42 protein-coding genes and 3 pseudogenes are annotated in these 50,425 nt (G+C 69.1%); 19 read left to right on the top strand and 26 right to left on the bottom strand.

From position 1 onward, the window contains the following. The first annotated feature begins 35 nt into the window (after positions 1 to 35). Positions 36 to 2,744 (top strand): hypothetical protein, encoded by a 2,709-nt coding sequence (locus AB0I76_RS01415; protein WP_357028192.1) that lies wholly within the window; start codon positions 36 to 38, stop codon positions 2,742 to 2,744. Between the two features lie 21 nt (positions 2,745 to 2,765). On the opposite strand, the gene AB0I76_RS01410 is transcribed toward AB0I76_RS01415, so the two are convergent. The 5 genes from AB0I76_RS01410 to AB0I76_RS01390 all read right to left on the bottom strand — a co-directional run bounded on the left by AB0I76_RS01410 (position 2,766) and on the right by AB0I76_RS01390 (position 14,921). Further along, complete coding sequence (locus tag AB0I76_RS01410) at positions 2,766 to 9,680, bottom strand: SpvB/TcaC N-terminal domain-containing protein (protein WP_357028189.1); 6,915 nt, start codon at positions 9,678 to 9,680, stop codon at positions 2,766 to 2,768. Positions 9,681 to 10,060: 380 nt separating this feature from the next. Further along, positions 10,061 to 10,558, bottom strand: a complete 498-nt coding sequence (locus AB0I76_RS01405; protein WP_357028208.1) for a YcxB family protein — start codon at positions 10,556 to 10,558, stop codon at positions 10,061 to 10,063. Positions 10,559 to 10,705: 147 nt separating this feature from the next. Next, positions 10,706 to 11,200: a YfbM family protein gene (locus AB0I76_RS01400; RefSeq protein ID WP_357028205.1), complete on the bottom strand. Its 495-nt coding sequence runs from the start codon at positions 11,198 to 11,200 to the stop codon at positions 10,706 to 10,708. A gap of 927 nt (positions 11,201 to 12,127) precedes the next feature. Then, positions 12,128 to 13,237, bottom strand: coding sequence for a hypothetical protein (locus AB0I76_RS01395; RefSeq protein WP_357028186.1), 1,110 nt, complete (start codon positions 13,235 to 13,237; stop codon positions 12,128 to 12,130). A 412-nt stretch (positions 13,238 to 13,649) separates the two neighbouring features. Then, positions 13,650 to 14,921, bottom strand: a complete 1,272-nt coding sequence (locus tag AB0I76_RS01390) for a glutathione-independent formaldehyde dehydrogenase (protein WP_357028183.1) — start codon at positions 14,919 to 14,921, stop codon at positions 13,650 to 13,652. A gap of 152 nt (positions 14,922 to 15,073) precedes the next feature. Between AB0I76_RS01390 and AB0I76_RS01385 the strand changes: the two genes are divergently transcribed. Then, entirely contained in the window at positions 15,074 to 16,084 is a 1,011-nt protein-coding gene (locus tag AB0I76_RS01385) for a mechanosensitive ion channel domain-containing protein (protein ID WP_357028180.1), read from the top strand. 352 nt (positions 16,085 to 16,436) lie between these two features. Further along, a complete protein-coding gene (locus AB0I76_RS01380) occupies positions 16,437 to 17,279 on the top strand; it encodes an aldo/keto reductase (protein WP_357028177.1) in 843 nt (280 codons plus the stop codon). A 55-nt stretch (positions 17,280 to 17,334) separates the two neighbouring features. On the opposite strand, the gene AB0I76_RS01375 is transcribed toward AB0I76_RS01380, so the two are convergent. The 3 genes from AB0I76_RS01375 to AB0I76_RS01365 all read right to left on the bottom strand — a co-directional run bounded on the left by AB0I76_RS01375 (position 17,335) and on the right by AB0I76_RS01365 (position 18,387). Continuing rightward, the gene (locus AB0I76_RS01375) at positions 17,335 to 17,517 is read right to left on the bottom strand and encodes a hypothetical protein (protein ID WP_357028174.1); all 183 of its coding nucleotides are present in this window, start codon (positions 17,515 to 17,517) and stop codon (positions 17,335 to 17,337) included. A gap of 56 nt (positions 17,518 to 17,573) precedes the next feature. After that, positions 17,574 to 17,846, bottom strand: a complete 273-nt coding sequence (locus tag AB0I76_RS01370) for a hypothetical protein (RefSeq protein WP_357028171.1) — start codon at positions 17,844 to 17,846, stop codon at positions 17,574 to 17,576. A 133-nt stretch (positions 17,847 to 17,979) separates the two neighbouring features. Next, entirely contained in the window at positions 17,980 to 18,387 is a 408-nt protein-coding gene (locus AB0I76_RS01365) for a DUF2267 domain-containing protein (RefSeq protein WP_357028168.1), read from the bottom strand. A gap of 268 nt (positions 18,388 to 18,655) precedes the next feature. Between AB0I76_RS01365 and AB0I76_RS01360 the strand changes: the two genes are divergently transcribed. From AB0I76_RS01360 to AB0I76_RS01335, 6 genes are all read left to right on the top strand, one after another. Continuing rightward, the gene (locus AB0I76_RS01360; protein WP_357028165.1) at positions 18,656 to 19,480 is read left to right on the top strand and encodes a hypothetical protein; all 825 of its coding nucleotides are present in this window, start codon (positions 18,656 to 18,658) and stop codon (positions 19,478 to 19,480) included. Between the two features lie 143 nt (positions 19,481 to 19,623). Continuing rightward, a complete protein-coding gene (locus tag AB0I76_RS01355) occupies positions 19,624 to 20,307 on the top strand; it encodes a TMEM175 family protein (RefSeq protein WP_357028162.1) in 684 nt (227 codons plus the stop codon). Between the two features lie 61 nt (positions 20,308 to 20,368). Then, entirely contained in the window at positions 20,369 to 20,605 is a 237-nt protein-coding gene (locus tag AB0I76_RS01350; RefSeq protein ID WP_357028159.1) for an N-6 DNA methylase, read from the top strand. A gap of 372 nt (positions 20,606 to 20,977) precedes the next feature. After that, positions 20,978 to 21,331 carry a hypothetical protein gene (locus AB0I76_RS01345; protein WP_357028156.1) on the top strand — a complete coding sequence of 118 codons (354 nt, stop codon included), beginning with the start codon at positions 20,978 to 20,980 and terminating at the stop codon, positions 21,329 to 21,331. Beyond that, positions 21,328 to 22,503: a zinc-dependent alcohol dehydrogenase gene (locus tag AB0I76_RS01340; RefSeq protein ID WP_357028153.1), complete on the top strand. Its 1,176-nt coding sequence runs from the start codon at positions 21,328 to 21,330 to the stop codon at positions 22,501 to 22,503. Before AB0I76_RS01345 ends, AB0I76_RS01340 begins: the two co-directional genes overlap by 4 nt. A 205-nt stretch (positions 22,504 to 22,708) precedes the next feature. Next, a complete protein-coding gene (locus tag AB0I76_RS01335; RefSeq protein ID WP_357028150.1) occupies positions 22,709 to 23,809 on the top strand; it encodes an L-dopachrome tautomerase-related protein in 1,101 nt (366 codons plus the stop codon). A gap of 1,004 nt (positions 23,810 to 24,813) precedes the next feature. Here the strand turns inward: AB0I76_RS01335 and AB0I76_RS01330 are convergent. After that, positions 24,814 to 25,032, bottom strand: a complete 219-nt coding sequence (locus AB0I76_RS01330; protein ID WP_357028211.1) for a hypothetical protein — start codon at positions 25,030 to 25,032, stop codon at positions 24,814 to 24,816. A gap of 299 nt (positions 25,033 to 25,331) precedes the next feature. Between AB0I76_RS01330 and AB0I76_RS01325 the strand changes: the two genes are divergently transcribed. Further along, positions 25,332 to 25,898, top strand: a complete 567-nt coding sequence (locus AB0I76_RS01325) for a TetR-like C-terminal domain-containing protein (RefSeq protein WP_357028147.1) — start codon at positions 25,332 to 25,334, stop codon at positions 25,896 to 25,898. Positions 25,899 to 26,060: 162 nt separating this feature from the next. Then, the gene (locus AB0I76_RS01320) at positions 26,061 to 26,468 is read left to right on the top strand and encodes a RidA family protein (protein WP_357028144.1); all 408 of its coding nucleotides are present in this window, start codon (positions 26,061 to 26,063) and stop codon (positions 26,466 to 26,468) included. A 54-nt stretch (positions 26,469 to 26,522) separates the two neighbouring features. Here AB0I76_RS01320 and AB0I76_RS01315 read toward each other — a convergent pair whose 3' ends face one another. From AB0I76_RS01315 to AB0I76_RS01285, 7 genes and pseudogenes are all read right to left on the bottom strand, one after another. Further along, a complete protein-coding gene (locus AB0I76_RS01315; RefSeq protein WP_357028141.1) occupies positions 26,523 to 27,182 on the bottom strand; it encodes a response regulator transcription factor in 660 nt (219 codons plus the stop codon). Continuing rightward, complete coding sequence (locus tag AB0I76_RS01310; protein WP_357028137.1) at positions 27,179 to 28,333, bottom strand: histidine kinase; 1,155 nt, start codon at positions 28,331 to 28,333, stop codon at positions 27,179 to 27,181. The genes AB0I76_RS01315 and AB0I76_RS01310 overlap by 4 nt, the downstream gene beginning before the upstream one ends. Before the next feature lie 23 nt (positions 28,334 to 28,356). Beyond that, positions 28,357 to 29,106: an ABC transporter permease gene (locus AB0I76_RS01305; RefSeq protein WP_357028134.1), complete on the bottom strand. Its 750-nt coding sequence runs from the start codon at positions 29,104 to 29,106 to the stop codon at positions 28,357 to 28,359. Further along, complete coding sequence (locus AB0I76_RS01300; RefSeq protein WP_357028202.1) at positions 29,103 to 29,999, bottom strand: ABC transporter ATP-binding protein; 897 nt, start codon at positions 29,997 to 29,999, stop codon at positions 29,103 to 29,105. Before AB0I76_RS01300 ends, AB0I76_RS01305 begins: the two co-directional genes overlap by 4 nt. A 612-nt stretch (positions 30,000 to 30,611) precedes the next feature. Further along, positions 30,612 to 31,010, bottom strand: a complete 399-nt coding sequence (locus tag AB0I76_RS01295) for a DUF4260 domain-containing protein (protein ID WP_357028131.1) — start codon at positions 31,008 to 31,010, stop codon at positions 30,612 to 30,614. Between the two features lie 98 nt (positions 31,011 to 31,108). Then, a pseudogene (locus tag AB0I76_RS01290) lies at positions 31,109 to 31,322 on the bottom strand (hypothetical protein); the annotation flags it as partial. Positions 31,323 to 31,444: 122 nt separating this feature from the next. After that, entirely contained in the window at positions 31,445 to 32,758 is a 1,314-nt protein-coding gene (locus AB0I76_RS01285) for an aspartate aminotransferase family protein (protein ID WP_357028128.1), read from the bottom strand. An 85-nt stretch (positions 32,759 to 32,843) separates the two neighbouring features. Between AB0I76_RS01285 and AB0I76_RS01280 the strand changes: the two genes are divergently transcribed. Beyond that, entirely contained in the window at positions 32,844 to 33,731 is an 888-nt protein-coding gene (locus tag AB0I76_RS01280; protein ID WP_357028124.1) for a LysR family transcriptional regulator, read from the top strand. Positions 33,732 to 33,928: 197 nt separating this feature from the next. Here AB0I76_RS01280 and AB0I76_RS01275 read toward each other — a convergent pair whose 3' ends face one another. The 3 genes from AB0I76_RS01275 to AB0I76_RS01265 all read right to left on the bottom strand — a co-directional run bounded on the left by AB0I76_RS01275 (position 33,929) and on the right by AB0I76_RS01265 (position 35,612). Next, a complete protein-coding gene (locus tag AB0I76_RS01275) occupies positions 33,929 to 34,144 on the bottom strand; it encodes a TetR family transcriptional regulator (RefSeq protein WP_357028199.1) in 216 nt (71 codons plus the stop codon). Between the two features lie 55 nt (positions 34,145 to 34,199). Then, complete coding sequence (locus AB0I76_RS01270) at positions 34,200 to 34,958, bottom strand: SGNH/GDSL hydrolase family protein (RefSeq protein ID WP_357028121.1); 759 nt, start codon at positions 34,956 to 34,958, stop codon at positions 34,200 to 34,202. An 84-nt stretch (positions 34,959 to 35,042) separates the two neighbouring features. Beyond that, the gene (locus tag AB0I76_RS01265) at positions 35,043 to 35,612 is read right to left on the bottom strand and encodes a WHG domain-containing protein (RefSeq protein WP_357028118.1); all 570 of its coding nucleotides are present in this window, start codon (positions 35,610 to 35,612) and stop codon (positions 35,043 to 35,045) included. Between the two features lie 70 nt (positions 35,613 to 35,682). On the opposite strand from AB0I76_RS01265, the gene AB0I76_RS01260 reads away from it, so the two are divergent. From AB0I76_RS01260 to AB0I76_RS01250, 3 genes and pseudogenes are all read left to right on the top strand, one after another. Beyond that, complete coding sequence (locus tag AB0I76_RS01260) at positions 35,683 to 36,171, top strand: FBP domain-containing protein (RefSeq protein ID WP_357028115.1); 489 nt, start codon at positions 35,683 to 35,685, stop codon at positions 36,169 to 36,171. A gap of 463 nt (positions 36,172 to 36,634) precedes the next feature. Continuing rightward, a pseudogene (locus tag AB0I76_RS01255) lies at positions 36,635 to 36,751 on the top strand (integrase core domain-containing protein); the annotation flags it as partial. An 80-nt stretch (positions 36,752 to 36,831) separates the two neighbouring features. Next, positions 36,832 to 37,278, top strand: coding sequence for a nuclear transport factor 2 family protein (locus tag AB0I76_RS01250; RefSeq protein ID WP_357028112.1), 447 nt, complete (start codon positions 36,832 to 36,834; stop codon positions 37,276 to 37,278). 655 nt (positions 37,279 to 37,933) lie between these two features. Here the strand turns inward: AB0I76_RS01250 and AB0I76_RS01245 are convergent. The 5 genes from AB0I76_RS01245 to AB0I76_RS01225 all read right to left on the bottom strand — a co-directional run bounded on the left by AB0I76_RS01245 (position 37,934) and on the right by AB0I76_RS01225 (position 44,070). Next, complete coding sequence (locus AB0I76_RS01245) at positions 37,934 to 39,409, bottom strand: hypothetical protein (protein WP_357028109.1); 1,476 nt, start codon at positions 39,407 to 39,409, stop codon at positions 37,934 to 37,936. A gap of 504 nt (positions 39,410 to 39,913) precedes the next feature. Beyond that, complete coding sequence (locus AB0I76_RS01240) at positions 39,914 to 40,222, bottom strand: hypothetical protein (protein ID WP_357028106.1); 309 nt, start codon at positions 40,220 to 40,222, stop codon at positions 39,914 to 39,916. Continuing rightward, the gene (locus tag AB0I76_RS01235; protein ID WP_357028103.1) at positions 40,207 to 40,479 is read right to left on the bottom strand and encodes a hypothetical protein; all 273 of its coding nucleotides are present in this window, start codon (positions 40,477 to 40,479) and stop codon (positions 40,207 to 40,209) included. Before AB0I76_RS01235 ends, AB0I76_RS01240 begins: the two co-directional genes overlap by 16 nt. Before the next feature lie 94 nt (positions 40,480 to 40,573). After that, entirely contained in the window at positions 40,574 to 42,358 is a 1,785-nt protein-coding gene (locus tag AB0I76_RS01230; protein WP_357028100.1) for an ABC transporter ATP-binding protein, read from the bottom strand. Next, positions 42,355 to 44,070 (bottom strand): ABC transporter ATP-binding protein, encoded by a 1,716-nt coding sequence (locus AB0I76_RS01225; RefSeq protein WP_357028097.1) that lies wholly within the window; start codon positions 44,068 to 44,070, stop codon positions 42,355 to 42,357. Before AB0I76_RS01225 ends, AB0I76_RS01230 begins: the two co-directional genes overlap by 4 nt. A 287-nt stretch (positions 44,071 to 44,357) precedes the next feature. Between AB0I76_RS01225 and AB0I76_RS01220 the strand changes: the two genes are divergently transcribed. Next, complete coding sequence (locus tag AB0I76_RS01220; RefSeq protein WP_357028094.1) at positions 44,358 to 45,539, top strand: HEAT repeat domain-containing protein; 1,182 nt, start codon at positions 44,358 to 44,360, stop codon at positions 45,537 to 45,539. Between the two features lie 42 nt (positions 45,540 to 45,581). Here AB0I76_RS01220 and AB0I76_RS01215 read toward each other — a convergent pair whose 3' ends face one another. Beyond that, positions 45,582 to 46,433 carry an ATP-grasp domain-containing protein gene (locus AB0I76_RS01215; RefSeq protein ID WP_357028090.1) on the bottom strand — a complete coding sequence of 284 codons (852 nt, stop codon included), beginning with the start codon at positions 46,431 to 46,433 and terminating at the stop codon, positions 45,582 to 45,584. A gap of 168 nt (positions 46,434 to 46,601) precedes the next feature. Between AB0I76_RS01215 and AB0I76_RS01210 the strand changes: the two genes are divergently transcribed. After that, positions 46,602 to 47,114 carry a hypothetical protein gene (locus AB0I76_RS01210; RefSeq protein ID WP_357028087.1) on the top strand — a complete coding sequence of 171 codons (513 nt, stop codon included), beginning with the start codon at positions 46,602 to 46,604 and terminating at the stop codon, positions 47,112 to 47,114. A 531-nt stretch (positions 47,115 to 47,645) separates the two neighbouring features. On the opposite strand, the gene AB0I76_RS01205 is transcribed toward AB0I76_RS01210, so the two are convergent. Beyond that, positions 47,646 to 48,221, bottom strand: coding sequence for a hypothetical protein (locus AB0I76_RS01205; protein WP_357028196.1), 576 nt, complete (start codon positions 48,219 to 48,221; stop codon positions 47,646 to 47,648). A gap of 251 nt (positions 48,222 to 48,472) precedes the next feature. Between AB0I76_RS01205 and AB0I76_RS01200 the strand changes: the two genes are divergently transcribed. Both AB0I76_RS01200 and AB0I76_RS01195 read left to right on the top strand, forming a co-directional pair. Then, positions 48,473 to 49,147, top strand: a complete 675-nt coding sequence (locus AB0I76_RS01200; protein ID WP_357028084.1) for a hypothetical protein — start codon at positions 48,473 to 48,475, stop codon at positions 49,145 to 49,147. A gap of 462 nt (positions 49,148 to 49,609) precedes the next feature. After that, positions 49,610 to 49,741, top strand: a pseudogene (locus AB0I76_RS01195) (cell division protein DivIVA); the annotation flags it as partial. Positions 49,742 to 50,425: the final 684 nt, after the last annotated feature.

The following is a 50,425-nucleotide window of genomic DNA, read 5'->3' as shown; positions in this document are numbered from 1 at the left end:
CCTTCACCTCCGACGTGGGGGAAACGATTCAGACCATGCTGACCACGCTGGCCGGCGACGATCCGAGCCCGGAGTCCGTCGAGCTGCGCGCTGATCTCGAGGCACAGATCGCGGCGTACATCGCCGACCCCTTCAACCCGTGGGCCATCGCGCGGCTGCGCATCACGGCCTATCAGAAGGCCGTGGTCATCAAGTACGTGCAGACGGTGCTCGAATGGGGCGACTCGCTGTTCCGACAGGACACGATGGAGTCGGTCAACGAAGCCACACAGCTCTACGTCATGGCCGGCGAGATCCTCGGCGACCGGCCCGAGGATGTCCCGCCGCGCGAGCAGGTGGTGGCGAAGAGCTTCGATCAGCTCAAGGCCGAAGGACTCGACACGTTCTCCAACACCATGGTCGAGGTCGAGAACCTGCTCTTCGCGCCACGGCCCGTCTCCGGCGCGGAACCTCCGGCCGTCAATCTCGGCACAACGCTCTACTTCTGCGTTCCGCACAACGAGAACCTCATGACGCTGTGGGACACCGTTGATGACCGCCTTTACAAGATCCGGCATTGCATGAACATCGAGGGCGTCGTACGACAACTCCCGTTGTTCCAGCCACGGATCGATCCCGGTGCGCTGGTGAGCGCCGCCGCCGCGGGTGGCAGCCTCGCCACTGCAGTGGCCTCCCTGCAGGTGGCGCTACCGCACTACCGCTTCCGCACCATGGTGCAGAAGGCGCAGGCGCTCGCCGCGAATGTGCGGGCGCTGGGCGGCGCGCTGCTCGCCGCGCTCGAGAAGCGGGACGCCGAGGAGCTGCAACAGCTTCGGGCCGGGCATGAAATCGCACTGCTCGACGCGGTCCGCGACGTGCGAGTTCACCAGGTGGAGGAGGCAAGGGCGGCGCTCGCCGCGCTGGAGCGCAGCAAGGAGGTCGCGGAGGTGCGTGCCAGGCACTATCAGCGACTCGTCGACGAGGATCTGAGCGAACTCGAACAGCAGCAGATCGACAAACTCAAGGCCGCCAACAGCTTCACCTTCCTGCACCAGATGGCGAGAGCACTGGCCGGCACCCTCGCCATCCTGCCCGACGGGGACCTCGGCACCTCCGGCCTGGCGAGTCCGGTCGTCAAGTTCGAGTGGGGCGGTGGAAACCTAGGCGCTAGCGCGGCCGGCGCGGCCGACTTCCTCGGGGCCACCGGGACGTTCTATGCGCAGAAGGCCGCGATGCACGGGCTCGAGGCGGCAAATGCTCGACGTGCGGACGAGTGGAAGCTCCAGGCCAGCCTCGCCGACAAGGAGACCGCGGCGCTGACCCAACAGATCGAGGCGGCGCGGGTCCGCCAGCAGATCGTCGAACGCGAGCTGGTGAACCACGACCTGCAACGCGACCACGCCCGCACCGTCGACCAGTGGATGCGCAGCAAGTACACCAGCGACCAGCTCTACGACTGGATGGTTTCGCAGGTCTCGGCGGTGCACTACCAGAGTTACGCGCTCGCCTACGACGTGGCGCGCCAGGCGGAGCGCTGCTACCAGCACGAACTGGCGCGCTACGACGCCTCGTTCGTGCAGTTCGCGAACTGGGATTCGCTCAAGAAGGGCCTGATGGCCGGTGAACGGATCACCCTGGATCTCGACCGCATGGAGGTCAGCTACCTTCAGAACGACAAGCGCGAGCTGGAACTGACGCGGAGCATCTCCCTCGCGGGCATCGACCCGGTGGCGCTCATCGCGCTGCGCGAGACCGGCAGCTGCACCTTCACACTCGACGAGGCGCTCTTCGATCTCGACGTGCCCGGCACGTACCTGCGCCGCATCAAGTCGGTGAGCCTGACCGTGCCCGCCGTGGTCGGACCGATGGCGGCCCTCCACCTCAAGCTCACGCTGACCAAGAGCAGCACCCGCCTCACACCCACGGTCGAGTCGCCCGATGACCCCGGCGCTGGCTACCGCCGAATCGGTGACGAGGACCTGCGCTTCCGCGACGAGGTGGGCGCGGTCGAGTCCATCGTCACCAGCGCCGGCCGCACTGATTCCGGCCTGTTCCAACAGGACCACGACGACCCGCGCTACCTGCCCTTCGAGCGGCGCGGCGTCATCAGCGACTGGCAGCTCTCGCTCGAGGGTGTCTTCGACGCCTTCGACCGGCGCACCATCCCGGATGTCATCGTGCACCTGCGCTACACCGCCCGCGACGGCGGCGGGGTCCTAAAGGCCGGTGCCATCGCGAGCATCGACGAGGCGCTCGCCGCCCAGGCGACGGGCGTCACCGACGCGCCCGGACCCCTCGCGCTCTACAGTGCACGTCGCGAGTTCCCCGACACGTTCAACGCCTTCTTGTATCCCGTCGAGGCCGAGACCGAGCAGTCCCTCGCGCTCCCGCTCGACATCGACCGCTTCCCCTACGCCTTCCGCGAGCAGGAGATCACCATCGACCGCTTGCTGGTCTTCCTCCTGCCGGCGGCGGACGCCGCGTGGTCGGATGCCGAGCCGCTCGCGCTCACGCTGACTCCGCCCGCGGGCAACGGGGACCCCGCCGACCTGATGGTCGCGGGCAGTCTCGCCGCAGGCGTGCCGATGGCCGTGTTCGACTACGGCAGCGCGGCACAGCCGCCGGGAACGTTCACGCTGACCGCGTCAGCGGCCGCCATCGCCGCGGTCGCGCAGGCATTCCGGACCGGCGACAAGCTCAACCCCGAGGCGATCGAGGACCTGCTGATCGTGGCGCACTATTCGGTCATGCGCGTGGAAACCTGAGCGTCGGTCGTTCCAGAATCACTACGGCACGCACTGGTCGTCGTATACCTCCACGGCAGGGGGATTCATCGCCGCGGCCTCTTGGCGCTGCATGACGCCGGCATCGCGCATCATCTGCTGATAAGAGGCGCCCGGCGGGTGGCTCCGGACCGCCATCGCATCCAAGGCCACGCCAGTCAGTACCGCGTTGCGAGTGAACTCGAATCCGGTTTGCAGGTCGAGCGGGCCCACGCCCACCTCTCCCATCGCCCCCCACATCAGCCGGACATCAGGGGAGCCGGCGAATGCCTCGTCGGGGTACAACACGGAGTAGGCAAATCCGGCGCCCGCCAACGCCTTGATGCCTTTCGTGCCGAACTCGGTGGCCAGCCGGCGCAGTTTCTGCGGGTCACTGACCCAGCTCACCTGCACCTTGCCGGTGCTGTCTTCGAGGAAGAACGGCACTCCCCGCACCCGCGGTGTGCTGGCCATCTGACTCTTGAACTGGGTAAGCGTGTCCAGGCTGTGTACTTCGAACCCCCGCGCGACGCCGGCCGTCCCCGTCACACCCGGACTCAGGAGGAGATTCCCCGCAGTGTGTCCCTTGATCTCCCATCTGCCGCCCTGCTGCAGATGCGGGTGATAGTCCACCTGGCCCGGCGTCCGGGAAGAACCCGCTCGACCCTTGACCTCGATGAACTTCAGCTGGCCGTCGTGCGGATCGACGTAGACGATGTCCATTTTGCCGTACAGTTCCGTGGTCGTACCGGTCTTCAACATGCGCTGGCCGTGCTGATCCAGCGGATAGAACTCGACCTGGGTGGCGTGGGGAATTTTCCTCGCCTCGAACTCCGTAAGGATGTGCCGGGTCATCGCCTCCTCGTCGGTCTCGGTCTTCGCCATACCGCTCGGATCCCGGTACCGCACCGGGTTTGCCCGGGTATACATGTAGCGATTCAACCCGTCCACGGTGCCGGCCGGGTCCGCGGTCTCCCACCGGCCCAGCCAGCACGCGTAGTACCGCGCACCGTGGTAGGAAAGCCCGGTCTCCTCGTCCTTCTCCTTGCCGGTGTATCGGTAGCGTCTGGCGCTCACCTCGACTCCGGAAGCGGTCGCGTGCCACGCAGTCGTGCCGTACGGGTGGTATTCCTCGTAGCTGATGATCGCGCCGGTCTCGTCCAGTTCGAGCAGGGCGCTGCCGAGGTGGTTGTCGAGCTGGTGGCGCAGCCGGTGCGCGGGTGACGCGACGGCGGCGCCGGCCGCCACGGTCTGCGTCTCCACCATGGCGATGCGGCGCTGGTCGTCCAGCACGTGCAGGGTGTGCCGCTCGGTGTCCAGGCGGGAACCCACGTGCCGGCGGTAGCGCTCGTAGCCCTCCAGGTACACAGTCTCCTCGGTGTTCGCTCCCCGCCGGACCACCTTGCGGACACGCATGCCTGCCGCGTCGTAGTGATACACCGCCTCGTTGCCGCCGCCGAGGTCGACGCGCCGCAGTTGGTCGCGGAAGTCACGCTCCATCGACGGCAGGTGCGGCATCGACACCATCGCGCCGCGGTCGTTGTGCGAGTAGAGGTCCGAATGCACCGTGTCCGGATCACCGGGCCGACTGGTCGCCAGCAGCCGGTTGCTGTCGGTCGCCACCTGGTAGCGGCGCCGCCAGAGCGTCCCACCGGCGACCGGAACGCCGTCGCCGCCGATGCCGCCGTGCACCGAATGGGTCATCGCAACGAGGTTGCCGACCTCGTCATAGGCGTACGTCTCGGTGTATCCGCGGACCGCCGCGCTGTCGTTGGGGTGCGGTATCCCGCCGTACGGAATCTCCAGTTCCGTCGGCTGGCCGACGCTCGCGTGCTCCCGGCCGGAGGCGGCGGTGAGCCGGTAGATCGGGTCGTACGCGTAGTGCGCCGTCGGACCGACCTCGGCGTTGTCGAAGAAGAGGGTGTCCTGGGCCGAGTCGGTGAGCTCGACGATGTTGCCGACCGGATCGTAGGTGTAGCTCAGGTCCTGCAAGCGCGCCGAGTCCCGGGAGCGGGTGGTCGTCAGTCGCGCAAGCCGGAACGTCTCGGGCTCATAGGCGTAGGTCGTGGTGACGCCGTTGCCGTAGCTGGCCTGCTCGCGCTGGCCGCGCGCGTTGTAGGTTACGCCGGTGACGTGCGGTACGGCGTCCACGTCAACCGTTCGCAGCCGGCCACCCTCGTCGAAACTCACCCTGGTGGCGCTGCCGTCGGGCGCAACGGCCCGGGTGACACGGTTGAGCGCGTCGTAGACCGCGGACCTACCGTGGTTCCCGGTCTCCAGCAGCTCAGCCGCGACCGCGTCGATCTCGGCCAGCGTGTCGAGACCCTCCAGGGTCGCCCAGTCGACCGGGGTGTCGACGTCGGCGAGAAGGGTTCGCGCCGCGTGCAGCGCATTGCCCTTGAAGTCGTAGTCATCGATGGTCACGACGCCGGCGGTGTCGTGCGTGCGGACCGCGCGGGTGCGCAGGTTCCCCGCCGTCACGGCAGCGTCGTCGTCCGGCGCGAGCGCGTCGCCGTAGATGACGACCTGGACCAGCCGCTCGCCGAGTCCGCCCTCGCGCGTCCATTGGCGGACGGGCCGGCGTAGCGCGTCGTACCCGATCCGCGTCTCCGAATCGCCGCTGCGCCAGGCGCGTACCGGTTGGTCGGCCGCGTCCGGGAGGATGCGCGTCTCCCCCGCATCGGGGCTCGTGGTCCGCAAGGCCCGGCCACGCATGTCGAACACGCTCTCGATGGTGCGGACACCCCGCGCGTCGGTGATCGTCAACGCGTCGCCCGCCAGGTCGAGTTCGGTCCGGGTCTCGTACCGGCCGGCAGAGCCGTTGTCCTCGATGGTCAGGAACGGCCGGGCGAGCGGGTCCAGATGGACCACGGCGGGGGTGCCCGCGTGCGCGCTGGTCAGTAGCGCTGCCCGCTGCGGCCCGGCGCCCGCGCCGCCACCCGCTCGCCCCGCGTACCAGGCGCTGTCCAGAACCGTGTCGTTCTCGTCGGACAGCGTGCTGGACCAGGCGTCGAAGGCCGTCGTCCGGAAGGTGCCGTCCGGACGGTCGACGCGCACCACGCGGCCCGCCGGATCGTAGGTCGTCACCTGCGTGACGCCCTGCTCGACCAGCTCGGCCTCTGCGTCGTAGCCGTCGTTCGCCGCGAAGTAGGGCTCGTACTGCTTGACCGGGTTTCCCTTGTTGTCGAAGATCGTGCGTCCGTTACCCACCCACCGCTCGCCACCCGATGGGCCGGGGGCGACCCGGGCCTTGGTCAACACCGGGTGGCCCAGCCCACCCGTGTAGGCCACGACCGCCTGCCAGCGCGTCGCGGGATCGCCGTGGGTCTCGCGGCTCTCGGTGCGAGCCGATACCGGCATCCCGCGGTCGCGCCAGGCCCAGACGTCATAGGTGAATCGCACGGCTGGGTCGTCGAGCGTGTCGCCCTCGCCGTCGCGACCGACGATCGCGGTGGCTGTCACCTGTCCGAAGGCGTCGAAGCGCGCCACGGTGGCGTGCCCGTTGGGATCGGTCACTTTCCACGGCGCCAGCACACGGTAGTCCGGCTCGGCGGTCACGCGGTTGCCGGCGGGGTCGACGACCGTGACGACGAAGAGTCCTTCGGGATCGTAGGTGAGGGCAGTCGTGTTGCCGAACGGGTCGACAAACGACACCGGCAACCAGAACCGGCCGGGATCGCGCCGCTCCCGGCCGGACCGGGCCCACCAGCCGCCGTCCGATTCCGCGTAGCCCGCCGCTTCCAGGTCGGCGACCGCCACATCGGTGCCGAAGACCTCGGTGAGCAGGCCGGGTGTGAAGGCCGCCTCGTACGACTCGTACACCAGGAGCCGGTCGCCGAGTTCACCCTTGGCGACCGGCTGATCGTCGTCGGTGGCGTACAACGTGAAGGCGCGCTGTACCGGGCGCTTCTCCGGCGCGGCCGCCGGCGCCGGCGGCGACGCGGTCACCTCGAACGGGATCGTCACCGCGACGTCGAACGCCTCCTGGATCGCGGCGGCGGACAGTCGCCCGGCGGACGGGACTTCGGTGAGCTCCCACCCGGTCAGCTCCCACGCGTCGGTCTGGACCGGTACGCCCAGGTGAAGCCGGGCCGCCTCGTCGCGGTTCACGACCGGGTTCTCAATGACGGTGATCCAGATGCGGCCCTGTTCGTCGTACGCCGGTGATCGCCGCGGATATGCCACCGTGGCCGCGCGCACGACGGCGCCGTACTCGTCGGCCTCCAGCGTCAACTGCTGCTGCAGCCGCGGATCCAGCGGGTCGCGCTCATAATTCGAGGTGATCGTCTCGCCCGGCACGACGTGGAACACCGCAGGCCGGTGGTCGTCACCCGCCTGCAGGCGCCGCACCTCGTAGTTGGTCTCGGCCACCGTGTAGGGGTCGCCCGCCATGTCTGAGCCGTCGTCGGCGAAGACCTCCTGTCGCAGCACGCGACCACGCAAGGCGCGGGCGGCGTCCCGCCGGTCGGCGGCCGCCAGACCCACCGGTACGACCGACTCCGGCAGCGACCACCCGCCGGAGTCCCCGGCCCAGAACTCCTCGCGATAGTGCTCCAGCAGCGTGCCGTGCTCGAGCCACGCCCCGGTGTGGTACCAGGTGACCGTACGCACCGGAGGCAGGTGGTGTACGAGGTCGCCGTTCGCGGCGCCGTCGAAGTCGGAGACCGTGCCGGTGTCGATCTGTTCCACCCGGCCGAAGCCCCGGAACTCCCGCTCGGCGCCGTCGAAGTATCCGTGGTGATAGGAGTACCGGCACACGAACCGGGCTCCGGTGACCCGGTCCTCGACGGTGACCGTCGTGAGCGTGTGCACCGGGAAGGGTAGACGCGTCGCCCACGGGCGGCCGGCCGACCGATCGGCGAGGTAGGAGTGCGTCGACGGGGTGTACTCGAGTGTCCGCTCCGCACCCACGCCGTTCTCGATCCGGGTCAGCAGCCACGGCTTCCCGGCGGTCATCAGATCGACGTAGCGCAGGGGCCGTCCCGCGTCCTGCGGAAGCGGTGATGACCAGACCAGGCACGGGGTGCCCGTACCGAACAGGTCCACCACCTGTGCCGTGGAGACGTCGTCCGGAAAGGAGATGCCGGTCAGCCGTCGCGGCGGCGACCAGCCGTTGCCGGCCTCGTTGAACCAGATCAGCACGTCGCCGCCGCCCAGGTAGACCAGGTCGTTCGAGCCGGTGCCGTCCAGGTCCGCCAGGCGCAACCGGCGCGGGTCGAACAGGTCGGGCCGGTCGAACACCGGCGCGCGCGTCATGACCACCCGGGCGCCGAAGTTGCCGTAGCCGCGGTTCGGCCAGTAACTGACCTCGGAGTTCCGCACCCGCACCAGGTCGATGAGTCCGTCACCGGTCATGTCGGCGGTGAAGACGGACTCGGTGCCGTCCGCGAAGAGCAGGCGCGGGCCGTCGTCCTCGCCGGACGGCAGCGGCCGGGTGTGCGCCTGGTCGAAGCCGTCCCTGCCCTGGCTGCGGTACCAACGCAGCGCGTGGTCCTCGGTCAGCAGGACGTCGGCGAGTCCGTCCCCGTCCAGATCGATGAACCGGAGATGGGGATCGGACCAGTCGAGGTTCGGCAGGGCGCCGAACGGTCGCAGCGGGCTCCATCTGCCGTCGGTGCGTCGCTCCTGCAGGCCCGGCGCCGGCCCGTCGAGGACGACCACGTCCAGCCGGCCGTTCCCGTCGAGGTCCTGCAGGCTCGCCACGGTGGCCAGAACCGGGCGTTCCGCGACGCGCTCCAGCGGTCCGAATGACCCCGCGCCGAGGTTGCGTTTGTAGAACCACGCGTCCGCCTGGCCGGTCAGGACGCCGGCCAGTCCCTCGCCGTCGAGGTCGAGCCACCGGCTGTCGCCGGCACCCAGTCCGGCCGGCAGGTTCTCGAGGCTGGCGTCGTCGAGCACGCGCACCGTGTCACCGATGACCGGCCGGCTGTATTCGAATGTCACCGGGGGAAGGGACTGGGGCTGCCGGGCCTCGTCGAAGCACGTGCGCTGCACTTCGCGGAGGAGACTGACCTGTGGAGTCGCGTCGTAACTCAGCGCCGTCGAGCTGACCAGCACGGGCCGGTCCGCCAGCTCCGGGATCGCGTGGAACATCAGCACCCGCTGACAGCGGCGTCGCGTCCGCACGTCGAATCCGGTCCGGAAGGACGACGACGGATCGTCCCGAACCGCCCATGGCGCGGACTCCACCGGAGTGTCGTCGGGGTGCTCGCCGTAGTCGAGGACGACCTCGAACCGGAAGGCACCGTCACTGAACGGCTCAGCGTTGCCGTACCGCACACGTTTGAGATAGAGCTGCGTGCAGCGGTGGCCGGCACGCGTTCGCATCCGCTCGACCGGCGAGCGCAGATCCACACCCGCCTCGTCCTCGGCCTTGTAGTCATAGACGGTGACGTGCCCGAGCTCGTGCTCCGTCCTTTCCAGACACCACTCGGCGGTCCGCCGCGGGTCATCCGGATCGGCGATCCGGGCGGCGGCGGAGGCGCCGAAGGTGGAGACGGTATTGTCCCGCGAGCGGATCTGCCACCACACCTCCCCGGTGGCCCGCTGGGTGAAGCGCTCGATGCGGGCGAACGAGGCTTCAGCCCTGGGGCGGTACCGGCGCACCAGCCAGTCGCCATCCGGACGGTCCACACCGGCTTCCGGGACCAGGTCCTCCCCGCCGGCGACGACGAACGTGTCGGGGTCGTCCACGTCGTTGTATCTGGGGAGCCCTCGGTCGGTCTTGCGCCGGATCCGCGGGACGGGAACGGACCAGCCGAGTCCGTACGGCCCGTTGCCGCCCCCGGAGTCATAAGTGAGCGCCAGGGAGGGCTGCTGCCCCTGGCGACCAGGGCTCAGCCCGAACGGGACCGACAGGGATGCGGTGCCCGTGACGGGGTTGGCCTCGAAGGTCTCATCGATGCCGCGCAGGGCGCCGCCCCCGGGTGGAAGGGACACGCTGGGCCGGGCGAGGAGAAAGTCGCTCGTGCGCCGGCGAAGGGCGTCGCCGCCTCCCGCTCCGCGGTCCCGAGGCCCTGCTTCGACCGGCACGAGAGCCTCCTGTCGCCACAGCGAGACTATTCCATCACGTTCGGGGACGCGGTCGGGTTGTCGACCGAACGACAGCTTTCCGGAGCGTTCAAACGATCCGGTCAGGATGGTGGATCCGCGTACTGGGGCCACCATCCGTAAGACGGTGGCCACCCTCATCAGGGAGGAGACCAACACCAAGAACGCTGCGGCCCAGCTGGTGCCGTAAGCGACGATGGCCTCGCCGTCTCGGGATGCCTGCCGGCGCCGGTATGACATGACGACCATATTGGAAGCAGCGAACCAGGTCACCGATGCTGAAGCAGGCCGCGTTCGGCCATGAAGGCTCGCAACGTTTCGGCGTCCTCGGCAGACATCAGGCGGCGTGGGATCACGGTCGCCGGCATCCCGCCGACGTACACGATCCAGAACTCAGGGGTGTCCGCCACCCGGGCCACCCCGTCCCAGGCGATGCCGCCAGACTCCGAGCCGCTGCGCATCATGATGTTGTCGTCGGTGATGTCGTAGGCGCCCTCGACGGCGTAGCGACTGGAGCGACGCCGGGCGCGCCACTGTACCCACGGTGAGTACACCATCGACAACAGGCCACCCACGACCATCGCCATGCTTATCGGCGAGATCCGGTCGCCCCACGCGAACCCCCGCGAGACGGCGAAACTGATGACCCCGATCGCCACCAGTACCGCGCCGACATAGCCGTACCTGCGCAACCGGACCCTGCTGAGCGCGGCGGCCACGCGGCCCGGGTACGCGGGATCGGCGGGGACGTCGAAACGGATGTGCACGTTAGAACGATAGTGCCCCCACCAGCTTGCGGGCAGCGCCTGCCTCGCGTCCGCCGGCCGGATCGTCAGTGTCCGCCGGTCGTCAGTGGCATGGGCGGGCACCTCGTCCCCGGAACGCCGGCAACCGGAGACAGCCGGGCGGCTGCGTCAGGTGATGGCCAACAGCACGGCCTGGCCGTTCACGGCTGTGGCGTGGTAGAACCGGCGCAGTTCGCTGAAATGCGACATGAGGTAGTCGAACTCGTCATCGCCGTTGGTCCAGATGGCCGGGTAGATGTCGGCTGCTGCCATGGCGCCCGGGTCGAAGCGGGCGCGCAGCGTCTCCACGTCCAGGGCGTCGAGCGCGGTGGCGATGGCACGGACGGTGCCCGGGTCGAGCAGCCGGGCGGGGCCGTAGCCACCATCCTGCCCGATCTCGTCGCCGCCGAGGATCGCGGCGCCGGCGCCCTCGCCGATCTGCCAGGCGGTGCCGGTGAGCAGGTAATGGATGCCGTGCCACGACTTGTCCAGATCGAGCTCCGGCTCGGGCATCTCGGCCTCGTCGTCGTCGAGGTCGCCGTACAGCAGCGTGTCGACCGTCGTCGGGTCGGCGAGCACCGCAGCCCACTCGTCGGCCGACAACCGGCGCCCGATCAACACCATGCCCACGGACCGGCCCTCTTCCTTCCTGGTCGGCGTGCTGTCACGCCGCTGCCAGTTCTCTGGCGGGACCGTACCGCAACTTCCATCTGTCGCTGAGAAGGTCGACAGGCTCCACGGACGACCTCACCGACAGCCGGCACGACTACTTGACGTGTCCGCCTCGGCTCAGCACAGGAGCCTGTCCTTGACGAGGACGTCCACCGCAAGGAGCACGACGATGCGCAACATGTGCGGACACCCTGCGCTGGCTTGGACGCACTAATCTTGGAGACCGGCCTGCCCAACGTGCGGCGCCGGTACCGCGCGTCACTGGACCCAGGGATGGCAGCACCGTTCGAGCCGGGCCAGGCTCCGGGGAGCCCGCTCATCGTGCGCGGGCTCCCGAAACGGCCCCACCCATCAGCTGCCAGCGCTCCGATCGCCGCCAGATGAGTGCGCGCGTCCTCGCACTACTGAACCAAGCGCCGAACCTCGATCCGGCCCCGGGCACTTCGTCCCTGCGAACGGTGCGCTTGGTCGCCTCGAGATGATCGACGGCCCACTGGGGCCGGGATACCCGCCGGAGACCGCCTGAACCCGCCACACGACCGCTGCGCCGGCGAGGCGCCCCAGTCTCTCCTGCTCAGCACGTCGTCACGGAGCCACCGCACGCTCGTCGTCTACGGCCCTGGTCAGTGACTAGGACGGCTCCCACCGCGCTGCCGCCGTTCACACAGCTCATGAGGGTCTTTGACAGCGGACCAGAAGCTGACCACCTCGAACGAACCGATCCCTTTGTGTGGACGCGGAGTCGCTCCCCCTAAGGGGAGGGCCAAGTCCCTGACACGCCCGCACCGCACGCCCACCGACGGGCGTCCCGAGGCCCAGTCCCTCGGCGGTTCGGTCACGACACTGGGCCATGCGCCCGCCACCCCGCCCGTGGTGGGGCTACCCGTCCCTCTCGTCCCGCCAGCCGCCGGGTTCGGGATGGTAGCCGTAGGCGGCGGCGCGCACCGTTTCCTCGTTCTCCAGCCCGGAGCCGATTGCGCCGCCGACGGTGGCCAGCGAGCTGGTGATCCAGGCGAGCGTCAGGTAGTCGGTGAAATCGACCGGCCGTTGCAGGATCTGTTCCAGCACGGATGTGTCGATCAGCAGTGCCGCGGCGAGCACCGTTCCGGCGAACAGCACCAGGTAGGACACCGCGGCGGCGAGAGTGAGGGTGAGAATCGTACCCACGTTGAACAGCCGGGCCAGCTCAGCCGTTGTCTCCCGGTCGGGTTTCTCCCACAGGTCGTGGGCGACGATCAGCCAAGTCACCAACGCGGTCAGCCCCAGGACCATGATCACCGCGAGCCGAAGTCCGCCGAGCGCATCGCCCATCAGCCAGATGGTGTCCGTGGTGAGCGCGAACGCGGCCGTGCCGAACGCGCCGACCAGCAGCTTGGACAGGCCCAGCAGGGCGCGCCCCGGGCGGTTGGCCTTGACCATTCCGGTCAACAGCCGCACCCGGCCGGTCAGCCGCGAGTCGACGTAGCGCAGTTCCCCGGTGTCGGCCTCACCGACCACCCGGTGGATGGCGGCAACCCGGCTAGCCATCTCGGCCGGCGCCCAGCCCGCCGGCGCCACCCGCTGGTCGGAAGCGTCGGTGAGTAGTCGGCTCACCAGATCCGGAACGGCCACGCGGGCCGCTCGCAGCTGGCCCAGTCCCAGCGCGGGCAGAGACACCATCGCGACTCGGCGACGAGCGGAGGTATGCGCGACCAGCGGCGCCCGCTCGGCGTGCAGCGGCAGGTCGGTCAGGCAGATCGCGACGTCCCACCGGTCGTCCGTGCGCCGTTGGGCAACATCGTCGAGCAGCGCCTCAACGCCACCGTCGCGGCGCGGCGCCACCTCACCCCAGCCTTCCCGGACGGTCCACCGCACGCCGGAGTCCACCCGCTCGGAAAGCCGGCCGGCCATCTCGGCGGTAAGCCGCGCGGCCACCCGGGCCGGGTGGTCCGGCGGGGTCGCCACCAGTCCGACGACGATCTCCGGGCGGTGCTGTTCACTGTGGGTCAACGGTGCTCCTTCCGTTAGCCCGGCTCGTCCGCGTCCATCGACAGGCCACAACAGAGCCGCGGCAGGTGCAGGACGACCAGCGTCGCCGGCACGTTCACCAGCCAGCCGACCACGCCGGCCGCGGCGTGAGCCATGGTCCCGAGCAGGCCCGGAGCCGCCCAACGGCGAAGAACCGGGGCATGACGTGTCGTTGCGCAGCAGCTCCCCGTGCCGGCTGAGGTGGTGGTAGAGCCAGAGCCAGGCGCCGAAAGGACACCCCGACCAGCCCGTACAACGCCACAGCGACGCCCTCGTCGAACCGGTCGCCCGCCTCCACCGGCTGAGAGATCACGCGGGAGGGCATGTCCCTCTGGTGGTGGCTGCCTCGCGTCCACCCGCTGCACGAGCGACATCGCGAACGGCGGCCGCCGTTCTAGCGTCGACCGTCAGGGTGCAGTAGGACCTTGGTCCAGCCGTCGTTGCGAGCATCGAAGTTTTGGTACCCCGTCGGTGCCTCGTCCAGCGTGAGTTCGTGGGACACCAGGAATGAGGGCTCGGCCTTCTTGGACTCGATGAGGTTCATCAGCTGCCGGTTGTAGGCCTTGACGTTGCACTGCCCGGTGCCCATGCTCTGCCCCTTGAACCAGAACATGCCGTAGTCGAACGGCGCCTTGCCCTGCTTCTGCAGCGGGTCCGGCGACCCGGGGTCCTCCGGGATGTACACGCCGACAACGCCGATCGTGCCGCCGAACCGCACGGAGTGCACGAGGTTGTTCAACGTCAGTGCCGCCTTCTCCTGGCCCTGCGGTTCGTGCGCCTGGTAACCGACGGCCTCGCAGCCGCGGTCCGCGCCCCTCCCGCTGGTCTGCTCCAGGATCTGGTCCACCGGTGATGCCTTGGAGTCATCGATGGGGATCGCGCCGATCTGTTCGGCCAGGCGCAGCCGGTCCGGATGGCGGTCGACCACCATCACCTTGTTGGCACCCTTGATGATCGCGGAGTAGGCGGCGAGCAGGCCGACCGGTCCGGCGCCGTAGACCGCCACATTGTCGCCGGGCCGCACGCAGGCGAGTTCGGTGGCGTGCCAGCCGGTCGGGAAGATGTCCGCCAGCATGACGTAGTCGCGTTGACGCTGTATGTCCACTGCGTCCGGCGGGAGAACCAGGCAGTTGAAGTCCGCCCACGGCACCCGCAGCAACTCGGCCTGACCGCCGCTGTAAGGACCCATGTCGGCGTAGCCGTAGGCCGCGCCGGCCATGCCGGGTGCCGGGTTGGCCACCAGGCAGTACGCGGTCAGCCCCTGGTTGCAGTTGGCGCAGGACCCGCACGAGACGTTGAACGGCATGCACACCATGTCGCCTACCTTGACCAGATCGACCCCTTCGCCGATCTCGATCACCTCACCCATGTTCTCGTGCCCGAGCACCCGGCCGGACTCCATGTCCGTCCGTCCCTCGTACATGTGGAGGTCGGACCCGCAGATGTTCGTCGTCGTGATGCGGACCAGGGCATCCGTCGGTCTCTCGATTCTCGCGTCCGGAACATCCTTGACGCTGATCGTCCTCGGTCCCTCGTACACGACAGCCTTCATCTGCGTTCCCCCGTGAAGAATCTGCTCACTGCGTGAGCCCATGCCCTTTCCGGCGTTCACATCCTCGCAGACCGTTCCGGTCCTGAAGAGCGGTTCTTCGAGGAACCAGGACATAGTTCAAACGCAGTTGGCGCCGGACTCCGTCACGGGCGTTTGGCATTTTCGATATCCGCCGATCGCCACCGGATCCGATGACACCCTGAACGCGGGAAGTGCGGTCGCGAGCTCAGGAGAGGCGGCATCGGGATCACGGTGAACGGTTTCTGATGCGTACCGCGTTGATCGTGTTGGCCGCGCTCACGGCGGCCGCGGTCGTGGACCTGGTCTCCGGCGTGCTGATCCGTCGGGCTGCCCGTGGCCGCTACAGGTGGCTGCTGGAGCCGTTGCGGCATGCCTGCCGCCGCCCGGCTGCCGCGGTACTGCTGGTCGGGGCGTTGTACTACGCGCTGCCGGGCGGACCGGCCGAGTGGCAGCGTTATCTGCGGCACACCGTCCTGCTGGTCCTGATCGCCCTCAGCTCGTGGCTGGTGATCAGGACATTGCACGTCGTCGAAACGGTCGCGTTTACGAAGCTGCCGAGCGATGTGGTCACCAACCGGCGGATCCGGCGGGCCCGGACCCAGATCCGCCCCGTGCGGCGGCTCACCGTCGCCGTGGTCGCGATCGTCGCAATCGGCCTGATCCTCATTACCTTCCAGCCGGTACGCCTCGCCGGCATCTCCATTCTGACCTCGGCCGGCGTGATCGGCGCGGTGATCGGCCTCTCCGCGCGAACCGCGCTCGGCAACGCGTTCGCCGGCATCCAGATCGCCTTCGCCGACGGGATGCACGTCGGCGACGTGCTGGTAGTGGACGGCGAATGGGGCCGGGTCGAGGAGGTGAAGCTGACCAACGTGGTGATCCGGCTCTGGGACGACCGGGTGCTCATCCTGCCGACCACGTACTTCACTGAGCGGCCGTTCCAGAACTGGACCCGGAACGAGTTCCGGGTGCTCGGCAAGATCCAGATCCATGTCGACCACACCGCCGACCTGGACGACCTGCGCCGGGAGGCATGCCGACTGGTCGAGTCCTCACCGCTGTGGGATCGCGACCAGTGGGTCCTCCAGATGGTCGACGTCACCCCGCAGACCGTGGTCATCCAGGTGCAGGCCTCGGCCGCGGACGGCGCCAGCGCCTGGGACCTACGGTGCGACCTGCGCGAGGGACTGGTCCGCTACCTGCGGGACCGCCATCCCCAGTGGCTGCCCCGCACCCGCAGCCAGTACCAGCCCTGACCGGCGGTCCGGGGGTCGCCACCTGCGCACCGGCGCCCGACGTCCTCCACCCCGTGGGCGGCGAGGCAAGCGACTCGCTTGCCGGTCAGTGGCTGCTGGCTCTACGCCATGTCTGCGGCCTCCCCTCGCGGCGCCGCCCCGTCGGCGGCGCATGGCTCGCTCGCGGCCGCCATCCCGGTGCGGGCATCGGCAAACAGGCCAGTGGACGCCGCCCAAGGGCGGATGATCCGGCCACATGCCCGCCGCAGTGCGTGGGCTTGCGCGGAGAAAGGGCGGGCTACGAGGGTGTGCTGCCTGTCGCAGCGGGTAACGCAGGCGACCCACTGGTACCCAGGCTTTCGGAAAGGTCGACATGACCCTCGCTGCCGACGCGATCGAGCTGCCGTCCGGCCAGACGATGCCCGTGCTGGGCCAGGGAACCTGGTACCTGGGCGAGCGCCCCGTGAGGCGGCGGGACGAGATAGCCGCCCTACGCATCGGGCTCGACCTGGGCATGACCATGATCGACACTGCGGAGATGTACGGTGACGGCGCTTCCGAGGAACTCGTCGGCGAGGCGATCGTCGGACGGCGCGCCGAGGTTTTTCTGGTCGACAAGGTGCTGCCGTCCAACGCCAGCCGACGGGGAACCGTGCAGGCCTGCCGCCACAGCCTGCAACGACTCGGCGTCGACCACATCGACCTCTACCTGCTGCACTGGCGCGGCAGGCATCCACTCGCGGAGACGATCGAGGCGTTCGCCGAACTCGTCGACGCCGGTGACATCGGCCAGTGGGGCGTGAGCAACTTCGATCTTTCCGACATGACGGAGCTGGTCGAGGCGGGCGGGGACTCCTGCGCGACCAATCAGATCCTGTACAACCTCACCCGCCGCGGTCCGGAGTACGACCTGCTGCCGTGGCTATGGGAGCACCGTATCCCGGTGATGGCGTACTCGCCGATAGAGCAGGGCCGACTGCTCGGCCACCCCCAGGTCGCGGAGGTCGCCGCCCGGCACGGGGTCACGCCCGCTCAGGTGGCGCTGGCCTGGCTGCTGCGGCAGGAGATGGTTGCGGCCATCCCCCGGTCGTCCAATCCCGAACACACCCGGGAGAACGCGGAAGCGCAAGACCTGCAGTTGACTGAGGAGGACGTGGCGGCACTCGACACGGCGTTCCCGCCGCCGACCGGCCCGCAACCGCTGGAGATGTTGTAGCGTCACCGACCGTTTCGGCGGACGGCGCCGGTCGAGGTCGGCGCCATCCGCTCGGCTATCCGGCGGTGGAGGGCGGTGAGCGCGGGCTGACGGTGGCGGTCAGCGGCGTCGGGTAGTCCAGCCCGCGGGCCACCTCCGGGAGCCAGGCGAGATCGCCGTCGAACCGGTGGCGCTCGTCGCCGGCGGAATCACGGGAGACCTGCTCGGGGCCGGGCAGGGTGGCCTCGCCGTACGACAAGCTCGAACACCGATCGGTCTCCGCCTGTACGCGCTGTCCAGGGACGGCGCGTCGTACTAGACGGCCATGCTGGTGCCATAGCCGTACGGGTCGATCGGCACCCCCTGGGTCACGAGCGCGACGATGATGTCCTCGCCGAGGCTGCCGCTCGCCACGATCTGGGCCTGGGACAGCCCAGCGCGGTCGAGGATCGCGCGGGCGTGGACGGCCAACGCGGCGAGGTCTCCGGAGTCGAGCCGGACGCCGACCTGCCCGGTCAGACCCCGGTGGAATACGGCGCCGGACCCCTGCCCACTCCGCTGCGCGCCGCCCTGACTCGGACGAACCACACCCGCCGCTGCCTCAATCGACACGGGACAGAACAGCCGCAGGTAGCGTCCCTCGCCGCCAATCCCAACGGGCGGTAGCGGCGCATCCGGCGCCGCTACCGCCCGAGCTTTCTGGCGGGTCCGCGTGCCCTAGCTAGGTGCCGACCCGGCGGGTCTCGAGCCGTCCCGCCCCCGGGCCAGTCAACTGCCAGAACTCCTGCGGCAACTGGTCCACAAGGTCCCCGTACTCCTTCGGGCTGGCCGACTCACGAAGGGTATCCAGCACGGCCCGTGCTCCGTCGGTGGCCACCTGGCGATCCACCCCGGCCCGTGACTGCACCCGTTCCAAGAATTCGGCCAGCCCGAACCGTTCCGGATCTTCCGTGGGCCTACGCACCAGGCCTCGTAGCTCCTCAGGGAGCTGGGAGGCGAGGTCCCTCGCCTGGCCGCCAGTGATCCGTTCTGCCAACGTCTCGAGTGTGGCGCGGGTGATCGGTTCCGACTGTCCCGGCGGAACCTTCGGTCGCGCTGCCACGGACTGGATGAACTCGGTGTAGTTCACCTCGGATCCCCTCTCCAACCGGATTGCGGCGGGTACCCGCGCCCGTCGGGGTGAAACGGCGGTTCTCCCGCCCTCAGCCGGGTGGATGACGATGGCAAAGATGGCGTCGCTGATCCGCCGTCTCCTTGGCCGCGCCCCTGAGCCGTTTGGTGCGTCGGCGCACGGGTAGACCGCGACCCGGTCCGAGGGGGTGGGCCGAGGATCGGAGCCATGTACCGGTGGTGGGCTCCATCCGGTCCGCATGTAAGCGAGACCCGAGGAGTGCGGGATGGCCGAACCGGAGAGCCGGGACACGGGCGCACGGGAGTCGCCCGCACAACCGCGCGAGCAGGTCGATCGGCAGCGCGACGCCGAGGAGAGCGCGGAAGTCTCCGGTCGGGGCCAGAACCTGTGTCCCGTCGGCGGGCCAACCGGTGCCGAGCCAAACAGACGCCCCGCCGTCTCGCAGGGTGGTGAACACGACCTTCCCCAGCCGGCTGGCGGGCACAGCAGCAAGACGATGTCAGACCCGGACGTCGTCCTCCAGCTCCCGCAGGTCAAGGTCGAACAAATCTACATCGAGGTCGACAACCTGGACGCCTCCGTCTCACTGCGAGCCCGGCTGGGTAGCCTGCTCCAGCTCGACGTGGGCGTTCAGGCGCATCTCGGCACGGTGAAGATCGACATCAAGGGCGTCGAGACCGAGGCGATGCTCGAGGTTCGACTCGAAGAGCTCCGCGGCATTCTCGACAGCGCCCTCCGCACCATCGAGCGCAACCCCCAGATCATCGAGTCGGTGGTGAAGACGGTGGACACCGCCGTGAACCAGGTCGGACAGACAGCTCAGCAGGTGCTCGGGCCCAATGGGCCGCTGTCGCAGACGCTGCAGCAGACCACCGAGCAGGTCGGTCAACAGCTCGGACAGACCACCCAGCGACTGGCTCAGGACCGCGGGGCAGCGCCCGCCCGCGGTGGGGGTCTGGGTGGGGTGCTGGGCGGATCTCCGTCCCGAGCGGCATGGCAATGGATGAAGAAGATTGTCAACAGCAGCCAGCCACTGAGGCAGGTCACGGCCCGGCTCGTAGGACCGCTGGGGCAACAGCCGCAAAGCTGATCGACGTCCGCCGTGGTGCCTAGCACCCCAACGTCACCCGCCAGCAACCCGAGCACCGTGCCCGGCTGCAGATCAGTGCGCCCGTCGTACATGTGCAGGTCGGACCCGCGGTTATCGTGGGCGTCGGTGGGTAGCCACCGGCCGTGATCAGGCCAACCGACGACCTCGGCACCCGGTCGGACACCAGCCGTGCCATAGCGTTCAGCGACGCCGTCCTGGCCATCATCATCACGCTGCTCGTGGTGGATCTCCGGGTGCCGGACGTACCGCCCGGTCGCCTGCTGTCGGGGCTGCTGGAACAGTGGCCGAGTTACGTCGCCTATCTCGCCTCGTACGCCTACGTGGCCGTCGTCTGGCTGAACCACAAGGGCGCGTTCAACCGCGTCAAGGAGAGTGATCGGGGCCTGCACTGGGTGAACCTCTTCGTCCTGTTCACCACCGCACTACTACCGTTCCCGACCGCCGTCGTCTCGGACGCGTTTCAGGAGCACGACCAGCAGGACCAACGCGTGGCCGTCGCCTTCTACGCGCTGATCGGCGCGCTGCTCTGCGCGAGCTGGATGGCGTTCTTCCACTACCTGGCCCGGCGCAAAGACCTACTCAAGGAAGAGGTGAGTGAACGGAACTTTCCCGCCGAGCGGGTGCGGGCACTCGTCGGGGTCATCCTCTATGCCGCCGCGGGGCTCATCGGGTACCTGGCCGCACCGCTCGCCGGCCTGGTGATCTTCGTCGTGCTGCCGGTGTTCTACGCCGTCACCAGCGGCGGTCTGTACCAGGTGCCTCTCGCCCGCCGGATCGCCCATCGCCCCCCGGCATCGGGCAGCTGACGGTCAGGCGACCGGCTCGAAGACGGCACGGAAGCTGATCAACCCGCAGACGGCTGGGGTCGTGTACTGGACGTCGGCCACCCCAGAGCGAAACGACAACTTCGCATGGATGCAGCACATCCTCGCATCGCTCGATGCCGGTGGGCGGGCAGCAGTGGTGATGCTGAACACCGCCGGGACATCGACCGACGTGCGGGAGCGCGCCATCCGGAAGGTCCTGGCTGGGCCCGCTCGGCGTGCTTCCGGCCTGGCAGCGTCAGGGCGTCGGGTCGGTGTCAACGAGCTCCGGCAGTTGTAGACCTGGGGCCGTTCACGACGGCGGCTACGAGGAGCCCCACGATCGGTAGCCTTGTTCGTGGCTGGGCTGTTCGTCCAGCGTGACGTCCTTCGCCCGCCCGGTGTCGCCCCCCGTACCACTGCCCCTTGCCGGGTGCGGGAATCCCCAGCGTGACAGTGCACCGACATGACAGGGTTTGTCCGTGACGGAGCCGTCGGTCGGGCAGATCCGTCGACGAGTGGGGTCGATTCGGGGGCGTACATGAAAGCCTTGGTCAAGGCGGGGGTCATCGTGGTCGGAGGGTGGACCCTCCGCAGGTTCCTCCTGCCGTCGGGCCGTCAAGGGCGCTGGCAACGGGGCCCGTTGATGCGGCGCGAACCGCGGTGGCACGTGGTGACCGTGAAACCGGCACGCGACGAGCTGACCCCGGACTCGCCACTTCCGGAGCCACTGGCCGGTCTCGGTGACGCCGTGGAGGTGCAAATCCGCCGAGCTCCGGCTGACCGCGGCATCGAACTGGCGGTACGGCTGCGTGACGGCGCCCAGTCGCCGGTGACCGCGGGAACCAGGCGACTCGCGGGTCGCGATCCCCACCAGGCGATCCGCGCCGCACTGCGCGAGGCGAAGCAGCTACTGGAGACCGGCGAGGTGCTGCACCCCGACTCCCCACCCACCACCCGAACGACGGCGGTCAACAAACCGCTGCAGATGGCGACGCGGCAGGGTCGCCGGGAGGGGCGACTGTGAAGGCCCTGTTGTGGCAAGGCGTCAACGAACTGTCGGTGGACGAGGTTCCGGACCCGACGATGCGCAACGAGCAGGACGCCATCATCCGGGTACGCAAGACGGCGACGTGCGGCTCCGACCTGCACCTGCTGGGTGGGTACGTTCCGTTCATGGAGCGGGGCGACGTCCTCGGGCACGAGTTCCTGGGCGAGGTGGTCGAGGTCGGCCCGCAGGTGCGTAAGCACAAGGTGGGCGACCGGGTGGTGGTCTGCTCGTTCGTCTCCTGCGGCCACTGCTGGTACTGCCAGCAGCAGCAGTTCTCCCTGTGCGACAACGGCAACACCAACCCCGCAATCACCGAGAAAGTCTGGGGCTTCGCACCCGGCGGCTGCTACGGCTACTCGCACGCGCTCGGCGGCTTCGCGGGCAGCCACGCCGAGTACATCCGCGTTCCGTACGCCGACCAGGGGGCCTTCACCGTCCCGGACGGGGTGAGCGACGAGCGTGCTCTCTTCGCCTCCGATGCCGCCCCGACCGGCTGGATGGGCGCGGACCTGGGTGGGGTCAAGGCCGGTGACGTGGTCGCGGTGTGGGGCGCGGGCGGGGTGGGCCAGATGGCCGCACGCGCGGCGGTCCTGCTCGGCGCGGAGCGGGTGATCATCATCGACCGTTACGCCAATCGGCTGCAGATGGCGGAGAAGTACCTGGGCGTGGAGACGCTCAACTACCAGACCCAGGACATCGGCGGTGAACTGCTGGAACGCAGCGGCGGGCGCGGGCCTGACGTGTGCATCGAGGCGGTGGGGATGGAGTCCCACAGCAGCGGAGCGCAATACCTGTACGACCAGGTCAAACAGCAGCTGCGCCTGGAATCGGACCGTCCGATCGCCGCCCGGGAGGCCATCTACCACTGCCGCAAGGGCGGAAGCGTGTTCCTGCTCGGCGTCTTCGCCAACCTTGTCGACAAGTTCCCGCTCGGGGCGCTGATGAACAAGGGCCTCACCCTGCGCGGCGCCCAACAGCACGGACACCGCTACATCCCGATGTTGCTCGAGCGGATGGCACGCGGCGAACTGGTCACCGAACACCTCGCGACACACACCATGCCACTCGACGAGGCGCCACAGGGATACAACATGTTCAAGAACAAGCTCGACGGCTGCGTACGCGCCGTCTTCGAGCCCGCCCGATAATCGGTGCCTGTTGGCCGAGCGGCGTACGCGCCGGCCAGAGCCGGCGGCCCGTCGTCCGTGCCGAGCTTCTCCCCAGGCAGACCACGACCACCGCGGTAGGGGTGATCCCGTTGGTCCTGCTCCACCAGCTGGCAGGGTCTATCTAGGGCGTTTGCCGCTCAGGGCTTCGGGAAGAAGCCGTCACACCGGCAGTCAGGAGCAGCGGATGAACGGGCCCCTGGCCGACGAAGCCGTCGGCGACCTCGAACTCGTGCACACCTTCACCGGGCCCATGCCCACCGGGGTGAGCGTCTCGCACACCGGCCGGGTCTTCGTGAACTTCCCCAAGTGGGGCGACGAGGTGCCCGCCACGGTGGTCGAGCTACGCGACGGCCGCGAGGTGCCCTTCCCGGACCAGGCATGGAACCAGCCCGCCCAGGACGACGACGCCGGCGCTTTCGTCTCGGTGCAGAGCATCGTGGTGGACCCGGCCGACCGGCTCTGGGTGCTCGACACCGGCAGCCCGATGTTCCGGCCGACGCAGCCGGGCGGGCCGAAACTGGTCCGCGTCGACCTGGACAGCAACTCCGTCGCCCAGGTCATCACCTTCCCGACCGACGTCGCGCTGCCCTCGACGTACCTCAACGACGTGCGGTTCGACCTGCGCCGCGGTGACGCCGGGATCGCCTACATCACCGACTCCTCGGACTCCGGGCCGAACGGAATCGTGGTGGTCGACCTGGCCAGCGGCGCGTCCTGGCGGCGGCTGCACGACCACCCCTCCACCAAGGCCGAGCCGCTGTCCACCTACCGGCCGATCGTCGAGGGACGGCCGTTCCTGGAACGCCCGGCCGAAGGCGCGCCGAAGCCGCTGTCGATGGGGTCGGACGGGATCGCCATCTCCGCCGACGGCTCCCGGCTGCACTACTGCCCCCTTGCCTCCCGCCGCTGGTACAGCGTCGCCACCGACGCGCTCGCCGACCGCGCCCTCACCGAGGACCTGGTCGCCGCCACAGTGGCGGACGAGGGTGACAAGGGCGGCGGCTCCGACGGTCTGGAGACCGACGACGCCGGCCGGTTCTACCTGACGTCGTATGAGAACAACGCCGTGCTGCGCCGCCGGCCGGACGGCGAGTACGAGACCGTCGTGCACGATCCCCGTCTGCTCTGGCCGGACACCATGTCCGTCGCCACGGACGGGCACCTCTACGTCACCGCCAACCAGCTGCACCGGCAGCCGAAGTACCAGCGGGGACAGGACCTGCGGCGCAAGCCGTACGCCCTGTTCCGCACCCGCATCGACGCCGGACCGGTCCTGCTGCGCTGAACCGCCGGGAGTGACCGGGATCGGGGCAGCGGCGGTGTCCTTCACGGCGGGGTCGCGGGACGTCCGAGCCTCCCGGACTCGTCGGCCTTGACGGGTGACACCGACACGGGCGCCGCCGACCGCCGCGGGGGCCTGAATCACCAGGGCTCGTCTCTGCACCCGTCACTTCAGGAAGACCAGGACCGGGGTCAGCCGACGATTCTGTCGTGTCGCGAGGGCTCGTCGAACCGCCCGACGTAGCGACAGCCGGCAACATCTGCAGCGCTTGACGCGGAATCAAGAGACCAAAATGCCGCCTCATCCAAGACGCAGATGAAGCGGCAGGTCAGAGCGTTGCACAGCGCACACGCTGACGACCAACCGCCCACGCGGTTACCGTCAACAAAGATCATCCGTTACCGGATGTTACCGCCGTTACCGGAGAAGATCTTCATCTCCCCAGGTCAACCGGCCGGGACGGCCGGATTCGAACCGACGACCCCTTGACCCCCAGCTTTGCAACGATTCTGTCACGCAGTGCCAGGATAGGATGAAACGTCCTTAGAAACGGACAAGAACGGCGTCCTCAAATGCCGGTCCATGCCGTGGCTCACCGCCGTATCCGCCGGTTGCGACCCCCTCCGTTACCAGGCTCGTTACCGCGGATCGTCAAGCGCCTCCCATGCCAGGCGGTCCGGACGAGCTCCTTGCTTACCCAGCGTCGGCGGCTCCTCCATCGACCGGCGGATTGGATGAGCCCGCGAGACTGAGCGCGCGGTGTCAGACGGACCGACCCTCACGCCCGCGGCGATTCACGTCGGCGCCGGAGCGGAGCTGCTCGGCCACGCCCGCAAGGTCCCCCGCCCGGATCAAAGTTTCCAGCGCCACGCCAATCCTCCGAGATCTTCAGCTGCTGATGTCGTCTGCTGGTGATGAACAACGGTGCTGACCGCTCGGCCGCCCCCGACCGGGACGCGGCTAGCTACGGTCGTCATCTCAGGGTCCGGGCGCCCGCGCGATGGTGGTCACCTGTCCGTGCTGACGTTCGAGCAGGTACGTGGCGCGTACCTGCGTAGCGCGCTCTCACCGACCGACGACACCTGGACTGCCGGAGCGGACACGCGCACCTCCAGGGGTACGGCTCGACCCGGCGCGGCCAGGTTCACCGGCGCGACCGACACGACCGGAGTGCCGCCGCCGACGATGTCGTCGAGCGCCTGCGTGATGGTGACGGGGGAACCCATGACTTCACACCCCTCTTCTGAAGCTGCCGGCTCCGCCGCCCACAGAAACGGAACCCTGCTCCACAAACATACGGAGCAATGTTCCGGATAGCCAACTGTCCCCGGTCGGGAGCGGTTGTCGGCGCTTCGGCGGCGTCGCCGGCCGGTGCCCGCCAGCCTTGCCGGTAGCTGCCGGTTCGAGTGGCCGTACGCGCTCACCTTCACCGGCACATAGCAACGCCATGCTACGTAGCATGGCCGTCATGGCACGGTCGAAGGATCCCGCGGTCCGTACGTTGCTGCTCGAACGTGCCGCCCACATGCTCCGCACCCGCGAGCCGATCACCCTTCGCTCCCTGGTCGCCGGCACCTGCGTGTCGACCATGGCCGTGTACACCCATTTCAACGGGATGGACGGGATGTGGCGGGCGCTGCGGCAGGAGGGCTTCACCCGCCTGGCGGCAAGACTCGCCACGGTGGTGCCGTCCGACGACCCGATCCGGGATCTCGCCGCCCTGGGCGCCGCCTATGTCGGCAACGCGTTCGACAGCCCGGACCTGTACCGGGTGATGTTCGACGCGACCTTCGAGCTCGAGGATGCCCATGCCGCAGACCAGACCCTGCACACGGTCATCCTCGCCGCCGATCGAGCCCGGCAGGCGCACCGCTTCGACGCCGACACCGACTCGCTGGAGCTGGCGACCAAAACCTGGGCCATCTGGCACGGGTTGGTCTCCCTCGTCGCCACCGGACCCCTGCCGCGCCAGACTCTCGACTACGGCGTATCCATGCTGACCGCACTGTTCGTCAGCGCGGGCGACGAACAGGCCCGGTGCCGCGCATCGGTGAAACGCGGCTGGGTACACGACCGCACCCAGGGCGGCTGAAGCCCCCGCCCGACACCTCGGCCGACCACGGCCACGGCAGGTCACGACAGCTATGGCCAGCCGTCGCGCCGCCACTGAGCCTCAAGACACACCCGACAAATAACATAGCGCTGTTATGTCAGAGGAGTCGCCGATCGGCGGCTCTTCCGGAAGGAGCGCACCATGGCCGTCTCGTTCGTCAATCCCGAAGGACTACCGGCGACCGACCTGTACCGTCACGTCGCTGTCGCGACCGGCGCGAAGCAGGTCTTCATCGCCGGCCAGGTGGCCGTCGACGCGGACGGGGGCACGGTCGGCGTCGGAGACCTCGCCGCCCAGGTCGAGCAGTGCTACCTCAACGTCGCCAAGGCCCTGGCCGGGGTCGGTGGGTCATTCGGTGATGTGGTACGCCTGACCGTGTACGTCGTCGACTGGACGCCGGACAAGATGACGCCGTTGATCGACGGCATCACCCGGGCCGCCGCGAAACTCGAAGTCACTCCGGTCCCACCGTTCACCGGGCTGGGCGTCAGCGCCCTCGCCGGCCCCGACTACCTCGTCGAGGTCGAGGCCACCGCCGTCATGGACTGAGGGAGGGTTTCGGCCATCGTGCTCGATGAGATGTTGTCCGACTGACCCGAGTGTTCAGGCGCGTGGTTGGACCAGGCCGTTGTCGTACGCGAAGATGACCGCCTGAATTCGGTCCCTGGCTCCGATCTTGGCCAGGACACGTCCGACATGCTTCTTGACGGTGGATTCGGTGAGGGTGAAGCGTTCGGCGATCTCGGTGTTGGTGGCACCCTGGCCGATCGCTTCGAGGACCTCTCGCTCCCGCTCGCTCAAGGTGGTCAGGCGGGGATCCGCAGGTGTGGTCGACGCTGGGTCCTGAAGGTAGGCGTCCATCAGCTTGCGGGTCAGGCTGGGAGCCACCACCGCGTCTCCGCTCGCGACGGCACGGATGCCGGCGATCAGTTCCTCGGGGCGGGCGTCTTTGAGCAGAAAGCCGCTCGCTCCGGCTCGCAGTCCGGCATAGACGTATTCGTCCAGGTCGAATGTGGTCAGGATCAGCACTCGGGTCCGCGACCCGGCCACGGTGATGCGGCGGGTGGCCTCGATGCCGTCCATGCCGGGCATGCGTACGTCCATCAGCACCACGTCGGGGCGGTTCTGCTCCACCATCCGCACCGCCTCGGCGCCGGCGGAGGCCTCGCCCACCACGCTCATGTCAGGGGTGCCGTCGAGCAGCATCCGGAAACCCAGTCGTTGCAGCTGTTGGTCGTCGACGATCAGCACGGTGGTGGTCATGAGGGATCCTTGAGGACTACGTCGACGAGCCAGCCTCTCCCGGCCGGGCCGGCGGTCACCACCCCGCCGTACATGGCGGCGCGTTCCCGCATGCCGAGCAGGCCGTGGCTCGGGGCAGCGGGTCTGCCACGGCCGTTGTCGCGTACTCGTACCCGTACCTCTCCATCGGAGGCAGCGACAGTAACGTCCGCGGACGCGCCGCGCCCAGCGTGTTTGAGGGTGTTGGTGAGCGCTTCCTGAACGATGCGGTAGACCGCGAGCTGCACGCCTCGGCCGAGGGTGTGCAACTCGCCGAAGGTGGAGTAGGTGATCGGCAGCCCGGCAGCCCGCACGCTCGGCAACAGCCGTTCGAGATCGTCGATGCCGGGCTGGGGGCTCAGCTGCGGGTCGGCGTCTTCCTCGCGCAGCACGCCCAGCACCCGGCGCAGTTCGGACAGCGCCTGCCGGCCCGTGTCACCGATCAACCGGAGCGGTTCGGCGGTCTGCTCGGCCCGCGAGGTCGCGAGCGCCGCGCCGCCGTCGGCCAGGCCCACGATCACCGAGACGTGATGGCCGACGATGTCGTGCATCTCGCGGGCCACCCGGGCCCGCTCCTGGGCGACGGCGAGGCGGGCCCGCTGATCCCGCTCGACCTCCAGGCGGGCGGCGCGCTCCTCAAGGGCGATGAGGTACGCCCGGCGGGTGCGCACCGCGACGCCGGAGGCGACCGCGGCCCCCGCTGTGCCGATCGCCAGGAGCAGGGTGGTGACGCGGTTCTCCGTCACCGGGTTGATCAGGTATATCTCGGCGACCAGCAGCGCGAGGGCGATCCCGGAGGCCCAGGCCAGCGCCCGCCACGAACCGCGGGAGGCCACTGCGAACAGCATCACGAGCAGGATCACCCCGGCGCCGACGCCGACATCCAGCAGTCCCAGGATCAACTCGATGATCACGGTGACCAGGAACGCCGGGAACGGGTATCGTCGCCGCCAGTACAGCGGCGGCAGCAGGACCAGGGTCGCGATCGTCGCCGACAGCGGCTCCTCGATGAGGTTGGGGATGCTGAAGAGCACGATCGGGACGGCCACCAGGGTGTCCATGACCCACGGGTGGCGCCGGTCGAAGGCCAGCAGCCGCGACTGCCGGTCCACCAGCCGGCCCTGCGTGCTCATCAGCCGATTCTCCCCTGACGCGCTTACGCGTCGGTCCTCTTGAGCCGATACGCCGCCGCGGCGAGCGCCACGGCCACGTACCCGGCGAAGACCGCGAGACCGGCCCACGGCGCTAGGGTGCCCTCCGCCTGGGTCAGCGCCATCGCGGCGCTGCCGGCGTTGCTCGTCAGGTAGGGGGTGATGGCCTCGGAGATCGACTCCGGTAGCAACGCGGCCAGACCGGGCATGATCAGGAGCAGACCGGCCAGGATCGCGATGGCGCCGGCGCTGGACCGCACGAGCATGCCGAGCGCGACGCCGAGCACCGCAACCAGGCCCAGATAGAGGCCGGCGCCGAACAGGGCCCGCAGTACGCCGGCGTCGCCGAGGCCCAGGCCGCCGACCGTGTCGTTGAGCACGGCCGACCCCAGTGCGAAAGCGGCGAAGGCACCGGCGGTCATCGTGACGAAGGCCGCCGACCCCGCCACGAGGCTCTTCGACCACAGCACCGGCAACCGGCGCGGCACCGCGGCGAGGGTCGCCCGGATCATTCCGGTGGTGTACTCCCCCGCCCCCAGCAGCGCACCGAGCACGCCGACGGACAGGGCGGCCAGGAAGCTGCCGGACAGGGCCAGATCGACCGAGGTCATGCCGTCACCCGAGAAGGAGGCTGAGGCGATCATGCCCAGGGTGACCAGGAGGAGAACAGAGATACCGGTAGTGATCCAGGTGGAGCGAAGCGAGGAGAACTTGGTCCATTCGGCGGCGACGACGCCACCAGGGGTGATCTTCATCGGGAGGCCTCGTATTCGACAGCGTCGCGGGTCAGGTCCATGAACGCCTCTTCGAGCGAGGCGTTCAGCGGGGTGAGTTCGAACAGTGGGATGCCGCGGGTGGCCGCGGCCAGCCCGATCTGGCGGGCGGAGGTGCCGGCGACGAGCAGCTCCTCGGCGCCGGTCGAGGTGACGGTGACGCCGGGGCCGGCGATCACCGTGCGCAGCGCGTCGGGGTCGGCGGTGACGACCCGGACGCCTTCGGCGGTCACGAAGTCGGCCACGGTGGTGTCGGCCAGCAGTCTGCCCCGGCCGATGATGACCAGATGGTCCGCGATCAGCGAGACCTCGCTCATCAGGTGCGAGGACAGCATCACGGTGCGGCCCTCGGCGGCCAGTCCGGTGAGCAGGTTGCGCACCCAGAGGACCCCCTCGGGGTCGAGGCCGTTGACCGGCTCGTCGAGCATCACCACGGCCGGGTCGCCGAGCAGCGCGGCGGCGATGCCGAGCCGCTGGCCCATGCCGAGGGAGAATGTGCCGACCCGCTTGTGGGCGACGCCCGAGAGACCGACCAGGTCGAGCACCTCGTCGACGCGCGAGCGCGGGATGCCGTTCGTGCGGGCCAGGGACAGCAGGTGGCTGACCGCCGTGCGGCCGGGGTGCACGGCCTTGGCCTCGATCAGGGCGCCGATCTCGCGCAGTGGGGCTTTCGACGATGCGTACGGCTTGCCGTTGACCAGCACGTCTCCCGAGTTCGGCGCATCGAGGCCGACGATCATCCGCATGGTCGTCGACTTGCCGGCGCCGTTGGGGCCGAGGAAGCCGGTGACCTGTCCGGGCTTCGCGGTGAACGACAGGTGGTCGACCACCGTCTTCGCGCCGTACCGCTTGGTTACTTCGCGTACCTGAATCATGCTCACCACGCTAGGATCGCGCGGCGCCAGGATCGTGGTACCGCAGTCGGCACTTCCCGGCCGCCCGTGGTACCCAGGTACCACTGGCAACCCTTCAGCCGGGCGGCCCGAGAGGCGCCGCTCGAGGACGCTGGGGCCCACCGTGACATGACGTCACTGGTAGGTCCCGTCCCTCTCGCATGAGAAGCGAGTGACCACAGTTCCCCGTACTTTCTGCAGACGACGCGCAAGGCTGGGCCGACTCCGTCTCCACTCCGGCTGACGTCGGCGGCTCCCTCGGCACAGTAGGAAAGTGCGTGGCCAGCGGTATCCGGTCCGAGAAGTGGCGGCCTGCACGTCATCGACCACACGAGGTGGAACTACGGGCGCGCCCGAGCATGAGCGCCGTGCTCAAACCCGCCGGGCACTCGCGGACGTAGAGGCTGCGGGGGCGCGCGATGCGGTTGGCGTCGGCGTACTCGGCCGGGTAGTTGCAGCGGTATTTGCTGCTGTCGAAGCCACGTGGCTCCGGCGCACCGTGGAACCCGTAAATCGGCGATATCGGAGTGAAGAGTCGGAGCCAGCGGCTCCGACGCAGGCAGCGTCCGGAGCGCCTCCACCGAGCCGGCTGGTTCACCGGTCGAGGGGCCGGGCCTTCCCGATCCGACCGAGGTGTGTGTGTTCAAACCCCTCGGTCGTCTTGAGTCCGTAACCGAGGGCGCGGTCGACCGCGATGTGGAATACCCACGCGACGGCCAGAACTCCGAGCCAGTCGATCGGGTCGCGGAGTGCGGCCGTGATCACGGCCACCGCGCCGAGCAACGCCGGCAGGGTGTAGGAGTGCGCCAGGTTGTAGCAGGTGGCTCCGAGGCGTGGCCCGTGCAGGTAGCCGAGCATGGACAGGTCGAAGACGAGAAAGAGGGCAAGCAGCCACCACCACGGGTACCCGGCGGTGACGGTCACGATGACGGCGAGGGCAGCAACGACAACGGCCTCGATGCGCTGCGCTGCGACCGGGTTCACATCTGGCATCTCACACCTCGGTGTCTGTCAGGGATCCTCTGGCGCCGATCACGCGTACGTCGAGCCGGACGGTGCCGCTCTCGCTGGCGCGCATTCCGGGCGACGGACCCGGCGGCCAACCGGGTAAGGGTGTCGCCGTCGCGCATCTGGGCCAGAGCGAGCAGGGCTTGCCGGCCGCAGCGAGACGCCGCCAGCGAGATCGCCGCAGGTGGAGATGGCTCTGAATCAGACCGCGAGGTGGTTCAGCGATCCGGCGGAAAGCGCGATCGCGGCGGGGTAGGACAGAACCCGGGCCCCGGTAAGGCACCTTTCCTGGTCCATTCCGGTCTCACCGGAGCCTGACCACCCCGCTACCGCCGTCCCCGGACCCTGAACGGGTTGTCGTGAAGTGCCTTTCTCGCCCGGCGCGGGCACGACGACGTCGGTCACCGGGGTTCTGATCCCTAGGGCGTGAACTGCGGCACCACGTCGGCGAGCGCCTGGTCGAGGATCTCCAGGCCCAGGTCCAGCTCGGCGTGGGTGGAGGTGAGCGCCGGCGCGATGCGGAAGACGCCGCCCATGCCGGGCAGCTGCACCACATTCATGTGCAGGCCCAGCTCCAGGCACCGCCCGGTGACGGCGGCGCCCAGCGCGTCGGCCGGTCGTTTCGACTCCCGGTCGCTGACCAGCTCGAGCCCGACCAGCAGCCCGCGGCCGCGCACGTCGCCGACCACCGGGTGTCGCTGGCCGATCTCCCGCAGACCCTTCCGGAGGTACGCGCCCAGGTGCGCCGCCTGTTCGTCGAGCCGGTCGGCCTCCAGCACGTCCAGGACCGTGTTGCCGACCGCGGCCACCAGCGGGTCCGAGACGTGCGTGGTGAAGAAGAGGAAACCGCGCTCGTGCGCGGTGTGCTCGATCTCCGGGCTGGTCACCACCGCAGCCAGCGGCAGGCCGGCGCCGAGCGTCTTGGACAGGGTCAGGATGTCCGGCACGACGCCGTCACGCTCAAACCCGTACCACTCGCCGGTGCGGCACAGACCGGTCTGCGCCTCGTCGAGGATCAACAGCCCGCCGCGCTCGTGCACCTTGTCGCGCAGCGCCGCGAGGTATCCCGGCGGCAGGTCGATCACGCCGCCGGAGCTGAGGATCGGCTCGACGATGCACGCCGCCAGACTGCCCACCGACTGGGCGTCGAACAGCTCGAACGAGAACTCCAGCTGACGCCGCCAGTCCAGCTCGCCGCCGGGAAGGGTGAAGTCGGGCCGGTACGCGTTCGGCGTGGGGATCGCGAAGTTGCCGGGCGCCGCGGGCCCGTACCCCTTGCGCCCCGAGCTGTAGGTGGCGCTCGCCGCCGCCTGCGTCATCCCGTGCCATGATCGGGCGAACGAGATGATCTCGTGCCGGCCGGTGACCAGCTTCGCCATCCGGATCGCCGCCTCGTTGGACTCTGCGCCGGTGGTGAGCAGCAGGACCTTGTCGAGCGGCGCGGGCAGGGAGCCGGCGAGGCGGCGGGCCAGCTTCACCACGGGCCGGCTCAGCATGCCGCTGAACAGGTGGTCGAGGGTGGCGGCCTGTTGCTGGATCGTGGCTACGACAGCGGGGTGGGAGTGACCGAGGATGGCGCTCATCTGCCCCGACGTGAAGTCGAGCAGGCGGCGGCCGTTGGCGGTGAACACGAAACTGCCTTCGGCGCGGTCGATGATCTCGCGTACGAAGCTGCCCGCGCCGATGTAGCGGACCAGGTGACGATCGGCGTCGGACCAGAACGAATCAGCCATGAACCGACGCTAGGCAGTCCCGGGGAGGCACGTCCATCGCACATTTCCGCTGTCGCTGTTAAGCAAAGCCGTACAGTCCGGGGTCATGACGCTGAATCCGTGGCGGCTGCGCCTGCTCGCCGACCTGGCGACCTACGGCACCGTCCGGGCCGTCGCGCAGCGCGGAAACCTGAGCCCGTCGGCGGTGTCGCAGCAGCTGGCCACGCTGGAACGGGAGACCCGGACCGCGCTGCTGGAACGCACCGGGCGGCGGGTGCGGCTCACCGCGGCCGGAATGTTGCTCGCCGGCCGGGCTCGGGAAATCCTCGCGGCCATGGACGCGGCCGAGGCGGAGCTGCGGCGCCTCGCCGACGAGCCGGCCGGCACGGTCACCGTGGCCGCGTTCCAGAGTGCCGTCCAAGCCCTCGCCGAACCGGCGCTGGCACGTCTCGCGGCCCGGCACCCGGACGTGAGCGTGGTGTTGCTGGAGCTGGAGCCGCACGAGAGCATGCCGGCGCTGCGTCGCGGCGACGTCGACCTGATCATCACGACGGCCGACTTCGCCGGCGCCGAGCTCTCCCCGGAGATCGACCTGGTGCCGCTCGCCACCGACCCGGTCGTGCTCGTACTGCCCCCGGAGCATCCGTTGACCAGCGCCGAGGCGGTCGCTCTGGAGGCGTGCGCGCAGCAGCGCTGGACGTTCGACGTCGCCGGCTCGTACATGTCCGAGCTGTCCACCCGGCTGTGCCGGGAGGCCGGCTTCGAGCCCGTGGTGATCTGTCGGTTCAACAACTACATGCTGGCGCTCCAGCACGTGGAGAACGGCCGTTCGATCACCATGCTGCCGAAGCTGGCGGTGGACCCGCGGTACCGGGTGGTGACCCGGCCGCTGAACCCGCCGCTGACCCGGCGCATCACGGCCGCGGTCCGGCGACCTGCCGCGTCACGCCCCGAGGTGACGGCCGTGCTCAGCGCGCTGAGAGCAGGTGACTGACCTCGGCCGGAGCCAGCCCGACATGGAGCAGCAGTTCATGGCGCCCCTCTTCGGGAGCATCCTGCGAGACGATCGCGTCCGGGAGCAGGCGGTGCGCGGTCCGGTCACCACTGCACCCACCAGCCCTCCGCGGCCTGACAATGCCCTCCGGCAGGCCCAGACCGATCCTGCTCGGGTTGCAGAATACTGAAGCACCTTCATGGCCGCCCGAGGACGGCGAACGTCGCCGGCACATCCTGCAGGGCGTCGGCCTGTTCGGCCAGGCCGGCGGCAGTGCGGGCGTCCTCGATCGTGGCCTTGTCCGGGACGTGCTTGTAGACCGACGGGCCGCGGATCCCGACCGCGGCGCCGAGTCGGCGGATGGTGATCGCCTCGGCGCCCTCGGTCTCCAGCAGGTGCCGCGCGGCGTTGATCGGCTCAGCACGCCGATCCGTCCGGACGGTGGCCGGGCGTTCGCGGCATCGGCGGTCATCGTGGGAGCCGGGCGGTCTCGACGCGCTGCTTGAGCGCGTGGTTGATCTTGATGCTGATCAGGTCGGCGGAAGTGTCCCGCATGGCGCGGGCGGTGAAGGGGTCGAGCATCGCGCTGCCGCCGAATTCGAGATTGACCAGCTCCACGTTGCCGCGGGCGGCGGCGAGCGCGGGCCAGGTGGTGGAGGGGCTCGCCGCGTCGGAGCCCTGGCTGATGGAGCTGCCGTGATGCAGCCACACCCTCCGCGTCCGGTCCTTCACCGGCTCCACGGGTGCGTCCGTACGCATCGCGTCCAGCTGCGTCATCTCGTTGTGCGGCAGCCAGATCTCGACGTTCTTCATGTCGGCACTCAGGCCCGCGAACAGCACTGTGCCGGGCGCGCCGGGCCGGGTCTGCGCCGAACCGGTGGCCATGTCGACGGTCAACACGTTGCCGCCGCTGGTGCTGGCCTGGGCGGCACGGTGTCCGTCGACGAGGAGGTCGTAGACGCCGTTCGGGCGGGGCGGTGCGCCCTCGTACGCGATCGTGGTGCGAAGGGTGTCGAGCTCCACCGTCGTGGCGCGGGTGCGAAAGGCCAGCCGTACGCCCGAGGGTTGGGCTTCTGCCATGGCGAGCTGCCCGTCAGGGCTGTGCGCACGGGCGTGGGCGGGCAGGCGATGGGGAAGCACACCGTGCTCGGTGCGTTGGATGTCGAGAGCGCCAGGGAGGAGATCCGGGGTGATTGCCGTGGTGGTCAACGCTGATGGTGTCTGCACCGCTCAGCCTTTCGTCAAGCGGCGTTCCTGATCGGCGGTTCTGGCAGAAGCGCCCGGTCGAACTGGAGCCGTAGCTGTCGATGATCAGGACTTGGGCCAGTTGGCTAGTAACGCGTCGAGAGCGTCCAGGACCCGCGACCACGTCTCTTCGGTGTCGGGGGCGCTGTGGCTGAAGCCGCCGCCCATCTCCAGCCCGATGTAGCCGTGGAAGACGCTGCCGAGCAGCCGGACTGCGTGCGTCTCGTCCGGCTCCGGCACGTCGTAGCCGCGCAGGATAGCGCGCGTCATCTGCGCGTGCCGGCGACCGGCGCTGGCCGCGGCGGTCTGCGGATCGAGCCGGAATTGGGTCGCCGCGTAGCGGCCGGGATGCTCGCGTGCGTAGTCGCGGTAGACGTTCGCGAGTGCGGTGAGGGCGGCCTTGCCGGCCCGTCCGGCCACGGCGTCGGCGGCGCGGTCGGCGAGTTCGTCGAGCGCGAACAGAGCGATCCCGGTCCTGAGGTCGCCGGAGCTCTTGACGTGTGAGTACAGGCTGGCGACCTTGACGTCGAATCGCCGGGCCAGTGCCGAGGCGGTCACCTGGTCGAAGCCGACCTCGTCGGCCAGCTCGGCTGCGGCCCGGATGAGACGCTCCCGACTGAGTCCTGCACGTGCCATCACCGCTCCCCTCCTTGGCTGTGACCTAATGTACTTTGCCTAAGGTCTTTAGGCAAATTATGGTGGACCAATGGAGATGCTCACTGACCAGCAGGTCCGGGCCGCGTTCGTGAACTGCACCAAGGGCGAGACGAAGCGGTTGTTCGTGCCGCGTGACCTTGCCGACCGGCCCTGGGCTGACCTGGATTACTTCGGCTGGCGAGACCCTCAGGCGCCCGACCGTGCCTACCTGGTCACGGAGATGGGTGATGGCCCCGTCGCCGTGGCCCTGCGGAGCCCGAGCGCCGGGGGTCGCCCCGCGCGTAGCATGTGCTCACTGTGTCTGACCGCCCATACGGGCGGCGTCTCCCTCATGGTGGCCCGTCGGGCCGGCAAGGCCGGACAACAGGGCAACTCGGTCGGCACCTACATGTGCAGCGACCTGGCCTGCTCTCTATACATCCGCGGCAGGAAGAACGCTGGCGCCGGAGCAAAGATGCACGAAACGATCACCCTCGAGGACAAGGTTCAACGGACGGTAGCGAACCTCGCTGCCTTCGTCGCGAAGGTGATCGGCTGAGGTAGGCGCGCTCAGCGAAGTTGTGACTGGCGGCGATCGCCGTGGCGCACGCCTCCTTCGCCTCGGCGCTGCGGGCGACTCTGCGGAGCAGGTCGGCGCGGGTGGCGCGCCAGGCGTGACAACAGGTGAGGGGCAGCGGGTCGACCAAGGCGAAGGCGACGTCCGGGCCGTCCAGTCCCGCGACCGCGACCGCGCCGTTGAGTGCGACGATCGGCGACGGGTCGAGCCGGGCGCAGCGTGGCCAGCATCGCCCGCGCCCTCAACGACACCGGCGTTCCCTGCCCGCCTGACGCCGACCCGGCACGTAACCCGCACGGTAGCGGCCAACGCTGGATGCTGACCACCGTCGCGGCGATCCTGACCAACCTCGCTACACCGGCGGCAGGTCTGGAACCGTCAACGTACCGACCACGACGACGTTCTACCGGATGCTCGACGGCGTCGTCATCGACGACGCCGAGGTCTTCAGCGAAAGCTCCCTGAGTGGGAGGACTACTACAACTACGATCGGCCGCACGGCAGCCTCGGCGGCCAGACCCCTTACGAACGCCTCAAGCAGAAGACCACGACCCAGGCGTAAACGATCACCGTCGGTTGCACACGGACGACGGGCACCGCCGGCCGCACCTCACCCCAGCCACCACAGAGAGGAGTTATGACATGCCTCAAGAGGATTTCATTGACCAGTTCGCCATCCAGCGGGTGATCACCGAGTATGCCTGGTTCGTGGACCGCCGAGACTGGGACGCTCTGGTGGCGACGTTCGCCGACACCGTGGTCGTTGACTACACCGCGATGAGCGGCGGCGAAGCAGAGACTCTCTCCGGCCCCGAGCAGGTAGATCGGTGGCGACGGGAGCTTGGCGTGTTGGATGGCACACAGCACGTGGTCACCGGGGTGATCGCCGATGTGACGGGCGATACCGCCACCGCAACCGCGAACGTGCTGGCTTGGCTACGACGCGACAACGTGCCGGGCGGACGGCTGTGGCACAACGGCGGCACGTACGAGTTCGAGCTGCGCCGCGTAGGCGAGCGATGGCGAATCAGCAGGCTGGTAGCCCGAGCCATCTGGATCGAGGGAAACATCGGTGTCTTCGCACAGTGACCCGAGTAATCACTATTTCCCAAGCCGACCAGGCGAGCCAGGCGTCATCGGCGGTCCCCGCAGACACGGCCCCGAGTTCGCGTGCAACGACCCGGCCAACTGGCCAGCGCCCAGCGCTCACCCCGACCAGCCTACGGCTGGGACCAACTGCACCCCAGACTGACCCGCCGCACCTGCTGAATCGACCACGACAGTGATCTGCCGATCATCGCCGGCCCTGATCCAGCTACAGGTCGAGCACCTGCCTGTCAACGACGGCTGAAAACCGGATCTGGATCTGGCCCACTTTCCGTGATCGGGACTGACCTAGATCAGGGCGCCGGTTCCACTGTGTAGGGTGCGTCGTGCGATCGGCTGATCTTGTTGCGGTCCTGCCTCATCTGGCACCTGTCGTGGTCGAGCGAGTGGACCGGCAGTCGGCTGGCCTGCGGATATGGGCGCGAGCGCGAGCCCGCCGTGCGGCCTGTACCAGTTGTGGGCGCCGGGCCAGGCGGGTTCACAAGTGAGATGGTGGATGAGTAAGACAGCACAGGCGAGGCTCCCGGTCCGGCATCGGATCTGGGTCGACCGCTGTCTTACCTGGAGCCTCGCCCTCATCGACCTCCGGGCTCGCCGCACCTGGCCCGAGCTGCCGGATCAACTTGGAAAAGGCTCACTAAGTCGCGAAGCGGTGCTCCTGTCGGACCCGCCTGGGAGGCAGCGCTGCATGAAGTTTGGCGGCGGCGTCAGAGTAGCCGGAGACGTCGGTGACACAGCCGTGGCCCGGATGCGCGAGCCAGAACCTGTCGTCCTTTTCGATCAAGAGCGCATCGACCAGCGGCACCGTGTGCACGTTGCCGCCGCCGTCCACCGTGGCAACGCTGTCGGCACCCACGACCAGGGTGCTCTTGTCCCCCAGCCGCTTCAGCAACCCGGGGCGGTACACTTCGCCCGAGGGTCGCATGGTCCCGGTGGGACAGGTCTGTTCGTCCGCGCCCGGTAGATCCGGCTGCTCCCCGCGCGGCACGACCAGCATCGCGGAAGACAACCATCGGGCCAGCACATCGCGTGCCGCCTCAAGGGTGAATCGGCGCAGACGGTCCGGTGGATCCAGCGGAGGGAAATCCGTCGTGCCGAACAACTCCTGTTGAATGTCCGTTCGCAGCGGATAGAGCCGCTCCAGCATGTTCGGCGGTTCCTTCATCCGCTGGCGGAGAGGCGCTGGCGGGGCCTCAAGACGTGCGGCCTCGCGGTCGAGCTCCGCACGGGACGGACCCTCGCGGATCAGCCGCTGCAGCTCAGTCCAGAGGATCTCAGCCGCCGCGCCGGAGCCCTTCGCCTTCGTCCGCTTCGGGCGGAGAATCAGCCCGAACTCGTGCTGGGCCGCCTCGATCGGCAGGGACTCCAGGTAGGCCCAATAGGACAGCCCCGCGCCGGCCAGCGCCACGTCGACGCGAGACTTCAGAACCACGAGCAGCGCGCTCACCACTGGGTCGGCTTCGGCCCGGAAGGCCAGCCCGGCCGCACGGACCTCGTCGGAGTACCAGACGGCGCCGGTCTGGTGTCGCACCGGCGGCACAGGATGGGTAACCCGTGGCCCCGCGGGCAGCGGAAGATTCATGGCCGGCGGCGCGGCGGTCAGCGCGAGGACCGCGTTGCCGGCGGTGAAGAACCGCCGCACGTACCGCCCGATCTCGTCTGCCGTGAAGAGTCGGTACTCCACCACCGGCCACCTGGCCAGACCAGGGCCGCGGGGCCCGTACCGGCGGGCGAGCAACGATCCCCAGGGATCCAGCAGCCCGTCGTCGGCTTGCCCGAGGTAGCGGTCACCGGGGTCGGCGTTCGCGAGCGCGTCGGCGAAATTAGCAGGCGGAAGGCATTCGATGACCGAGCAGACGGCGGCGAAGTGCTCCGCGACCTGCTCGGAGGGGCCCGCCGCGCTGAAGGAGGTCTCGCCCAGGTAGGTCACCTGCTCGCACTCCTCCGCGACGTACGGAGCGGCCCGCAGCACCAGCTCCTGCACCGCATGGGTCAGGCCGATCGTGTCGAGGTCCTCGTCGCAGGGGTCGCAGCCGAAGGACAGCACCCCGGCGAGCGGGCCGGGCAGGTTCTCCTCGAAAACGGTCACCCCGTCGATCTCGCCTCGTCGCATGCGCCGCATAGTAGGAGTTCGAGGAAACCCTGTCGACGCCCGACAATCACGGCATTGGCGGGGAACGGATCTATATCAAGATCAAGAAGGTTTCGGAAATTCCTGATCGCAAGCCTGCCGATCCGCACCTGTAAATCCTCCGAGCCGTCGCTTCGACAAAGGAGGGTCGTCCATCGAGTCGCCCTGCGCGCTCCTATCGTGACGGACGAAGCGGCGAACCACAGAACCGCGTTATGGTACCGACCATTGATCCGAACGACGGTCGCCCGAACGTCCAGTTCTCGTGAATCGCGCAGAGCGGGGCCGATCGGTGACGCATCGGGTGGCCGGCTACCCATATGACACCAGTAGGTCAGGCCGCATCGTTGGGGCGCTAGTTGGCGCCAACGAGCCGGGGTGCGGGTGTGAGGTTGAGGCGACCGACGCGTCGCGGAGGTCCTGGGGCCAGATCCACAGCCGGTATTCCGGATCGATGGTGAAGTAGTCTTCGGGGCCGTGCAGAACTCAGGTGCGCATGTCGGCGCAGTACCGCTCCCGCCAGGACCGTTCGTGGACGGTGAGTGGCTGGTCGTTGACCTTCTTGCGGGTGATCTGGAGCAGCTTCTCCATAGCCCGGTACTCGTAGGCCAGCAGGGTCTCGGGGTCGGCCCAGATCCCGAGGCGGCTGGTGCGGGCGTCGGCGGCGGCTTGGATCAGCAGGGCCAGGTCCTCGGCGCCGGGGATGGACGGGTAGATCACGAACGGCGCGGCCCAGCTGGCGGTGACGAGGTCGACGCACGGCGCGCGGTGCTCGATGCTCAGCGCCCGCCACACGACGTGAGCGTGGCCTCGTAGACGTCGCCCGCACTTGTGTCGACCTGGGCGGTGACCAGGTCGGTCACTGTGACCTTCGCTGATTCGGAGAGACCATGCAATGCCCATCGAGCGCCCAGGTCGGCTTCCCGTCGGTGTTCGACGGTGGCCGTGGCGGTCACCTCGACCGCGGACCTGCTCGAGCGCTTGACCTCGACGGTGACCTCGGCGAATCGCGAGGAGCGGTTGGTCTGCCGCAGGAGCCGGTAGGTAGTCATGATCTCGATGATTGCAGCCGTGGCGTCGTCCCTGGCATGCCGAAACGCTCTGGGATGGGACCGAGAACCCGGCCTGCCATCAATCAGTGCTTGGTCATCCGTGCCAGGAGTGCCAGAGGGCGGCGTAGGCGCCGTCGGCGTTAACGAGGTCGTCGTGGCTGCCGAGTTCGGTGAGCCGGCCGTCTTCGAGTACTGCCACCCGATCGGCGTCGTGCGCGGTGTTGAGGCGGTGGGCGATGGCGATGACGGTACGCCCGGTGACTACGGCGGCGAGCGCCCGCTCGGTGCGCCGGGCGGTTGTCGGGTCGAGCGCGGCGGTCGCCTCGTCGAGGATCAGCGTGTGCGGGTCGGCGAGCACGAGCCTTGCCAGCGCGAGCTGTTGGGCGTCGGCGGCACTGAGCTCGCGGGCGCCGTCGCCGAGTTGCGTGTCGAGTCCGTCGGGCAGGTCGGTATACCAGTCGGCGCCCACGGCTACCAGTGCGGAGCGCATCTGTTCGTCGGACGCGCCAGACGCGGCGAAGGCGAGGTTGTCGCGCAGCGAGCCGATGAAGACGTGGTGCTCCTGGGTGACGAGGGCGATCCGGCGGCGCCGCTCGGCCGGGTCCAGGTCGGTGATCGGGCGGCCACCGAGGCTCACCACACCCTCGCGTGGCGCGTCGATTCCGGCGAGCAGCCGGGCGAGGGTGGATTTCCCGGCGCCCGAAGGGCCGACGATGGCGAGACGTTCGCCAGGGTGCACCTCGAGGTCGAGCCCGTGCAGCACATCGGGGCCGTCGGCGTAGGAGAATCGCGCGCCGCGTACCACGAGCCGCTCCCCCGACGGCGTGGACGCCGTGCCGCGCGGTTCCGGTATCCCGATAGCGGCCGGGGCGACCGTGACGGGGCCGGAGCGGTTCTCCGGTTCAGTCTTCTGGCCGACACCGAGCACGCGGGCGAATGAGGCGAGGCCGCGTTGCGCCTGCTCCATCCACTGCAGTAGCCGGTCCAGGGGATCGATTGCCTGCTGGAGATAGAGCGCGGCGGCGACAACCTCACCGAGCGTCACCATGCCTTTGGGTAGGAAGAACCCGCCGATGAGCAGCACCGCGGCGATCGGCAACGCGTAGCTCGCCTCCACCACGGGGAAGAAGACGGAGCGCAGGGCCAGGGTCGCCCGGCGGGTGGCCCACACCTGGCCGATGCGCTGCGTGCCGTAGGCGATGCGATCGGCGCCGAGGCGGAGCGCCTCGACGGTGCGGGTGCCCTCCGCGGTCGTGGTCAGCGCCTCGGTCAGCTCGGCGGTCGCGGCCCCCTCGGCAAGGTACGCCGGCCTGGCGCGACGCAGGTACCAGCGGGTGACCGCGAAGATCGACGGTAGCCCGGTCAAGGCGACCAGGCCGAGCAGCGGGTGCAGCAGGAAAATCGCGCCGAAGAGAAGCGACAGTTGTGTCGAGGCGATGACGATGACCGGCACCACGTCGCGGACGGTGGTCCCGACGGTCGTCACGTCGACCGAGCTGCGGGTGGCAAGTTCGCCGGTGCCGGCGCGCTCGACGAGCGAGACGGGCAGGTCGAGCGTCCGCGAGACGAACTCCTCGCGCAGTCGGGCGACGGCACGCTCGCCGAATCGGTGGCCGGCGTACTGGGCGTACCGGGCGAGCAGCCCTTGGGCCAGCACGCAGACGCCGATCGCGAGCGCCAGGCGGTCCACTGCGGCCGCGCCCGGACCAGCGGTGACCTCGTCCACGATCCTGCCCAGCAACCATGGTGCGGCGAGCCCGGCGACCGCGGCGGCGCCGTGCAGCACCAGCACGACGGCGACCGCGCGACGGTCCCGGGCGATCAGGTCCCGCGCGGCCCGGCGGACGACGGCCCGGTCCGCGACGGGGAGCCCGGTCACCGCAGCGCCCCGTCGACGCCGACGGATTCCTGGGTATCGCCGGAGTCACTGCGCCGGGACACCAGCGCCAGGTAGCTCCGGTCCTGTTCGAGCAGCTCGACGTGGGTGCCGGTCCCGACGATCCGGCCTTCGCGCAGGTGCGCGACCGTGTCGGCGCACCCGAGCAGCAGTGGCGACGTGGTCAGCACGATCGTGGTTCGCCCGGCCCGCGCCGCCCGGAGTCGCTGCGCGATGCGCGCCTCGGTGTGCGCGTCCACGGCCGACGTCGGGTCGATGAGGATCAGTACATCGGGTTCGGCGAGCAGGGCCCGGGCGAGCCGGATGCGTTGGCGTTGGCCGCCGGAGAGGGTACGGGCCCGGATGCCGATCGGCGTGGCGAGCCCGTGTGACAGGGCGTCGACGACATCGTCGGCCGACGCCGTGTCCAGCGCCGCTCTGATGTCGGCGTCGCCTACACCCGGCCGGGTACGCAGAGTCTCCCGCAGCGTCCCGGCGAAGAGGTACGAGTCGTGGTCGGCGACGAGGATCCGAGCCCGTACCTCGTCGAGCGCGACGCCGGCCAGCGGCAGGCCGCCCCAGGTCACGTCGCTGGCGACGAACCGCCCGAGGCGGTCGGCCAGCGCGATGGCCTCGGCCGGGTCATCGGCGGCGACGGCGAGCAGCCGCCCGGCGGGTACCGTCAGCCCGGTGGCGGGGTCGTGCAGTTCGGTGGGCCGGTCCGGAGCGGGCTGGACTGCCGCCCCGCCAACTCCGGAAGGCGGTGCGGCGTCGTCCGGAGTCAGGTTGAGCAGGGCGACGATCCGGCGGGCGGCGACTCGGCCGCGGATCACCTGGTAGCCGCCCTCGAGCAGGAACCAGACCGGTACGATGAGGACCGCCACGTACCCGTAGACGGCGACCATCTGCCCGATCGTGATGTCGCCGGCCGCGGCCATCCGCGCCGCCAGCCACACCACGGCGGCCAGGAAGACGCCCGGGATGACGACCGTCAGCGCCTCGATCCAGCTGTTCACGGCGCCGACTCGGTATCCCTCGGTCAGCAGGCTCTGGGAGCGGGCCGCGTACCGGCGGGCGAACAGGCCGCGCCCACCGACCCCGGCAAGCACGCGCAGCCCGGCCACGATGTCTCCGGCGCGGGTGGTGAGGATGCCCTGCTGCTGCCGGTAGACCGACTCGACCCGTTCGAGGCGGCGCAGCAGGGGTCCCACGACCACCACCGTCGCGGGCACGCCGAGCAGCACGAACAGCGCCAGGAGCGGGGAGACCGACCACAGCACGACGGCGACGAACGCGTACGCGAGGACCGCGCCCACACCCGGCCCGGTCATCGTCAGCACCGCCGAGGTGTGCGTGACATCGGCGCCGCCGACGGTGGCGATCTCCCCGGCGGCGAGCTTGCGCGGCAGTACGGCGCCGATCCGGGACAGGTGACGCAGCAGGACGGCCGCGGAGCGGGCCGACGCATCCTCCCGGACGAACGTCATCGTGCGGTGCCGCATGATGCCCAGGTACGCCAAGCCCACCCCCGCGACGAGGATCGCGGCCACCCACCACACCAACGCCTGGTAGTCGGATGCGCGTAGCCCGTCGTCGATGGCGCGGGCGACGAGGTACGGCCGGGCAGACAACCCGAGCATCCAGGCCGTACCGATCAGGCTGCCGCGCAGCACCCGCCACGGCTGGCAGCGGACCAGCCACCAGATGTACCACATCGGACCCCTCGTATCCGGCACGCCAGGCTCGGGATGAGGGAGCTGCGGAGGCACCGGTCCAGGTTACCGATCACGCTCGCGGCGTATCCATGCATTACCGCGCCCCGGTTTAGTCCACGCGCGCCAACCGCGTCTCCGGGAAACTCTCGTCGCCGAGTGGCGCGAATCGAGGCCCGCTTCCGCTTCATTTCACCACGTATGGTGCAGCCCGGCTTCCCTCCGGAGTAGAAGCCTGCCGCCAGCAGCCAGGAACTCCTGCGGCTGCGGAGTGGTGGCATAGTGACCGGGTGATCGACAGCCGCGGGTCGTTGAAGTCGGTGGTCCGTCATGCCGTGCAGCTGGACGAGGACTACGACGACATCGCGCCGGCCGTCACGGCGCTGGCGGCATCCGGCGACACCACCCTGGTGCCTCACCTGCTGGAAGCATTGCAACGGTTTCTCGATGAGGAGAACTTCTACGGCCGTGACCTGATCGCCGCCGTCCTGGCCGGCATCGACGCTACCGCGGCCCTGCCAGCGCTACTTCGCGCCTCAGCCACCGATCTCGGCGACGACCAGGACTCCTTGCAGTCCGAGATCATCGAGCTGCTGCATGGCGACACGACCGCTGGCCGGGGCGTGGCCCGCGAGTTCGCCACCGCTGATACGCCGGACCTGCGCCGCGTCGGGCTGTGGGCGCTGGGCTTCGTGATCGACGCGCAAGACGTGGAGCTGCTCTCGGCTGCCGCGATCGACACCGACGCGACGATCAGGTCCATCGCGATCGGTTCGATCCCTGACCCCGCCGGTAACGACCGGGCGTTCCACACCCTCGTCGCGGCGTTGCGGGACCCGGACGAGCAGGTGCGGACATCCGCGGTGAGCAGGCTCGGCTACACCGGCCGCCGTGACGCCGTCGCGCCTCTCATCGGCCTGGTCGCCGACGAGGCGCCGCGGGTCCGGTCCATGCTCGCCTACGCGCTCGGGCGCCTGCGCAGCGACGAGGCGACCCCCACGCTGCAGCGGCTTGTCCACGACTCCGACCGGCACGTCCGTGAGCGTGCCGTTGAGGCCCTCGGGTCGGTCGGTGGGCCAGCGGCGGTCGACACGCTGCTGTTGCTGGCCGCCGATGCGAACCCCCAGCTGCGAATCCATGCCGCCAAGGCACTTCCGAGAGCGGTCGACTCGGATTCCCGGGTGGCCCCGCGGCTGGTAGAGCTGGCGCGTGACGGTCAGGCGGCGGTACGGGCGGCCACGGTCAGCGGATTGGCCAGCTCCGAGGCCCCGCCGTCACGCTGGGAGAACCTTCTGGTCGAGTTGGCCGACGACGGCGACCCCATGGTTCGGCAACGGGTCGCCGTGGTCGTGCGGCAGCTCGCGCCAGCCGCCGCACAGAACATCCTTCACCGCTACACCCGCGATGCCGACGCCACACTGCGCCGGCTCGCAGCCGCCGAGCTGGAGCGGCTCACCAACTCGCCGCTTTGACCCGACACCTGCAGCCCGTAGCACCCACGCGCTGCAACCAGATCAGTTCTTCTCGCCTGTGAGGGCGTCAATCAGCTCCGCAGCCGGCGTGCCGCGCGGCCGGTCGCTGACCTGGCCGTCCCCGACCTCGACGATCCGCCAGCGCCCGTCCTCCCGCCGGGCGAGGTCAACGGTCACGAACGGCAGCCCCAGGGCCCGCACCGGAGCTTCCACGGCCTCCAGGTCGAGGTCGTCGGGTGGGGTGTCGTCTGGGGTATCGGGATGCGCGGTGATCAGGCGGCAGGAACCGTCGACCCACCAGGTTCGCACCTCCGCCCCGACGAACGGTTCGAACCGGCGCAGCACGAAGCCGCCAACGTAGTCGTCGCCGCGCAATTGCCGGAAACGGCTGGCCACCCGCCAGGCCGCGGCGCTGTCGGCCGCGTCCGGGACGAAGCACGCCTCATGCCAGTAGTGCTTCATCGACTTGGTGTAGTCGCGCAGCACCAGCGGACCGGCACCGAACGCTGCGCACGCGTGAAGGAAGTCCCCACGATCGTCGCCGGCCGTCCAGGTTGACTTCGGGGTGTGGCCTTCGACCGCCGGGTACCAGCCGGGAAGCTCGTGCGCCCGCTGGTACTGCTCGGAGGTGGTTCGCACGGTCACCCCGCGATCCGCGAGGGCGTGCACCAAGGCTGCGTACTGCTCGCTTCGCAGCATCCACCCCCGGTAGACCGCGTCCGTCCCCTCGGGCAATCTGCCGACCGCCACGTCGGCGGCATTGCCGCGGGCGACAGCGTCGTGGTCGATCAGGGCGACATCGATTCCGGCCTGGCGAGCCGCTTCGGCCTCATCGGCGAAGTGCTCGTCCGGTCGGCGAGGATGCACCACGTCGCACGGCACCAGCAACATCATCCGTCCACGATCAGCTAAACAGCCGGCCGACGCATCCGAGTATCCGTACCCAACCGAGCGCAGACACCGGTGGCTACCTCCGGTATCGGGTCAACAGGTGCCCGGCGACGGTTTCCTACGGCACACCGGGGTAGGGCACGGCCGTCGGGCTGGTGGACAATGCTCGCCATGCCCGTTCCATGGCGGTCGAGCGTCGAGGTGCTCGCCGCGTCCCTGGCGGGTCATGGTCTCGACGCCGCCAACGTCGTCGACGTGGACTCGGCCTGGCAGGCCTTCAGCGAGTTCTTGCAGGTGGAGTTGGACGGCGTCGACCAAGACCCCGACTGCGACGCCGACGGTTTCATCATTCAGTGGGGCCGCCACTCCTGGAACGGCCACTGCCCCTCGCTGACGTTTACCCGGCAGGTGGCCATCGTCGACGCCGACGACCAAGACGGTACCTGCACCGATTCCGAATACTGGCAGGTCAGCCTCAAGATGCGCTTCGACGACGGGCCTGATCTCACCGGTATCGGAGACCCGCCGGAGCAGGACACCGGCTTCAAGTTCGCTCCTATCGGTCCCCGGCGACGCGCCGCTCTGACCGAGGTGCGAGCAGACATGGACCAACATTCACCCCTTCGGGCCGCCTGGCACACGACGCCGACCGACAGCGACCTCACTCTCGACCGCGCCGATTAGTGCTCAGGAACCACCGGCCCGGGCAGCGGCCCGGGTGTAACCGCGCGACAGCGCCGAACCTCCACGGACCCAGAGGCGTTGGACCGCAACGCTGTCGGCGACGCCCACTCCGCCGACCCGAACCGGCCGAGCATCGTTGACGCACAGATCGCCGCCCGGCACCAACGGCGGCGTTCGGAGACATCTGGTTCACCCGGCGCACCGGTGGTGGGGACCTGTTCGTCAACCCGCCGATCGCAATCTCACCGTCGAACCCGAGAAAACCGCCGCCCGATGCCTATGCCTCGACCGACCGGACCTGATCGCCAGGACCTGATCCCATGCGTTGATTTCGGCACGGTCGGACATCCGAACACACGCGACGCCCTTCACGCTAGGCAGCGCCCGATCTGCGGCACATGCGCGCATGCCACCAGGGCGGTAGAGATAGACCTTTACGTCGGAATTGCCGCCACGATGACGCGTGCTCGCCACGCACCCGCCTCTAGCCTTGCGATGCAGCGGCAGATGACATGGCCGGAAGAGTGCGGCTCAGAGTAGGTCGCGCCAGAACTCGACGCTCGCTTTCGGCTCCCACGGGGTCTCGCCTGGGCCCACGCGACCGAACTCCCGGTCTATGTAGTCGGCCAGATCCAACCCGTAGTAGATGATGTCGGTCTGCCACATCGACAGCACCGGGTGGACGAAGGCCCCGGGCTCACCAGGGAGATACCGATGCCCGTACACCGGCACCATCTTCGGAACCTGCGCCAGCATGCCCGTCGCTGTGGCCAGTGCCGCTGCGGTGCCGCTTGGGCGTGAACCCCAGCCGTCGTACCAGAAGCCGTTGTTCTCGACGTCGAACAGCACTCCTTCGCTGGGCCAGTCCAGCACACCGCGCAGCATGTCACGGTCTGCGTTCCGCCAGTCGGGCCACGGCTGTGAGTGTGCGTAGATCACGCCCGGCTCGCGTGGCTCGGGTCGGGTGTTCACCGGCAGCCCGGCGGACAGGAAAGCCCGGTGATCGACGGCGAACCGGAACCCGAATTCTTGCTCGATCCGGTCAAGTTCCGCGTCGGTGAGCCCTGGGTCGACCGCACAGACGGATCTGAGCCGCAGCCGCCGCATCGCTTCTTGACCGAGACGGCGGCCATCGTCGCCCTGTTGATCTAGCTGTGCCGCCACGACGCGAGACTCTACCTCGCCACCGTGTCACGGATCAGCGCCTTCTCATCGCACCGACACACTCACGGTGGCAGATCCCCGTGGTCCACGGAACGAGGCACATCCACCAACTCGTCGGTGCGCGGAGACGACGGCTCCCCGCAGGCAACTGGCCTACCCGTGCGCCGTTCGGCGCCCGTGTCATGATCGCCCTCATGAGCGAGTGGGCCTACAACGACCGTCCCGACGGCATCAGATTCCTGCCCGATCGGATTGCAGAGCCGGCTCGCACCGAGATCGAGGACGAGATCTGGGCCTGGATCGTGCGCGGGGAAGACAACGTCGGAGAGTTTGTGGACTACCTCGACGATGATGAGGATCGCCACGGTGTCACCGACGACGAGCTCGCAGCGGCCTACAAGAGGGCGCTCGACGTCCGGCGAGACCAGCAGCGCGAATGGGGTGACGTGCAGAGCAACCTGAGCCTCGCCTTTGCCGAGCTCAACCAGCTCGGCGTGCTGGCGAGGGAGAACTTCAGCTGCTGCGGCACCTGCGCCGCTGCCGAGATCCACGACGAGCGCGACGAGACTCGACACTGGCACGGGTACCTCTGGTATGACCAGCAAGACACCGACTCACTGGTCTCCAGCTCCGACGGCTCGGTCTACCTCGGCTACGGCGCCTATCCGCCCCGGGACTTCGACAAGGCGGCTTATGACGCCCTATCGGAGGACGACAAGCAGGCCCGGTACCAGGCCGAGGTGGAGCGCCTGCTGGACGAACTTGTCTTTCCGGTTCTTCGCACACACGGCATGCGGGTCGAGTGGAACCGGACCCAGGCCACCCGGATCCTGCTCACCGGCGCGCGATGGTATGCGCCCCTGACCTGAGATTAGCCCTGGGGCCACGTCTCGTGCCCGGCTCGCGGCAGATCCCGTCTTGGATGTCCGCCATATCCGTCACCGGTGACGACGAGCTCGGCTGATCCCCGCAGCCCTGACGCGCCGGAGCTTCCGTCGGAGATTGACCGGTACGACCTGTTCGTCGAGCTGAAGCCGGCGGCCTCTGCCGGCACCACGTGAGGAGGAGCTATGCGCAAGCCAGCCAAGACTGACGCTGTCCTTTTCGGGCTCGGCGTCGGCGCCGTGGTCGGTCCAGCCCTCGGATCGGCCGCTGTCTGGTCCGGTGTCGCGATCGCTGCGCTCGGCGTCGCGCTCTCCCTGGTCGGTACGACGGAATCCGACCTCGTCGGAGATGGCGTGGCCGACCGTGACGAGGACGCCGGGGTGGCAGGTGACGGGGCGACTGTAGAAAGCGCGGTCGTCGCGGAACGACGACGGCGGAACCGGCAGCGGCCAACCCTCAGCGGACTGGGCACCCGGGTAGAACAGATCCTCAAACTAGCCGAGGAGCAGGCCAACGACCACCGCAACGAGGCACGCCGCGAAGCCGAGAGGATGGTGACCGCCGCCCGACGGGAGGCGGAGGCGATCCTGCACCGGGCGCACGAACAGGCGGCCGGAAGTACCGGCACCCGCCAGGATCAGTCTCCGTCGGCAGATCCGCCCGCATGAGTCGTTAGCCGAGGAAGGCTTGTTACCAACCGTAGCCACCCCGAGATTGTCATCGCTTGCCGCAAGTGGTCGTTTACCTGCACAGATGCGGTCAGCCTTTCGTCGCTTCTTGTCACTGGTCGTGAGCGTCAGGGCAGGGTTTTCGGGGGGCAAACGGGGGCACCGACGGGACCCTTCACGCCTCACTGCTCCCCCACCACTCGCATTCCCCCGCGCACTGGTTCGGGCGGGCCGACCTTCACCTCAGCGGCAGTTAAACGGTGGGAGTTCATGTCGGAGGGGCGACGCCCACTGGACATCCATGGTCGCCATTCGGCATGAGCTGGCGCTGGCACCTCAGCCGACGACACCGCGACGGATAGGACCCTTGGGCCATGCCGCGGGACCTGGGGCCTCAACCCCGGCCGGCGCTGCGCACGCGACTCCTGCGCCAGCAACTCGGGCCGCAAGGGCGCCGACATGTGGGGGGCGGGCCATCGCGGCAACGGTGTGGTGGCGGGCCGCCGTACCGACGCGGGACAGGTATGCCGGCGTTGCCCTGCATAACAGACCCCCCAAACCCCCAGTAAACCAAAGCACACCACCTAACCCCGA

Source organism: Micromonospora sp. NPDC049799 (assembly GCF_040656655.1).
Taxonomy (GTDB): domain Bacteria; phylum Actinomycetota; class Actinomycetes; order Mycobacteriales; family Micromonosporaceae; genus Micromonospora.
Note: the sequence above shows the minus strand (reverse complement) of the source record. Positions and strands in the feature narration are given on the sequence as shown.

Excerpts from the sequence above, each read along its gene's own strand:
- AB0I76_RS01415 (WP_357028192.1), top strand. The coding sequence starts at position 36 with ATGCTGACCACGCTGGCCGGCGACGATCCGAGCCCGGAGTCCGTCGAG.
- AB0I76_RS01400 (WP_357028205.1), bottom strand. The coding sequence starts at position 11,200 with ATGGTGTTGATCGGGCGCCGGTTGTCGGCCGACGAGTGGGCTGCGGTG.
- AB0I76_RS01390 (WP_357028183.1), bottom strand. The coding sequence starts at position 14,921 with ATGTCCTGGTTCCTCGAAGAACCGCTCTTCAGGACCGGAACGGTCTGC.
- AB0I76_RS01385 (WP_357028180.1), top strand. The coding sequence starts at position 15,074 with ATGCGTACCGCGTTGATCGTGTTGGCCGCGCTCACGGCGGCCGCGGTC.
- AB0I76_RS01380 (WP_357028177.1), top strand. The coding sequence starts at position 16,437 with ATGACCCTCGCTGCCGACGCGATCGAGCTGCCGTCCGGCCAGACGATG.
- AB0I76_RS01360 (WP_357028165.1), top strand. The coding sequence starts at position 18,656 with ATGGCCGAACCGGAGAGCCGGGACACGGGCGCACGGGAGTCGCCCGCA.
- AB0I76_RS01335 (WP_357028150.1), top strand. The coding sequence starts at position 22,709 with ATGAACGGGCCCCTGGCCGACGAAGCCGTCGGCGACCTCGAACTCGTG.
- AB0I76_RS01330 (WP_357028211.1), bottom strand. The coding sequence starts at position 25,032 with ATGGGTTCCCCCGTCACCATCACGCAGGCGCTCGACGACATCGTCGGC.
- AB0I76_RS01325 (WP_357028147.1), top strand. The coding sequence starts at position 25,332 with ATGCTCCGCACCCGCGAGCCGATCACCCTTCGCTCCCTGGTCGCCGGC.
- AB0I76_RS01320 (WP_357028144.1), top strand. The coding sequence starts at position 26,061 with ATGGCCGTCTCGTTCGTCAATCCCGAAGGACTACCGGCGACCGACCTG.
- AB0I76_RS01315 (WP_357028141.1), bottom strand. The coding sequence starts at position 27,182 with ATGACCACCACCGTGCTGATCGTCGACGACCAACAGCTGCAACGACTG.
- AB0I76_RS01310 (WP_357028137.1), bottom strand. The coding sequence starts at position 28,333 with ATGAGCACGCAGGGCCGGCTGGTGGACCGGCAGTCGCGGCTGCTGGCC.
- AB0I76_RS01305 (WP_357028134.1), bottom strand. The coding sequence starts at position 29,106 with ATGAAGATCACCCCTGGTGGCGTCGTCGCCGCCGAATGGACCAAGTTC.
- AB0I76_RS01300 (WP_357028202.1), bottom strand. The coding sequence starts at position 29,999 with ATGATTCAGGTACGCGAAGTAACCAAGCGGTACGGCGCGAAGACGGTG.
- AB0I76_RS01295 (WP_357028131.1), bottom strand. The coding sequence starts at position 31,010 with ATGCCAGATGTGAACCCGGTCGCAGCGCAGCGCATCGAGGCCGTTGTC.
- AB0I76_RS01285 (WP_357028128.1), bottom strand. The coding sequence starts at position 32,758 with ATGGCTGATTCGTTCTGGTCCGACGCCGATCGTCACCTGGTCCGCTAC.
- AB0I76_RS01280 (WP_357028124.1), top strand. The coding sequence starts at position 32,844 with ATGACGCTGAATCCGTGGCGGCTGCGCCTGCTCGCCGACCTGGCGACC.
- AB0I76_RS01265 (WP_357028118.1), bottom strand. The coding sequence starts at position 35,612 with ATGGCACGTGCAGGACTCAGTCGGGAGCGTCTCATCCGGGCCGCAGCC.
- AB0I76_RS01260 (WP_357028115.1), top strand. The coding sequence starts at position 35,683 with ATGGAGATGCTCACTGACCAGCAGGTCCGGGCCGCGTTCGTGAACTGC.
- AB0I76_RS01250 (WP_357028112.1), top strand. The coding sequence starts at position 36,832 with ATGCCTCAAGAGGATTTCATTGACCAGTTCGCCATCCAGCGGGTGATC.
- AB0I76_RS01245 (WP_357028109.1), bottom strand. The coding sequence starts at position 39,409 with ATGCGACGAGGCGAGATCGACGGGGTGACCGTTTTCGAGGAGAACCTG.
- AB0I76_RS01235 (WP_357028103.1), bottom strand. The coding sequence starts at position 40,479 with ATGACTACCTACCGGCTCCTGCGGCAGACCAACCGCTCCTCGCGATTC.
- AB0I76_RS01225 (WP_357028097.1), bottom strand. The coding sequence starts at position 44,070 with ATGTGGTACATCTGGTGGCTGGTCCGCTGCCAGCCGTGGCGGGTGCTG.
- AB0I76_RS01215 (WP_357028090.1), bottom strand. The coding sequence starts at position 46,433 with ATGATGTTGCTGGTGCCGTGCGACGTGGTGCATCCTCGCCGACCGGAC.
- AB0I76_RS01210 (WP_357028087.1), top strand. The coding sequence starts at position 46,602 with ATGCCCGTTCCATGGCGGTCGAGCGTCGAGGTGCTCGCCGCGTCCCTG.
- AB0I76_RS01205 (WP_357028196.1), bottom strand. The coding sequence starts at position 48,221 with ATGCGGCGGCTGCGGCTCAGATCCGTCTGTGCGGTCGACCCAGGGCTC.
- AB0I76_RS01200 (WP_357028084.1), top strand. The coding sequence starts at position 48,473 with ATGAGCGAGTGGGCCTACAACGACCGTCCCGACGGCATCAGATTCCTG.